Here is a 54308-nt window from a genome sequence, read left to right on the forward strand (position 1 = left end):
CCATAATAATAGGCCCTCAATGCCTGAATTTCTATTTAAGCCCGAAGCATAGCAAAGTCAAAGGACCGTATCCCTAAATAGGTCTTCACACCTAGGATTGCAGTTGGATCACCTCTGAATTGCGATATCTTTAAATATAAAACAAACCTAATGGATTGTAAGGGTTTAGTACCGGTTTTTCATCGGTACCGGAGCAAAGCGCAGCCCTGAAAAGCCCGCCCCTTGCGTAGCATGGGTAACGCCCAACTCAGTTTGATGGTTTACAGCTGGCAATTTCCAGTTCATTTTGTTTTTCGGTTTTGGTCTTCTATTTCTTTATTTTTTACCATCTTAGACATTTAAGATCATCAAGGCTTTAGTCTTTAAAGCTTTCACCTCTCTGCTCCTCCTAAATATGACACCCCGCTTAAATTAATACAAAGCGAAACTTTTATCTTCGATAATCCGTTTATAAAAGCACATGAGAGGTTTTCGTTTTTCTGATTATAAGCCCGGCGATACGCCCAAAGGTGGCTTTGATGAATTGCTAAAATTATTTAGCGAATTGCTGAACTATACCGCGGGAGATGCAGCCGAAGCCCTAAGCTGGCTAAATGAACTCGACAAACAATATAAGCTCACCAATAACGATTATGGAATTGGTAATTTTATAGATGATTTGAAAGATAAAGGTTACCTGACCGAAGATAACCAATCTGGAGAGTTTAAAATCACGGCCAAAACCGAGCAAACCATACGCAAATCGGCCCTGGACGAAATTTTCGGGAAGCTGAAAAAAAGTGGTCGTGGTAACCATAACAGTAACCAATCGGGTATTGGTGAAGAGAAAAATGCCGACAGGCGTGAATATAATTTTGGAGATAGCTTAGACCAGATCGATATTACTGCTTCAATCCAAAATGCGCAGATTAACCATGGGATTGGCGATTTTACCCTCACTGACCGGGATTTGGAAGTAGAAGAAAAAGATTTTAAAACCCTTACTTCTACGGTACTGATGATCGATATTTCGCATTCGATGATTTTGTATGGCGAAGACAGGATTACCCCGGCAAAAAAAGTAGCCATGGCGCTTGCCGAACTGATTAAAACGAAATACCCTAAAGATACGTTGGACATTGTGGTTTTTGGTAACGATGCCTGGCCCATTACGGTGAAAGATTTGCCTTATTTGCAGGTTGGTCCTTATCACACCAATACTTATGCTGGTTTAGAGCTTGCTGCAGATTTACTTCGCAGAAGGAAAACGCATAACAAACAGATTTTCATGATTACCGATGGTAAACCTACCTGTTTGAAAGAAAACGGCAAGTATTACAAAAACAGCATGGGACTTGACAGAAAGGTAATTAACAAAACCCTGAATATGGCAGCACAATGTAAGCGCTTAAAAATCCCGATTACCACTTTTATGATTGCCAAAGATCCTTACCTGCAGCAGTTTGTACGTCAGTTTACCGAAATAAACGGTGGCAGGGCGTTTTATAGCTCACTAAACGGGTTAGGCGAATACATTTTTGAAGATTACATTAAAAACAGAAGGAAAACAGTTAAATAGTCGGGAGTCAGTAGTCGGGAGTCGGATGATTATACTTAAAGAGATCAATCTTACCGCTCACGGCTTATACACAACTTTTCAACCGGATTAACTTTACAACATTTAAACCCAAAAATGCAAAATACTACATTAGGCCAGTTAAAGGCCACCAGCTATAAATCAAGAAGCGTTAAGGAAGAATTAAGGGAAAACCTGATTAAAGTTTTACGCGATAAGAAAACCGAATTTGAGGGTATTATTGGTTATGATGAAACCGTAATTCCCGAATTGCAAACGGCCATTCTATCGCGCCATAACATTTTACTTTTGGGTTTACGCGGGCAGGCCAAAACACGTATTGCCCGTTTAATGGTTAATTTATTGGATGAATACGTACCCTACGTAGCCGGAAGCGAAATTTTCGACGATCCGTTGAATCCCATTTCGTGGTATGCCAAAAACGAAATTGCCACCAAAGGCGATGCTACTGAAATTGCCTGGTTACACCGCAGCGAGCGTTATACCGAAAAACTAGCTACGCCTGATGTTACGGTTGCCGATTTGATTGGTGATATTGATCCCATTAAAGCTGCGACCTTAAAACTAACTTATAACGATGAAAGGGTAATCCACTTTGGTTTAATTCCGCGTGCGCACCGCAGCATTTTCGTTATTAACGAATTACCCGATTTACAGGCACGTATTCAGGTGGCTTTATTTAATATGCTGCAGGAAAAAGATATCCAGATTCGTGGTTTTAAATTGCGTTTGCCTTTAGATATTCAGTTTGTTTTTACTGCAAATCCTGAAGATTATACCAACCGTGGAAGCATTGTTACCCCGTTAAAAGACAGGATTGAAAGCCAGATTTTGACCCACTACCCAAAAAGCATCGAAATTTCGCGCAAAATTACTTTCCAGGAGGCTAAATTAACAGCCGAACAGAAAGCCAATATAGAGGCCGATGGACTGCTGAAAGATTTGATCGAACAAATTGCTTTCGAGGCACGTAAAAGTGAGTACATCGATCAGAAATCGGGCGTATCGGCCAGGTTAACCATTTCTGCTTACGAAAATTTAATCAGTACAGCTGAAAGAAGGATGCTGATATCAGGCGAGAAAAACACTTTTGTCCGTTTATCAGATTTAGCGGGCATCATACCTGCCATCACGGGTAAAATAGAATTGGTTTACGAGGGCGAACTGGAAGGTCCGGCGCATGTAGCCACCACCCTAATTGGCAAAGCAGTTAAAACTTTATTTGCCCGTTATTTCCCTGATCCGGAAAAAGCGAAAAAAAGTAAAACAGCCAATCCTTACACCGAAATAACCGAATGGTTTACCGATGGGAATAATGTAGATGTAACCGATAACTTAACCAACACACAGTACAAAAAAGCACTGATGCTTGTACCTGGTTTGTATGATACTGTTAAAAAATTCCACCCTAAATTGAGCGAAAATCAAACCTTATTGCTGATGGAGTTTGTATTACATGGCCTGGCCGAATACTCTCAGCTGAGCAAAAATTACTTGACCGGTGGCTTTGGTTTCAGCGATATGTTTGGCAGTTTATTTAATGCCGAATTTGATGAGGAAGAGGATGAGGACGATTTCAGATAATAAACTCTTATAATTTCTTTAATTTAGGCAGGCGAAATATCCTGCCTTATTTGTTTAAAAACTTACTACAAACCTACCAGAAATGGGAAGATTACCTTTTATCATTGCCGCCTGCATTTTTATTATCGCTTTTGATATTTATTGTTTTAAAGCCATTACCTCGGTTTTTAAAAAATGGAAACCCAATACCAAAAAAGTATTTGCCATTGCCTATTGGGGTTACAGTGCCTTGCTGATTTTTGGCGTTTTCTGCGGCATTTACCTGAATTTGTTCCTTACGCTACGCGCAATCATTTTAGTTTCTTTCTTTTTAACTGTGGCTTGCAAAATGGCCATGCTTCCATTCCTGGTTCTGGATGATTTACGCCGGTTATGGATTAAACTCACCAGAAAGCAAACACATACAACTGCAGCTGCCATAACTTCAACCAACCAGGAAGACGATAAAATTTCGCGTTCAGCGTTTTTGGTTAAAGCCGGATTGGTTACTGCCGCTGTTCCTTTAACTTCGTTAAGCTGGGGCATTATTTCAGGCGCTTACGATTACCAGGTGCGCCGAGTAAATTTAATATTGCCTAATCTGCCCAAAGCTTTCGATGGCATTACCATGGGTCAGATTTCAGATATCCACTCGGGTAGTTTTTATAACAAAACCGCTGTAAAGGGTGGGGTTGAAATGCTTTTGGCCGAGAAACCCGATTTTGTATTTTTCACCGGCGATCTGGTAAACAATCTTACCAACGAAGTCCGCGACTATCAGGATATTTTCTCGAGAGTAAAAGCACCGCTAGGTGTGTATTCATCGCTAGGCAACCATGATTATGGCGATTACTATTTCGGCAAGGAATCTTCGCCGGCTAAAGTAAAAAACCTGAAAGACATGGTTGATGTACACAAGATTATGGGCTACGACCTCCTGATGAACGACAACCGCAGGTTAAAGGTAGATGGCGAAGAAATCGGGATTTTAGGGGTTGAAAACTGGGGTATGGGTCGCTTTCCGAAATACGGTAAGATGGAACTGGCGGTTAAAAACACGGACGATTTACCGGTAAAACTTTTACTAAGCCACGACCCATCGCACTGGCGCGGAGAAGTGTTGCAAAAATACCCGCAAATTGATGCCATGTTTAGCGGTCACACACACGGCATGCAGTTTGGCCTAAGGTTTAAAGAAATTCAATGGAGCCCAATCCAGTACATTTACAAAGAATGGGCAGGTTTATACCAGGAACAACACCAGCAGCTGTATGTTAATGTTGGCTATGGCTTTTTAGGTTACCCGGGCAGGGTTGGTATTTTACCTGAGATTACCATTTTCACGCTGAAAAGGGCGTAAAAACCGTCATCTCGACTGAAGCGTAGCGAACGGAGAGATCTGTGCTAGTTAGATTTCTCGACTACGTTACACTTCGCTCGAAATGACGACTAATTCTATCCCGCGTTAAACCTGTAGCCTACTCCCCTTACGGTTTGTAATAACTGCGGATTATCAGGGTTCAGTTCTATTTTCTTACGCAGGCGCACAATGTGCATATCAAGCGTTCTGGTATTCACATCAGAATTATAACCCCAAACTACCAGCATCAGCTCATCGCGGTTAATTACTTTACCCGGATTACGTAAGAAGTATAATAAAATACGGTTTTCTAATATGGTTAACTCAATTTTTTTACCATCCCTGAACAGGGTGTGAATATTCGGGTGGTGCTCCATATTACCAAAACGGTGAATTTCGGCAGTATCTTTATTCACAATAAATTTCACCTTGCTATCCAACATGGCCACCAAAACATCCATATTAAATGGTTTGGTAATGTAATCTGATGCACCAAAGTTGTAGGCATCGATCTTATCCACATCCTGTGCTTTGGCAGTCATCATAATGATCAGGTTTTCGAAACCTTGCTTACGCACATGTTCACAAACCTCAGCCCCTTGTTTGCCGGGCATCATCCAGTCCAATAAAACAATATCAGGCTGATCAGCCAAAATCATCCTTTCACCGGCATCGCCATCATTTGCCTCGAGCACAGTATATCCCTCTGCCTTTAAGCGATGGGCCACAAGAAAGCGAAGATTTTCATCATCTTCTACGATTAATATTTTTACTTCTTTAGACATTTATGTATTAATTTATATTGCAACTTTTTTTATTGTTTTAATGTTGAAACGTTGTAATGTTTGAAGGTTAAGATCAACCTTTCAACAACTAACATTCCAACCTCTAGCTATTAAAAGGCAGCACAATTTTAAATTCTGTACCGCTGCCTACTTTACTTTTTACAGAGATCTCTCCCTCCATAAAGTTAACCAGTTCTTTGCAAAATGCCAAACCCAGGCCTACACTGCCCATTTGGTTATATTCGTTCTGAATCCGGAAAAATTTCTTAAAAATATTGTTCAATTCGGAAGCTGCAATCCCTATGCCTTTATCGGTAAACCTGAAAACCAGCACCCCCTTAATTAACTTGGCACTAATGTGCAATTTTTTCTGTTCAGGCTTAGAATACTTGTAAGCATTCTCGGCCAGGTTATCAAATAAACTTCCCAATAACACCGGATCGGTAATAAAGGTTTTAAAACCAACTACTTCATAGGTAATTTTAAAATCGGGGTGTTTAAGCGTATGCGATTCGATGGTACTTTCAATAAAATCGACAATATTAACCTCTTCCTGATTTAATTTTATCGCCTTATTTTCAATCTGGGTAAAGGCCAGCAGCTTATTCATTAAACCGTTAAGCTTATCGGCTTCTTCATCCAGTATTTTACCATAAAGCTGCTGCTCCCTTTGACTCAATGCCGGGGCGCTTTTAATGTTGTTACCCGCAATTTTGATTACACTAACCGGTGTTTTAAATTCGTGCGTCAGGTTATTCACGAAATCGTACTGCAGTTTAAACATCTTGCTGTTGATGTTCAGGTTACGGTAAATTAAGAATGCAACCAGCAACAGTACACCATACACCAGTAAAAGCACGAGTGCTATTGGCATAAAGTAAATAAAAATCTCTTTTTTGATGTAGGATTTAGACGAAACGAAGTAGAGTTTAAAATCAGAAAAGGCCCCTGGCAGGGCAATCTCTGTATTCATATTTTCATCAGAATTGTCAATCGGATCGTAAGTGAGCGGCTCAATACTAATGTGCTGGTATAGCAATGGCCTCGTATTTACAATTTTAAGCCGATGTGCATCGAGCTTAAAAACCAATACATCCTGCTGGTAAACCGGAGAGGGATTTAACTTACGCTTCATCATCTCTTTATAAACTTTCAGGTCTTCGCGGCGCGGAATATTTAAATAGGTAATTTTATTCTCGCTTGAATTGACTACCGAGAAATTGGTAAAAAGTTCTTCCTGCGTAGGTACAGCAGCAGTATCCAACCGATCGACAAAAGTAGCCAGTTTATAAGCCATGGCATTAAAATCGTCGCCCACGTTAAAAGAAGTCGGATCTTCTTCCGAATACACCTTTACCGAATCGGGGCTGATGCCTTTTCCGAACTGATAAATTGATTTTGGCCCAATACCCAGATAATTGGCATTAATACCATCTCGTACCGGTGCAACTTTTACTTCTGTATCATAAAAGGTAACCCGAGAAATAAACGGATACTTGAGCATTACCGTATCTACGAATTTCGAAGCGGTTGAAGAATCTAAATAGCCACTATAGTAAGAAATTTCGGGCATTTTGTTCTGAAAAAAGTCGTTATATGGCTTAATGCTCTGTTCGAGTACGTTTACTTTTTCAGAAACAAAATCATTTTCTATCGATTTCTTGCTGTAGTTAAAAGCCAGAAACAGCGATAAAATAAAGAGGATTGATATGAGTACAATAAAGGTTACACCAAGAGAAAAGTTTTTACGGTAACCGCTTTTTTTATCTAAGGCCATACCCTATTTCTTACCCAGGTTTTCTTGTAAAAATTCTTCTAAAGCCTTATACAAAGCGGTTCTTCCTTGCTGGCGTATTACCGGGTTAGGTCCCTCTTCTTTTTCGATGTAAGTAACCTGAACATTGCGTTTTTTAAGTTCTTTAATAAACTGTACCCCTTCGGCTACGTTTACACTCGGATCTTTAGGGTTTTGCGCAATAAAAATAGGCGATCTAAAGCGGTCGGCATGAAAAACAGGCGATGCGAAGCGCATGTAATCTGTTTCGGTTACCGGATTGCCTACAATTTCGTAATACATCTGCAATTTAGCTTTTAAAAAGGGCGGGAAAGTTTTCAGGTAACTAAACAGGTTAATTACACCAGAATTAGATCCGCCGCATTTATAAAGATCGGGATTTTTATACAAACAATTTAAGGCAATATAGCCGCCAAAACCATTGCCATAAATAGCGATGCGTTTAGGGTTGGCAATTTTTTGTGCAATGAGCCACCTGGCCCCATCGTTTACGTCATTTTGTATTTTATCGCCCCATTCTTTAAAACCTGCAGCATAAAATGATTTGCCATAACCTGTAGAACCGCGGTAGTTTACCTGTAAAACGGCATAACCACAATTGGCCAAAAACTGCACTTCTGCATTGTATCCCCAGCTGTTTCTGGCTTTTGGTCCATTATGCGGAAACACAACAACAGGCAAATTAACTGCTTTTTTATCTTTAGGCAGGGTCAAATAACCATTAATGGTTAAACCATCGCTGCTTTTAAAACTGATTGGCGTCATGGCGCTCATATCATCAGGTTTAATAGCAGGACTTACATCCGTTAGTTTCTTCAGTTTATTATCTGCAGCGGTGTACAAATAATAAGAACCCGGATTTTTATCGGTAAAAGTGCGTATAACAAATACTTTATCGGTTCTATCCTTATCGGCAATAATCCACTCGGTACCCGGCAAAAGCTGATCTATTTTTGAATAAGCCAGTTTTGTACTGTCGTCAAGGTAATATTTCTCTCTTTTCCAGGTTTCGTATGTTGCAAAAAGCATTTTCTTCCTGAAACGGGAGTAGGCAGCATCTACAACATTTAAGGTATCGTTGGCAAAAAGCACCCGTTTTTCCTTTCCGTTAAGCAAATCGAGTTCTACAAGTGCATTTTTATCGCGGTTAACGCTAGAAATGGCATATAGGGTATGTGATTTAGCTTCCGAAAAAGCAATAGGCTGCAAAGTGGTTTCGAAGTTATTGGAGATTACAGGTTTGAAAGCCTTGCCCGCATTTTCGCGGTACATTAAAGTTTCATTCACGCCATCACTGGCAATGGCCAGCATTAATTCCCCCCGGCAATCGGTCATCCAGCGGCTAAAGTTTCCGGGATTTTGAGCCAGAATATCCATTATTCCATTACGCACGTTTAAGCGGTAAACATCAAAAAGGGTCGAATCGCGTTTATTGGATGAAACGATAATGTATTTATCATCAATCAGCTGGTCTTCAATTACCCTTAACCTGCTTTTTTCGTTACTGTATAATTGTACCTGTTTGCTCCCATCTTTATTGATTACAAATAAATCAGATCTGCGCTCTTTTGATTCATCTTCTGTATAATAAATCAATTCGTTATTGCTGGTCCAGAAATGAAAACTGATACTCTTATCGTTCAGATGTGTAAGCTGCACGCTTTTTCCACTGGCCAGATCTTCGGCAAACAGTTCGAGTTTCTTGTTCTGCAGCTTTAAATACGACAGGCTTTTCCCATCAGGCGATATGCGGTAATAGGCTTTATCCTGCGTTTTAAAAAAATCATCCACAGCTATTGTACTGTCATTCTTCCCTTTACAGGCAAAAATAAACGCAACCATAAACAATAGCAAAATCCTTTTTAACATAAATAAATCCTCAACGGGATAACAAAAATAAGTATCACAACCACTTAACCACGATTTACACTAACAATGTTACCTGCGCCTGCAATAATAAGTCGTGGTTCAATTTAGTATTTATAACATATACACAAAATAAAATACAGGTAACATTTAAAATACGTTTTAGATAAGATAGTGGTTTAGCTAATCAGGTATTAAAATGTTACATTTAAAACTTATAATTTAGGGTTTATGAACCGTTTGCTTTTCATCATATTCTTATCGTTTACACTGGGGGCTAATGCTCAGATTTTTAGGCCCAGCCAGCCCATAGCACCCGATGAAAGTACTTTAGCGATACAATACTACCAGGATGGCGATTATGAAAAAGCATTGGTTTTGCTCGAAAAACTTTATGCGATACCGAATAATGATGGCTATTTTGACTTTTATTTTAACACCCTGCTTAAGCTAAAACGTTACGATGTGGCCGAAAAGGCGGTGAAAAAAGAGATTAAAAAAAATCCGCAGAACGATATGTACCCGATTGCCTTAGGTAAACTTTATCAGGAAAAAGGAGATGTACAATCAGCCAATAAAATTTTTACCGATGTAATTGCTAAACTGCCAAAAGACGAATTTAAAATCAGGAATTTAGCCAATAACTTTTATCGTTTCGAAAACTACGATTTTGCCATACAAACCTTTAAGCAAGGCAGAAAAGTATTGGGAAATGAGCAGTTGTTTACTTTCGAATTGCTGAACATTTACAGGTTTAAAAAAGATAAACCCATGTTGATGCAGGAATACCTGGATGCATTGGCTACCATGCCACAGCTTTTACCACAGGCGCAGGCGGTGCTTTCGTCGGTTTTTGAAGATAAAAACGATTATGAACTTTTTCAGGGGGCTATTTTAAAAAAGATCCAGAAAGAGCCCGATGCCGAAATCTACATCCAGCTGCTTACCTGGAACTATATACAGCAACAGGAGTTTGATATGGCTTTGCGTCAGCTCATTGCTTTTGATAAACGTACCAAGGCTGATGGCGGAACCTTATTTAATGCCATTTATACTTTTGTAGATAACGGAGCATACGAAACAGCTATAAAAGCGTACGAATATCTTTTAACCAAAGGGAAGGATAACCAGTATTATCTGCCTTCGAAAATTGAAATGCTGAACACCCGCTATAACCTGCGTACCAACGGAAAATACACTGTTGCTGAGCTAGATTTGCTGGCCAAAGATTATGAAGCTTTATTGGCCGAAAACGGTAAAAACCGGAATACGCTGTTTGCCATTAAAAAACTGGCTAACCTGCAGGCTTATTATCTTAACCAGCCAGCATTGGCTGAAAAAGAGTTGGAAGAAGCCATCAAAATGCCGGGCGTAAACGATCAGGAAGTAGGCCAGCTGAAGCTGGATTTGGGCGACATTTACATTTTAACCAACGAACCCTGGGAGGCCTTTTTGGTTTACGAACAGGTAAGCAAGCAATTTGAAGGGCAGCCGATTGGTAACGAAGCCCGTTTCCGCAGCGCCAAACTTTCTTTCTACCAGGGTAATTTTGAATACAGCAACGGCCAGTGCCTGGTTTTAAAAGCAGCAACCTCACAGTTAATTGCCAACGATGCATTGAATTTAAGTTTGCTCATTAACGACAACATTCAAACCCCTGCAGATAGCAATGCTTTAAAAATGTATGCCGATGCCGAGATGCTTTTATTCAGAAACCTGCCTGAGCGCGCCATTAAAAAAATGGACAGCATTGCCATTGCTTACCCGCAAAATAGCCTTACCGATGCCATTATGATGAGCAAAGCCAGGATTTGGATCAAGGCAGGCGAATTTCAAAAGGCTGCTGATATCCTTAAAAAAGTAACCGACGATTTTAAAGACGGGATTTGGACTGATGATGCCTTGTTTACCCTCGGCGATTTGTACGAGAAAAAGCTGAACGATATTGCCCAGGCTAAAATTTATTTCCAGAAACTGATAACCGATTATCCTGGCAGCATGTTTAGCGCCGAAGCCAGAAAGAGGTTCAGGAACTTACGCGGAGATGGCGTTTAGATAATCATCGTTTATTAGTTTAATAAGTATCTCGTCATTGCGAGAAAGCTTTTTCAGCCGGCGATTGCTATATCCCTTTTTGTAAGATTGCCATCCGATAGCTATCGGATCAAGCTGGTAATGACGAATAGTGCATGGGGAATTGCAAACTGTACAATGGTTAATTGTTCGAACAGGTTACTGAAGCCAAACTCCAAAGAAATCCCCTCGGCATTTCGAAACGACTCAAAAATCATAATCTTTTAGGAAATTACTATCTTTGCCCCATGTTTTTATACAATGTTACGCTCATTTTAGAAGATTCTGCTGCCAAAGAATGGTTACAGTGGATGCAGGAAACTCACATTCCGCAGGTAATGGCAACCGGTATGTTTGTATCGAACCGCTTGTTAAAAGTAGTCGATTCTCCTAATGAAGGGGTAACTTACTGCGCACAATACGTGGTAGATAGTTTAGAAAATTACAACCAGTACCAGGAAGTGTATGCCCCGGCTTTACAAGCTGAGCTAAACGAAAGATATAAAAACCGTTTTGTGGCTTACCGCAGTTTGATGGAGTTTGTGCCTCCGATCTCTTAAAACAAGCTTAAATGAGTAACAAAAATCCCCTAATGGAGATTTAGGGGTTTAATTTCTCGTTATTCTTATGCCGGTCGGCATCGCGGATGCTTTTCTTTTCGAGGTTTTTCTCTAAAGCCTCGGTTAGGTTAATACCGGTTTGGTTGGCCAGGCAAATTAAAACAAACATCACATCGGCCATTTCATCAGCCAGGTTCACAGATTCGTCGCTTTTTTTAAACGATTGTTCACCATACTTCCGGGCCATAATGCGGGCTACCTCGCCTACCTCTTCCATTAAAATGGCTGTATTGGTTAATTCATTAAAATACCTGATCCCTGTGGTGTTGATCCAACGGTCTACGGTTTCCTGTGCTTCGTTAATGGTCATTTTTCTCTTCTTCTATTTCTGACTGGATTATCTTGTTAATATCGGTATTGGCATCTTCGAGTAGGAAAATTCCTGCTCCTTTTTCTCTTGCATATGGTGTGGTTACCTCACCAATTTTAGTAATCTTACCAAAAAGTGGTCGTTCATTTTTCCGTTCCGGATCATCTTCATTGGGTTCTTTTATTAGAATTAAATGTTTCATCGGTTTATTCATCTTAAACCAATACAGGTAATCGGCATTGTAGGAAACGGCATTTATATTTTTAAATCTCGAATAATAATTAACAGCACCAGCTTCCCCATAATTATCCGCCCTGATTACTAAAGCCGATTTATCTTTCACCCGGGCATAAGCCAGGTCTGTTAAACGGGCCATTTCTTTCCAACCCTGCATATCAGCATAATCTTGCGGAATATCATGGTTTTTCCCATCTTCCCAACGTAAAGCCCCTACCCGCTCAAACCGTTTATGGTGGGCAACAATTTCTTTTGGGCTATAAACCGGCATAATGAGCGGCATTAAATAAATAAAAGAACCTATTGTAAAAACAAAAAGCAATCCACACAACAGGTATTTTTCCCATAAAATCCGGCCTAAATAAACAGCTCCGAACGCCAGCAAAACAGGGTATAAACCGAGTGCATAGTAATCCTTTGCTTTAAAATAACTGAAAACGAGTATGGTGAATAAGTAAGTGAGGATTATCCACCTGTGCTTACGAAAATCTTTGTAGAAAACCAGGCTCCCCATTCCGGTAAGGAGAATGAAAATCGCATTGATAAAAAACAAAAACTGACCAATAAAAAAATCAAGCCGGTTTACATGAACCAGTTGGGTTGCCTGCAAACGTTTCATGTGGGTAAACACCGGAAAATGGTTATTAATCTGCCAGATCACATTGGGCGAAATGATTAAAAGTGCCAGTAAAATAGCCAGGTAAAGTTGCCTATCGGTAAATATTTTTCGCTTTGAGGTAATGAGTATCGCGGGGAACAAACCAATAATCAGGAAAAGAATGTTGTATTTATTTAAGAAGCCCAATGCCACAAAAACGGCAAAGAAGTATAAATATCTGGCTTCATTTTTATCGAAATATTTTAACAGGTAATAAAATATGGCTGTCCATGCCAAAACATCGAAAGAGTTGGGTTGGTAAAGTGTATTAAGCCTTAACAAACTCGAACACAGACAGGCAACAGCTACAAGGCATTTGGCCAACAGGTTTCCATTTAAAAAATCAACGATCTTCCAACAGTACAACAGCGTGATGGCACCCAATAAGGCCGGAACCAGCTTTACCATAAGAACACTATTCCCGCATAGCTTTATCAGCCAGGAAAATAACGACGTTAAGGGTGGCACTGAAGTAAAGCCTGCAGCCAAATGGTTAGCCTGATCCAGGTGAAGAAACTCATCGCGGTGTAATTCGTACACGGAGTTGACCAATGCAAAAGATAAAAATATTTTTAAAACCAGAAAAAAAACAAGCCAACCATAAGTAGTTAGCCAGTGCAACTTTTTATCTTTCATATTCGCTTCAGATCAACATGTTTTTGAAATAAATTAATTATGATTTTGATGAATTAAGACTTGATTAGTTACGTTTCTCTTAAGTTATAACTCCTATTCCTTATCCTTCGTATCCATTAATATGGTAACCGGTCCATCGTTAAGCAAAGCAATTTTCATATCTGCCCCAAAAATTCCGGTTTTTATTTCCTTACCCAGCAAAGCCGATAGTTTCTTAATCATCTGTTCGTAAAGCGGCACGGCAATATCAGGCTTGGCTGCCCGTGTAAATCCTGGCCGGTTGCCTTTTTTTGTCGAGGCAAACAAGGTAAACTGGCTGATTAAAAGAATATTTCCATCTACATCGGCAAGGGCCTTGTTCATCAGGCCATTTTCATCGCCAAACACCCGCATGCCCACAATTTTCTGTGCCAACCAATCTAAATCAGCTGCAGTATCGGCATCTTCAATACCCAGCAGCACTAAAAAACCTGTTTCAATCTGCCCCGTTATTTCGCCCTCAACAGTGCAACTTGCCTGTGTAACTCTTTGTAAAACTGCCCGCATTTTATATTACTTTTGATCGATAAAATTGATATGCGCAAGATAAGTATTTTAGTGATTTTTGCCTTTTTCTTATTGGGCTGTAAACAAAAACAGGTTATTCATCCTACCTTTTATTACTGGAAAACTGATTACCGCAATAAACCGGCAGAAACCGCTTACCTGAATCAGTTTAAATCAAAATCACTGTATGTGCGCATTATGGACGTAGATTTTAACCCCGATGTGCAACAAGCTGCCCCGGTTTCGCCGATCAAATTTTCTGATCCTATACCGAGTGGAATAGCTATTATTCCAGTCGTATTCATTGTAAACAATGTATTTAACAAAATCGATTCGCAACAAACGGCCATTTTAGCCAGTCGCATAGCCAAATTTGTTGATGATAAGGTGAAACAATCCGGAAAGCAAAATTATGCCGAACTGCAAATCGATTGCGACTGGACCAAAACAACCCGTGCATCTTATTTTAAATTTCTAAAAGAGTTAAAGGCCAATCCACTTTTAAAGGAAAAAACCATTTCGGTAACCTTGCGGCTGCATCAGGTAAAAAATGTCGTATCAAGCGGAATTCCCCCGGTAGAAAAGGCGATGCTGATGTGTTATAATATGGGGAATCTGCGTAAATACGGCGAACAGAATTCTATTTTAGATCAGCATGAAATGGATCTTTACCTGAAAGATTTCCTCGCACAATATCCCTTACGGCTTGATGTAGCTTTACCCATTTTTCAGTGGGCTGTAGTGTTCAGAAATCAGGAATATGCAGGTATTTCCAAACACATCAGTAAAGCAGCTTTACAAGACCCGAAACTCTTTAGGCAGCGCAGAAATACTATTTTATTCGATTTGCTAGTCGATTATCCTCCTGCTGGCTTAAAAAAAGGCGATGTAGTCCGCTGGGAGGAAATTTCGGTATCAAATTTATCCGCTACTGCTAAATTTTTATCCCGATATTTAAAGCCTGAAGAGCGAAACCTTGTTTTTTACCATTTAGACACCGACCTGTTAAAACATTTTACCCATGATGACTTTCAAAAAATTATCGCTGATCTCTAGTGTATTTCTCCTTACCTTTTTCGGCGAAATTGCCGTAAACATTGCCTGTGGGGGTGAAATTGACCCCTACGATTATTACATTTCCTATTTCCACAACAACATTGAGGGAGATGAGTATGCACCTTTCGCTTTCAATGAAATGGTTTATTTAAACAGCGAGGAGGATGTAGAAAGTGAGCCCGATATCAATAGCCGCGAATGGGCAAAATACCTCAACATTAAAAAAGACGATGTACTGAAAGTAATGTACAAATCCGACAGTGCAACCAGCGCCAAACTGGCTAATTTCGACGGTAACCTATCGCAATTGCCCGATAGTTTGCAGCAAAACACTTTTATCCAGGCCTTGAGCAAACGTAAAGCACCACTAAAGTATTATCTGTTTGCCAAAAGCTGCGAACCACTAGCTAACGTAGAGTTCAGTCTGTGGGATGCGACGCCTCGTGATACCGCAGCCATGGCCGCAAAAGCAAATGAAGGCTTAAAGCTGACCGCCGATGAAAAGGATGATTTCCTGAAATTACGATTTGCCTACCAATCGGCCCGGATGTTCCATTTTGGTGGCTACCATGCCGAAAGTAAATCAACATACGAGAAATACATTAAAACAAGCAAGCTAAACAGCGCGGTTAAAGGCTGGGGGCTGGCATTATATGCGGGTTCTACACGGCGATTGGGCAATCCTGAAGAATCTGCGTTTTTATTCTCCAAAGTTTTTGCCAGCAACCCCGAGCGCAGGGTACAGGCTTATAAAAACTACTATTATAACAGCACTCCTGTAAATGGCGCCTTAAAATATGCCAAAACCGACAATGAAAAAGCCAATATCTGGGCTATAAATGGCTTCGGCAATGCCGATTCAGGTATTGAAAGCATACAAAAAGTTTATCAGTACGAGCCGAAAAGCCAGTTGAACGGAACCTTGCTGGTACGCGAGGTAAATAAACTGGAGCAAGACCTGATTGAAGCTAATGATATTGCCAAAATAGCTTATAATTATTATTTCTCGGATAATGGTGGCTCTAAATATAAAGACAGTTTAAAAGCTGTAAACCTTAAACACCTGAACGAAATCAGGAATTTTGCGGTTAAACTGGCTACAGAAAAGAAATACCCACAACCCGAACTGGGCACTTTAACAGCGGCCTATTTATCGTGGATGGAAAACAAAGATTTTATGGCTACTAATTACCTGGCCATTTTGAAGCCCGATAAATTACCGGAAAGGTTGCGCGATCAATACCGCATTACCGACCTGTTGATTAAAGCTAAAAACATCAAAAAAGGTAGCCCTTTTAACGAAAACGACTTATTGCCCACCTTAAAATGGCTGGATGAAAAACGTTTTGCAGAAAATAAAACCCAACCCAACGGACAATATTACGATTATGGTAGCGGAGCCGAAAAACGCTTTAGCAGAACCACGCGAAATTTTTACCAGCAAATACTGGCACCCGCTTATTTAAGTTTGGGCGATACCGCCAAAGCGGCTCTGGCCATGGTTAAAGGCGATATTGGATATAAAACTTTAAAAGAAAATTCGCTGTTCCAAAACATGAGTTACCAGACAATTGCTTTCTGGCAAAAAAACCTGAGTCCGAAAAGTATGCAAGGTTTAGCCGTTTATAAAACCAAGGCAGCAGGCAATGATGTTACGGCTTTATTGGCCTCGGCGCTTAACCAGCTTAAAAATGACGATTTTTATGAGCTTTATGGCACCACTTATCTACGTACCCATCAGTACGACAAGGCTGTTCAAATGTTTGCAAAGGTTTCAGCAGATTATAAATACTTTGCGCCCGAAAACTGGTATGGAGATGAATCGAATTCGAAACTTTATGCCAATCCATTTATCGAAACCATTAACGATTATCCTAAGCAATATGTAGCGGCTAAAACATCGGTTACCAAAAAGGCCTTTGCGGCCGAAATGCTCCGTTTACAGAAATTGCTGGTGAGCGATAAAAAGAATGCGGCAACTTATTATTATAAAATGGCCAATGCAGTTTACCAAACAGGCTATTATGGCAACAGCTGGTTTTTAATCAGCTACGATTGGTCTTCGTATGACAATAGCGCACCAGCTAAATTTGTGTACGATGGTGATTACAAAAAGGCACAAACTGCCAAAGCCTGGTATTTAAAAGCAAGGTCATTAAGTACCAATCCTGATTTTAAAGCGAAATGTACTTTCATGCTGGCCAAATGCCTGCAAAAACAAATTATTATGAATGCGCATCCCTTATCTTTTTCATACTATGATAAAACGGATGTGAAATGGAAGAATTTTATCAAAGCCAATTACAATAACCCTTATTTTATTGAGTTGAGGCTGAATTACAACAAAACACCTTATTACCAGGTGGCTGCAAGCGATTGCAGTTATTTACGCGATTTTATTGCGGCCAAAAGCAGAAAATAATCAACGGCTTAAGATGTCATCCTGAGCCTGTCGAAGGAATTTGGGAACAGATAATCGAAGGGACGTCATTGCGAGGAGGAACGACAAAGCAATCTTACAAAGGTCGCTGTTAGCATACGCTTTAAGATTGCTTCGTCGGCTGAAAAAGCCTTCTCGCAATGACGAATCTCTCAGATGGAAACATCTGACCTCACGTTTAGTTTACCACCTGATTAAAGCACTGGCCCAGGTAAAACCTGATCCGAATGCAGCGAGGCAAACCAGATCGCCATCCTTAATTTTACCAGCTTCCCAGGCTTCGCATAATGCGATGGGTACAGAAGCAGCTGTAGTGTTTCCATATTTTTGAATGTTGTTAAACACCTGATCATCGTTTAATCCCAGCAATTGCTGTACATACTGGCTGATACGCAAATTGGCCTGGTGGGGTACCAACATATCGATATCTTTTTCCGTTAAATGATTGGCAGCTAAAGCTTCTTTTATCACTTCAGGAAATTTAACAACAGCCTTTTTAAAAACCGCAGGGCCATCCATATAGGGTAAAGCGGCGCCACTTTCTAAAATTTCAGGAGTCATAAATAAACCACCCAGCTCCTGCTCCGGATAGGCTGGTTTATCTTTTAACCATTTGTTGGCATGAGACCCGGGATAATACATGGCCAGAATTTCGGCATCGGCACCATCGCTATGTAAGTGCGTACTTAAAATACCCTTTCCCGGCTCATCTGTTGGCTGTAAAACCACAGCACCTGCACCGTCGCCAAAAATTACGGAAACATTGCGGCTCCGGGTTTCGAAATCCATAGCAAAGGAATGTTTTTCACTTCCCACCACCAGCACATTCTTATACATGCCGGTTTTTACAAACTGATCGGCAACAGAAAGTGCGTAAACAAAACCCGAACATTGGTTGCGGATATCTAAGGCACCGATTTCGCCCATACCCATTTCGCGCTGCAGTAAAACTCCACAACCTGGAAAATAATAATCGGGACTAAGCGTGGCAAAAACAATAAAATCGACATCTTTTGCCGTAATACCCGCTCGCTCGATAGCAATTTTTGCCGCCTCGATACCCATTGTAGTAGTGGTTTCTTCGTTGCGGTCGGCAAAACGGCGTTCTTTAATACCGGTACGTTCCTGAATCCACTCATCGCTGGTTTCCATAAAACGGCTTAGATCGGTGTTGGTATATACATTTTTCGGAACATAGTAGCCAATTCCGGCAATTTTAGATTGATGCATGCGCGTATGTATTATAATTTGGTTAAACAAAGTTAATCATTTATTGCCTAAGCTATTATTATTACCGAAGGAACAAAATCTTGCTACTATATACCAAAATACTTGATACTAATGTTTATTTTTGCGCCATGTCTACAGAAACCAAAGAAGAGACCTTTACGCTCGAAGAAATTTTAACTTCACTTAAAACTGTACATCGCCTTATTTTGTGGAATGACGATGTGAATACTTTCGATCATGTGATTTTTTGCATGATGAAATATTTAGACTACAGCGAATCGCAGGCCGAAAAAATTGCCTGGAAAGTGCACAATGAAGGTAAATGCCCTGTACTGGAAGGTTCTTTTACCGAAATGGAAGTTTACCGTAAAATTTTGCAGCAGGAAGGTTTAACCGTTTCTGTTGATTAGCATCAAGTTTATGAATCAAACTTGGAGAACTATAGGTGTTATCTCAATTTTTGCACTGATTTGTATTAAGATATTCAACTATACAGATCGTCCAGAAACGATGGCCAATAAAATTAAAAGGGATTATGAGAAAGAATGGCATTATCCTGACCCTCCGAGAAATGTTTTAGAAAAATCGCTGGAAGAACAAACCGGATTAACGGGGTACTCAAGGCTTGTAGTAAAAAAACATAAATCCGATCCTTACGATATGATCATTGCCTGTTCCAACGATGCAACAAACTATCAATACTTTCACAAAACCCAGGGCAGTCTATATCCAATTAATGACCCCGGTATTTCTAGTCCAAAAGGATTCTAAAAACTTATAATTCCCCGATTAAAGATAAAAGTTCAGCCTGCGTAGTTTGCGTTTTATCTTTTGCGTACCAGCTGTGCAATTTTTCGGCAGTAGCCATCGGATCGGTATTTTCCTGTTTCCAGCCTTTTAATAGCGCTTGTAAAACCTGAGGTCGCGGTGCCCAGCTTTTTATTACTTTTTCTCCTTTTTCGTCTAACACCAATAAAACAGGGATCGCCCTACCACCATTCGTTAAATGTGCATCAATAAGCGGTAAGTTTTTATCGCGCAGTACAAATTTAAGCTCAAATTTATCGGGAGCAGCTTCGGCTATTTTGTTAAAAACCGGAATAATCTGTGCAGCATCGCCACACCAGCCTTCGGTAATTACCCATAATTTATAGCTTCCTTTTAAATTGGTAATAGCAGTTGTTAGTGCTTCATTTAAAGCTACCGTTTTATCTACCCGGTTCATCCGCTGCACATTCATTTTAGTGTAATGTAGCATTGCTTCAGAATTATCCGGGCCGGTAGTTTGTCCTTCAGCCAAAAGCTTGTCAACCAATTGACGGTAAGTGGTATAATCCATTCCTTGTTCGTCAAAAATTTCGCGATAATTAACCATCATGTTTATAATTATGAGGCAAAGGAAAGGAGAAAATAGTTGAGAATAATCATGATTTTGCAAGAAAGCGCAAGCGGGTGATTACACCGATTTTGGGATGACACAGATTTTAGCTTTTCTCTTTCACACTGTCATTCTGAACGCAGTGAAACATCTCTTAATTGCGATCAATAGAACAACGAGAACAATCACCCTGGTTTATTGTAGTACCTGAAGTTAAATAAACCCGGTTGAAGTGTTAAGCCCGGAGCGCAGCGAGGACTTTAAACGAAAAACGGGGCTACCGGAACCGAAATGCACCAGAGCCTGCTTTTCAAAAAATAAGCTCGACAAAATTGTTGCTGATTAAACCGCCATCAACTGACTTACGTGTTGCGTTAGAGCCACGAAATCGGCAACGGTTAACTGCTCGGCACGCTTTTCAAAGTAAATATGATCGTCCATTTTATCTTTAGGCATTACTGCAGAAACCGCATTGCGCAAAGTTTTACGCCGCTGATTGAAGCCCGCTTTAACCACCCGCCAGAATAATTTCTCATCACAATCTAAAGTTTCGACCGCGTTACGGCTTAAGCGGATTACCGCAGAATGCACCTTTGGCGGCGGATTAAATGTACCTGGCTTAACGGTAAACAGGTATTCTATTTTATAATACGCCTGCAGAAAAACACTCAAAATACCATACTCTTTGCTGCCCGCCGGAGCCGCACAGCGCTGAGCCACCTCTTTTTGGAACATGCCCACCATTTCGACAACTTTATGGCGGTTATCTAAAATTTTGAATAAAATCTGCGAAGAAATATTGTAGGGAAAGTTACCAATAATGGCAAACTGATTTGGAAAGATAGCATCAAAATCGAGTTTTAAAAAATCGCCATTAATTAAACGATCGCCCAATTGGGGATACTTTTCATTCAGAAAGTGAAATGATTCGGTATCTATATCGATCAGGTAAGTTTGTAAATCCTGGCGCTGCAACAAAAAATCAGACAGGATTCCCATCCCGGGGCCCACCTCTAAAACCTGGTTGTATTTATCGGTACTCACCAGCGCTTCTACAATGCGGTTGGCAATACCTTTATCGGTTAAAAAATGTTGACCTAAATGTTTTTTTGCTTTTACTAAACTCATCTTTACGCTTTATTTTGCCATGGAGGCACGAAACCCACAGAAACTTTGTAAAGAAAGGAAAAACCATAATCCCCTCTCCGTGCAAACCGTGTTTCAGTGGCTACTCTATTTTGTACAAAATAACTAATTTTTATCGGGTAAGCACCTCTTTAATCGAAAATCAGTAATTTGCGCTAAAATTTTCCAGTAATTATGAGCAATAAACTTAAAATTGGTATTAGTATAGGCGATGTAAACGGCATAGGTTTAGAGGTAATTATTAAAACATTATCCAATCCTGCAATTTTAAATTATTGTACTCCAATTGTTTATGGCCACACCAAGGTTTCGTCTTTTCACAGAAAGGCAAACAGCCTGGGCGATTTCAGCTTTAACGTGATTAACCAGGCCAACCAGGCACAAGCAAAAAGGGCAAACATGATCAATTGCTGGGAAGAAGACGTTAAAATAGAGCTGGGCCAGGTTACCGCCACAGGAGGTAAGTACGCACTTTTATCTTTAGAGCGGGCCACATCCGATCTGGTAAATGGCGAGATTGATGCCCTGGTTACTGCTCCAATTAATAAACACAATATCCAATCGGAAACTTTTGCTTTTCCGGGCCATACTGAATATCTGCAGGAAAAAAGCGGCAGTAAAGATGTACTGATGTTTTTGATTAGCGAAGGCTTGCGCGTAGGTGTAGTTACCGGTCACATTCCGGTAAAAGACGTGCCAGCGGCAATTACCAAAGAAAAAATTACCAGCAAATTAAAGCTGATTAATGATAGTTTAAAGAAAGATTTCTGGATCGAAAAACCTAAAATCGCCGTTTTGGGCCTTAACCCGCATGCCAGCGATAATGGCTTATTGGGTACCGAAGAAGCCGAAATTATAAGTCCGGCCATTCAGGAAGCTTATGACAAAGGCATGATGGTTTTTGGGCCATACCCAGCCGATGGTTTTTTTGGCAATGGCAGCTACAAACAATTTGATGCTGTACTGGCTATGTACCACGACCAGGGATTGATTCCTTTTAAAACACTTGCTTTCCATAACGGCGTAAACTATACTGCAGGCTTAAACTTTGTGCGTACCTCTCCGGATCATGGAACAGGTTACGACATTGCAGGTAAAGACCTGGCCGATCCAACTTCGTTTACCGAAGCTTTGTTTTCTGCTATCCATATTGTAAAAAAACGCAGGGAGCAGGAAGAAATGCTGGGCAACCAGCTACGTACCGGCGGTAAAGTGGTAGAAACACAGTTCGATATTAAGGATGATGCTTCTTAAGGGAAAGCTGAAAGACTAAAGCTGAAAGACCAAAGCGGAAAGACCAAAGCGGAAAGACTAGAGCTTGGATGCACTTAGGTGTCTGAGGTGGTAAAAAAGACCGAAGTCAGGAAGTCCAAAGATTAAAAGCTGAAAGACTAAAGCTGAAAGACCAAAGCTTAGTTACACTTATGTATGTGGAGCGCTAAAACGAAAAGTTTTAACAAATGAAAGCCACTAAAGCTACCGGCATCCTGCCCATTATTGTGATTTCGCAATTTTTGTGCACTTCTTTGTGGTTTGCGGGTAATGCAGTATTGTCTGATATTGTTAAAAATTTCCCGTTAGCACAAAACCTCCTGGCCAACTTAACCAGTATGGTACAGTTTGGTTTCATTACCGGCACACTGGTGTTTGCTTTCTTCGCCATTTCCGATCTTTTCTCTCCATCGAAAGTTTTCTTTGTTTGTGGTATTGCTGCAGCACTATTTAACCTGGCCATTTGCCTGCAGGTAGCCGATGTAAGGTTATTGCTTTTATTTCGGTTCTTAACGGGTTTTATGCTGGCTGGCATTTACCCTGTAGGGATGAAAATCGCATCCGATTATTTTAAAGATGGCTTGGGCAAATCGCTGGGCTTTCTGGTAGGTGCTCTGGTATTAGGCACAGCTTTTCCGCACCTGTTAAAAACATTTACTGCCAGTTTCCCCTGGAAATATGTAATTTATGGTACCTCTGCATTATCGCTTACAGGTGCCTGTTGCATCTTTTTATTTGTACCTGATGGTCCGTTTAGGCAAGCCGGACAAAAATTTAATTTTCGCGCCTGCATGAGTGGGTTTAAAAATGTAGGTTTCCGCTCAGCAGCATTTGGCTACTTTGGCCACATGTGGGAACTATACACCTTTTGGGCCTTTTTACCGGCCATGCTTTTACATTACAATAGCGTGCACCCTACTGCACAGTTAAATATTCCCTTGTTTTCGTTTTTGGTAATCGGGTCAGGTGGCTTATCCTGTATGCTAGGTGGGTTGTTATCTCAAAAATTCGGTGCTAAACGCATTGCCATGATCGCCCTGGCTACATCAGGCTTATGCTGTTTACTCTCCCCGCTTTTTCTTTTTGCTGATTCAGTATATGCCTTGCTCATATTTTTGTTTATCTGGGGATTATCGGGCACAGCTGACTCACCGCTATTCTCTTCATTAGTGGCTAGAAATGCACCAGAAGCATTAAGAGGAACTTCGCTTACCCTGGTAAATTGCATTGGCTTTGCCATTACTATTGTGAGTATCCAGGTAATTAATATGTTATCAAAAGAGATGAATTCGCATTATCTTTATATGGTTTTAGCCATCGGACCAATTTTGGGACTTTTGGCATTATTAAAAAAACAACACAGCTAAAAACATGAGTAATAAACTATCACCAATCATAAAACCCGAAGATCTAATCACATTAACCCAAACTACTGAAATCGTACTTATCGATGCCAGTGCGGGCTCAAAGGCGCGCTATGACGAACAACACCTTGCGGGTGCGCTTTTTGCCGATGTAAACGCTGATTTGGCTAATATCGGCGATTTCGCTCAGGGTGGCCGCCATCCTTTACCTACTTTCGAACAATTTGCCGGGGTTCTGGCCAAATTTGGCATTGATCAGGATAGCCATGTGGTGGTTTACGACGATAAAAACGGTGGTAATGCTGCTGCAAGGCTCTGGTGGATGCTCAAAGCCATTGGCCATGAAAAAGTACAGGTAATTGATGGTGGATTTCAGGCGGCTGTTAATGCGGGTTTCCCTACCAATAATGCAGTTGAAACACCAAAACCTGCTAAACCCTATCTCATTTCTGGCTGGAATTTGCCGCTATCAGATATCGGCGAGGTAGAACAGGTAGCCCAAAACAACGATTATATGGTAATTGATGTGCGCGATGCCAACCGTTATGCAGGTTTAACCGAACCGATTGATTTAATTGCTGGCCACATCCCTGGTGCAGCCAATATTCCCTTTACCGAAAACCTGGATGGAAAGGGCTTCTTTTTATCTCCGGAAGAGTTAAAAGACAAATACAATAAAGCGCTGGCTGGCATCGAAACCGCACATACCATTGTGCACTGCGGATCGGGCATTACTGCCTGCCACACGCTATTAGCAATGGATTATGCTGGTTTACCAATCCCGAAGCTTTATGTCGGTTCATGGAGCGAATGGAGCAGAAACAATAAGGAAATGGTGCTGGCTAGCTAGTTTTTTGTTGGTCGGGATTTATAATCCCGATCTCCTGAATGGTGGATTTATAATCCACCCAGAGATAAAAATGGATAACTTAAAGCAGGGATTATAAATTATTACAGATAAGAAAACAGTGAAGCCGGGGAGTATTTCCATTAACATTCTGAAAACCTGTCCGATTAATCGCAACAATTTTCAAAAAACATTTTTAATCTAATTATTTTATCCCTACATTTGCAGGCTAAAATTTTACAGTACTTTGAAGCCACTAAAACAATTTTCATTACCGTTTACCGGGTTAAAATTGGGAACTCATCAATTTGATTATGAGCTTGGTGACAGCTTTTTTAACGCTTTTGAGTATTCGTTAATTAAAAGCGGAGATTTAAAGGTTGACCTGGAACTTGAGAAACAAGAGACCATGTTGATCCTGAAATTTAAAGTTATTGGTACAGTAAAATTAGATTGCGATAAATGTTTATCAGAATTTGCTTATCCGGTAAACCTCTATGAAAGGCAGATTGTAAAATTTGCTGAGGATGAACTGGAGAGCGATGATGAAGAAATTATTACGCTAAGCCGTAAAGACTCTGAAGTTGATCTATCGGGGCCTTTGTACGAAATGATAAACGTAGCGGTACCTTATATCAAAAACTGCGGGCAGGCAAACCAGGATTGCGACCAGAATATGGTTGAGCGCCTGGAGCAACTATCGGTTGCGAAGCAAGCAGAAGAAAGTGAACAAACAAGCGACCCACGTTGGGAAGCCCTTAATAAGTTAAAAAAATAATTAGATTATACACCAATGGCACATCCAAAACGGAAAATCTCGAAACAGAGAAAAAATAAAAGAAGAACACACTATAAAGCTGTTGCGCCTTCTTTAGCAACTTGCTCGGCAACAGGTGCTATCCACGTACCTCACCGTGCTTACAACGTTGATGGTAACTTATACTACAACGGTAAACTGGTTATCGAAAATACTCAGATTGGGTAATTTTCTTAAAAAATTGTTTGTGTTTTCAGCGGCTTTAGTCATACCTTAGTCAACTGAAAAATTCAGGATTACACCTGACTTAACACAAACAGATTTTTTCTATGAAAATAGGCCTCGACATAATGGGCGGAGACTATGCTCCCAAAGCAATTGTTTTGGGAGCAATAGCTGCTCATCAATCGCTTAACGCCGGAGAGCATCTTGTTCTTATTGGCGATACCGAACAGATTAAACCCATTCTAGCAGAAGAAGGCTTTAATCCAGATCATTTTGAATACGTTCATACTGATGAAGTAATTGGTATGGGCGAACATCCTACCAAAGCAATTGTTCAGAAACCAAACTCGAGCATCGCAGTTGGTTTTAACCTTCTAAAAGAAGGTAAAATCGATTCGTTTGCCAGTGCAGGTAATTCCGGAGCAATGTTGGTTGGCGCTGTATTTAGCGTTAAAACCATTCCGGGCATTATTCGCCCTTGTTTATGTACAATCCTTCCTAAAATTAAAGGCGGCACTGGCCTGCTTTTAGATGTTGGCGCCAATGCCGACTGCAAACCCGATATTTTATTACAATTTGGCGTACTGGGTAGTTTATATGCAGAAAATCTTTTGCAGATAACCGATCCTAAAGTAGCGTTGATGAACATTGGTGAAGAAGATGAAAAAGGAAACATGCTAAGCATGGCTACTTTTCCGTTGATGAAAGAAACCAACCTGTTTAACTTTGTAGGCAATGTTGAAGGCAGGGATTTATTTAATGACAAAGCTGATGTAATTGTTTGTGATGGATTTACCGGAAATGTAATGCTTAAACTGGCTGAATCATTTTACGTATTAACCATCAAAAAAGGATTAAAAGATGAGTTTTTCGATCGTTTCAATTACGAGCAATATGGTGGAAGCCCGGTATTAGGTGTTAACGCTCCCGTAGTTATCGGACATGGTATTTCCAGTCCTTTAGCGGTTAAAAATATGGTACTCCAATCCAGGGAAATGATTACTACCGGATTGGTAGAAAAAATTAGAATGGCATTTAAATAATTTATTAAAATTCTTAAAATGAGTAAAATTCACGCTGCTATTACAGCAGTAAATGGTTACGTTCCCGACTATGTGCTTACAAACGCAGAGTTAGAAACCATTGTTGACACTTCGGATGAATGGATTACCAGCAGAACGGGAATTAAAGAACGTAGAATTTTAAAAGGAGAAGGTTTAGGTACTTCAGATATGGCTGTTCATGCTGTAAATGGTTTACTTAAAAAGAGAGGAATTGATGCAAAGGAAATTGAACTGATTATCTTTTGCACCACTACTCCAGATTTTACTTTCCCTGCAACTGCAAACGTTTTAGCTGATAAAGTTGGTGCAACCAATGCATGGGGTTACGATTTACAGGCCGCTTGTTCTGGCTTTATTTTCGGCCTTTCTACAGGTGCATCTTTTATCGAATCGGGCAGACATAAAAAAGTATTGGTAGTTGGTGGCGATAAAATGTCGTCAATTATTAACTACGAAGACCGTACTACCTGTATTATTTTTGGCGATGGTTGCGGCTGTGCCCTATTAGAGCCAAATGAAGAAGGTTTAGGTATTCAGGATTCTATTTTAAGAACCGATGGTGCCGGAAGAGATTTCTTAGGCATGAAAGCTGGTGGTTCTGTTAAACCGGCAACGCACGAAACCATTGATGCCAGAGAGCACTTTGCGCACCAGGAAGGCCCAACAGTATTTAAATTTGCCGTAACCAATATGGCTGATGTTGCAGCCGAAATTATGGAACGCAATAACTTAACTGCTGATGATGTAGCCTGGCTGGTACCTCACCAGGCCAATAAACGTATTATTGATGCAACGGCAAACCGCATGGGTGTTACTACCGATAAGGTAATGATTAACATTGAGCGTTATGGTAATACAACCAATGGTACTATTCCATTGTGTTTATGGGAATGGGAAAGCAAGCTTAAAAAAGGTGATAACATTGTGTTAGCAGCATTTGGTGGTGGCTTTACCTGGGGCTCTGTATACCTGAAATGGGCATACGATACCGTATAGTTTAGAGTTGGCAGTTTGAAGTGGAATTGGCCATTAGCCATCAACCAAAAGACTATCAACCACAATTAAAATTTAAAACAAAAAAAGTATAACTTAGTTAATTCATTTATACACTTTTTTTCACATAACAAGGATTAAAAAATGGATATCAAACAAATACAGGAACTGATTAAATTTGTTTCTCGTTCTGGAGTAAACGAAGTTGCTATTGAGCAAGAGGACTTCAAAATCACGATCAAAACAAACCAAGCACCTACAGTTGTGCATGCTACCATCCCACAGGCCCCGCTTGTACAGGCTGCTGCACCAGTTGCTACAGCTCCTACTGCTCCGGTTGCAGCAACTCCTGCTGTTCCTGCCGCAGAAGACACTTCGAAATACATCACCATTAAATCTCCAATGATTGGTACTTTCTACCGTTCAGCTAGTCCGGAAAAACCAATGTTTGTAAATGTTGGCGATGAAATCGGTGCAGGTAAAGTAGTTTGTATTATTGAGGCAATGAAACTTTTCAACGAGATTGAGAGCGAAGTTTCAGGCCGTATCGTTAAAATCCTGGTTGATAATGCATCACCTGTTGAGTACGACCAACCATTATTTTTGGTAGAACCTATTTAGTTATTGATTACACAGATTAATTAGTAATCAGAAAAGGTAAAATTATGTTTAAAAAAATACTTATTGCCAACAGGGGAGAAATCGCTTTGCGTATTATCCGCACCTGTAAGGAAATGGGCATCAAAACCGTTGCTGTTTATTCTACCGCAGATCGCGAAAGTTTACACGTACGTTTTGCTGATGAGGCCGTTTGTATTGGTCCCCCGCCTAGTAAAGATTCTTATTTAAATATCCCCAATATTATTTCGGCGGCAGAGTTAACCAATGCCGACGCCATTCACCCAGGTTATGGGTTCTTGTCAGAAAATGCTAAGTTTTCTAACATCTGCCGCGAGTATAACATCAAGTTTATTGGTGCTACGCCAGAGCAGATTAACGATATGGGTGATAAAGCTTCGGCAAAGGCAACCATGAAAAATGCCGGTGTTCCAACCATTCCAGGATCGGAAGGTTTACTTACCAGCGTTAAAGAAGGTATTACTATTGCCAACGAAATGGGCTATCCGGTTATCCTTAAAGCTACTGCCGGTGGTGGTGGCCGTGGTATGCGTGTGGTTTGGAAAGATGAAGATTTTGAAAATGCCTGGGATAGTGCACGTCAGGAATCTGGTGCAGCATTCGGTAATGATGGTTTATACCTGGAAAAATATATCGAAGATCCACGTCACATTGAAATCCAGGTTATTGGCGATCAGTTTGGCAAAGCCTGTCACTTATCAGAGCGCGATTGCTCAATTCAACGCCGTCACCAAAAACTGGTAGAAGAATCACCTTCACCATTTATGACCGAAGAACTGCGTTTAAGAATGGGTGAAGCTGCTATTAAAGGAGCAATGGCTGTAAATTACGAAGGTGCAGGTACTATTGAGTTCCTGGTTGATAAACACCGTAATTTCTATTTCATGGAAATGAATACCCGTATCCAGGTAGAGCACCCGGTTACAGAAGAGGTAATCAACTTCGATTTAATTAAAGAACAAATTAAAGTTGCAGCCGGTATTCCGATTTCAGGTAAAAACTATACCCCTGAAATGCACGCTATCGAGTGCCGTATTAACGCCGAAGATCCTGCGAACAACTTCCGCCCGTCACCAGGAAAAATTACGAATTTCCATTCGCCAGGTGGTCACGGTGTTCGTGTAGATACTCACGTTTATGCTGGCTATTCAATTCCTGCTAACTACGATTCGATGATTGCCAAACTAATTTGCGTGGCTCAAACCCGCGAAGAAGCAATTTGTACCATGGAACGTGCTTTAAGTGAATTTGTAATTGAGGGTATTAAAACTACCATTCCTTTTCACTTACAATTGATGAAAGATCCTAACTTCAGAGCAGGTAATTTCACCACAAAATTCATGGAAACGTTTGAATTTTCAGAAGGATAAAACGATTATAACCTTAAAACATATCAAGGCTGTTCAAAATATTTGAACAGCCTTTTTTATTGCCCTCAAATTTTTATTCAGCCTGGATAAATAGCTGATCATTAATATTTAACTTCAACTGTAGCATTTAGTTAGCTCGTTACGTTTATATACAAAAACACTCCGGTAATGAAAAAAAATCTAATTAACGTCATCCTTTTCGTACTTGCTGTTGCAGTATTTACTTCCTGCAAAAAAGACGAGTATGAAACCATCCAAATTGCAAAAATGATTTCTGTTAAGGAAATGAGGGCCTTGCCTACGGGAATAACCAAAGCCACTCCCGCCAAAAGGACTGGCAAAATCTACATTTACAACGATTACCTTTTCATCAACGAACCTAATGAGGGTATTCACATCTACAACAATGCTAATCCGAGTGCGCCGGTAAATGTGGCTTTTCTGAAAATTCCGGGAAACGTAGATTTAGCGATCCACAACAATATCCTCTACGCCGATAATTTTATTGATTTACTTGCTTTTGATCTGTCGGACATGAACAATATCAAGCAGGTTAAAAGGTTAACAGATGTTTTCAATCAACTGTATAGTCCAGGTTCTGAAAAGTATCTTTACACTTATAAAGACACAGTAGTAAAAAAACGGACCAGTAAGGATAAAATATATTACGATGCTTACAGTAGTTCTTCATCGCAGGGTGGTTCGGGGCAAGGCGGCTCAATGGCCAGATTTACCTTAATGAACGACTATTTGTACGCGGTGGGATTAAATAACCTGAGTTTATTTGATGTTAAAACAGCTTCGAACCCAACCTTTTTAAAGGCTATTACTTTGGGTTGGGGTGTTGAAACCATCTTTCCTTATGAAAATAAATTATTTATCGGTACCAACAGGGGCATGCACATTTTTAGCGCTACCGATCCTGCTAATCCGGTACAACTCTCTACTTACAGCCATATTTTCGCTTGTGATCCGGTAGTTGTGCAAGGAAAATACGCTTATGTTACCTTACGTACAGGCAATAATTGCAGGCAAGCTAGCAATCAATTAGAAGTTGTAGATATAGAAGATCCAGCCAAACCGAAACAGCTTGCAGTTTATCCGATGCAAAATCCGCATGGCTTAAGCACCAGTGGTGATAATTTGTTTTTATGCGAAGGCAACTTCGGAATAAAGAGTTTTAACATTGCCAATAAAACTAAAATAGGCGACAACCTGTTGCAGCATTTAAACAATATCAAAAGTTTTGATGTTATCGCCGGCCCTAAATCTTTGATCGTAACAGGTGAAGATGGGGTATATCAATTCAATTACACCAATGCTGCCAATTTAAAGCAATTGAGCATAATTAAGGCGCAGCTTTAAATTATTGCAACGGCTGAGTTCGATTTTTTCCGTCATTTCTCAGAATAATATAAACTATTTCTATATTTAACACGTAAATACCATTCTATTCAAATAGAATGGTATTTTTGTTTTCAACATGAGCGACAATAAAAAAACATCACTTACAAAAGCAATCGGGCAAAAGAGTACAACCTTAGAGGCAGAAATGTCATTCTTCGACCATCTCGATGTACTCCGTAAACATCTAATCAGAGCAGTAATTGCAGTTGCCGTATTTACAGGTATCGCGTTTTATTTCAATGAAGAAATTTTAGATAAAATTATTTTCGGGCCTAAAAAGCCCGATTTCTGGACCTACCGCATGATGTGCAAACTGGTAGAGCACTTTCCTTCGCTCGGCAAGGATATGTGTATCACCAAAATTAACGGCGAAATTATCAATACCGAAATGGCTGGTCAGTTTAACCTCCAGCTGAATGTTTGTGTAATGTGTGGTATCGTGGTGGGATTCCCTTATTTATTATGGGAAATCTGGCGTTTCGTTAAACCTGCCCTGCATGAGAACGAGCGCAAATCTGCAAGCGGATTTGTATTCTTCGCATCTGTATTGTTCGTAATTGGTATCCTTTTCGGTTACTTCGTAGTTTGTCCGCTATCGGTTAACTTTTTAACCGGCTATACCGTTAGCACAGAGATTAAAAATACTTTCACCGTTGATTCTTACCTGTCGTCTGTAGCAACCCTTACTTTAGGTACAGGGATTATTTTCGAGCTTCCGGTTATCATTTTCATTTTATCCAAACTGGGTTTAATGACACCGAAACTGATGCGGGCAAGCAGACGCTATGCGACTGTAATTATCCTGATTATTGCAGCAATTGTAACCCCTACTCCAGACATCATGACGATGCTGATTGTGGCTACACCTTTATTTTTATTGTACGAAGCAAGTATTTTTGTTTCGGCCTACATTGAAAGAAAGAAGAAAAAGGCCGAAGCAGCATTCTATGCTAACTAACAAAAACATTACGAACAGAATTCATAATTCTCTATACATTTGACAATGTCTGATACAAAAATTAAAATTGCTATTGGCGCGGATCATGCCGGATTCGAATACAAAGAAATATTAAAAGATTTTCTACAGGATTACGAGGTAAAGGATTTTGGTCCTTACAGTGCAGATTCAGTTGATTATCCGGATTTTGCCCATCCTGTAGCCAGTGCTGTTGAAAGTGGAGAGTTTACCTATGGTATTTTACTTTGTGGCTCTGCTAATGGTGTGGCCATAACGGCAAACAAACACCAGGGTATCAGAGCAGGCTTATGCTGGGAAAATGAAGTTGCCTCTTTGGTACGTCAGCACAATAACGCAAATGTATTGTGTATTCCGGCACGCTTTGTTTCAGCAGATGAAGCAAAAAAAATTACCGAAACTTTTTTAACTACAGCATTTGAAGGCGGTCGCCATCAAAACCGGGTCGAAAAAATTTCGTGCTAAAAAAGAAACTCAACTAACTATTATCATAATGAACAAAAAGTTTTTAACCCTTGGTTTGGCTACGCTTGTTACCGCAAGTTGTTTTGGCCAGATTAAACCACTGCCGGCCAATAAAGACGCTATCAGGTTTAGCAAGGCCATTAATCCGGATAATGCCTACAAGCACCTTTCTGTATTGGCATCTGATGAATATGAAGGTCGCGAAACAGGAACCAAAGGTGCCTGGATGGCCGCCGATTATATCCGCGATTATTTTAAATCTATTGGTTTAAAAGGTCCTGTTGATGGCAGTTATTTCCAGAAAATTAACCTGGTAAATGTTACTTTAAAAGAAAGCCATGTAACGGTTAACGGTCAGCCGAAAGAATACCAGAAAGATTACGTCGTTTCTCCAAGCTTAATCAGCGATAACGGTTTTACTTTTTCTACCGATCAGATTGTATTTGTTGGTTACGGCGTTAAAAAAGACAACTACAACGACTTTAACGGAACCGACATTAAAGGAAAAGTGGTAATGATGTTCAGTGCCGGTGATCCGACTATAAAGCCAGGCACCAGAATTGACAGAGCAGCTTACCGTGCCATCCTTGAAACACGTGCGAAATATTTTGCTGAGAACAACGTAAAGGCCATCATCCTGATTGATCCTATGGTAGACAGGATTACAGAGAGTACCAAACAAGCCCAAAACAAAGGCAGGGTAATGGTAAAAACCAATGCAGCGATCGAAGCCCAAAAACAAAATGATATTCCGCGCATTTCGATTTCAACAGCTGTTGCAAACGATTTGTTAAAAGGAGCAAATACAACTGCCGCTGATTTACAGAAAAAAATAGTAGAAAGCCAGGCACCTGCTTCACAGGTATTAAACGTTCCTTTTTCTGCAAGTGCAGCTAAAAACGAAGCATCGGTTAGGTGTGAAAATGTTTTGGGTTACCTGGAAGGTTCTGATCCGGTACTTAAAAAAGAAGTATTGATCTTAACCGGTCACTATGATCACATAGGTTTGGAAACTGATCCTAACGCGAAAGATAAAGTAAACAACGGTGCTGATGACGATGGATCGGGTACTACCGGTGTTTTATTGATGGCAAAAGCGTTTACCGATGCTAAAAAAGCTGGAAAAGGACCTAAACGCAGTATCTTATTTATGACTGTTGTTGGTGAAGAAAAAGGGCTTTGGGGTTCTGAATGGTACTCTGAGCACCCTGTTTTCCCTGTTGCCAATACCATTGCCGATTTAAATACCGATATGATTGGCCGTACAGGTGAAGAATACCTGGGTAAACCAGATTCGGCAAACTACATCTACTCTGTAGGCTCGAAAATGTTAAGCAGCGACCTGGCCAATATTAGCGAGCAGGTAAATGCCACCTATACCAAAATGAAACTGGATTATAAATACGATGATCCAAAAGATCCTGAGCAGATTTACTACCGCTCAGACCACTACAACTTTGCTAAATTAGGTATTCCGATCATTTTCTATTACGATGGAATGTTACAGCAGGATTACCACAAACCTGGCGATGAAGTAAGCAAAATCAACTTCCCACTCCTGGCAAAAAGGGCAAAATTAACCTATTTCACTGCATGGGAGCTTGCCAACAGAGCTAAACGCCCGGTAGTAGACATGGATGGAAAAGGAAATCCGAAGAAATAATATTCAAAATACTCAGCCTCAACGAAATGTTGGGGCTTTTTTATGCACATTACTTTTGGTGCCTGCATAAATTCATATCTTTGGTTTTTAACAGCGTAGCCTGAACTAAAAGCAGCTATTCTTCGTTACCCCTATAATAAAATTGCCATTAATGAAAACTGCCGAGGAATTTTTAGAGAAGTCTGATGAGAAAGCTTTCGATTTACCGCACCGTAAAACCATAAATTACAATATCGGTAAATACAATGCGGCAGTTGAACGCGGCTTATCGAAATTCGAAAATCTCGAAGCTTCTAAAAAGAAGGCACACGTAATTAAATGGCGGGTAATGGAAAATCTCGACAAGTTCTTACCCGAATTTGAATCGAACTTTCAACGTCGTGGTGGTAAAGTAATTTGGGCCAACGATGCGGCAGAAGCTCAGCAGGAAATCCTCAATATCATTAAAAGAAACAATGGGAAAACGGTCATCAAATCGAAATCGATGACGACCGAAGAAATCCACCTGAACGACTTTCTGGAGCAAAACAATATCGAATCGCTGGAAAGTGATCTGGGCGAATACATCGTTCAGTTATTGGGCCAGGCACCCTACCACATTGTTACCCCAGCCATGCACTTAAGTGCGACTGATATTGCGCAGTTATTTCACGATAAGTTTGGAACCCCGCTTGATGCTACACCACCACAACTGGTACAAAAAGCAAGGGAACTACTCAGAGATAAATATTTAAATGCCGATATCGGCATCAGTGGCGGCAACTTCCTGATTGCCGATACGGGAAGTATTGCTATCACCGAAAATGAAGGCAATGCCAGGTTAAGCACTACTTTCCCCAAAATACACATTGCCATTGTTGGTATCGAAAAGATAATCCCTTCTATGGCCGACCTGGATTTGTTCTGGCCTTTATTGGCCTCGCATGGTACGGGGCAAAATTTAACAGTTTACAACAGTATCCTGAGCGGTCCGCGTCAGCCAAACGAAACAGATGGACCAGAAGAAATGTATGTTATCCTGCTGGATAATGGCCGTACTAACTTACTGGCTCAAAAAGACCAGCGACAGGGCTTGTACTGCATTCGTTGTGGTGCTTGCCTAAATGCCTGCCCGGTATATAAAAATATTGGCGGGCACACCTATAACACCACATACAGTGGCCCGATTGGCTCAGTGATTACCCCGCATTTAAAGGGTATGGAGGAGTTTAAGCATTTAAGCTATGCCTCCAGTCTCTGCGGAAAATGCTCGGAGGTTTGTCCTGTAAAAATCGATATCCATAAAATGTTATTGCTCAACCGAAGAGATGCTGCAGCAGGCCATGAAAATGGGAAAAAGGAAGAAATGGGCTGGAGCATGTTTAACAGGATGATGCAAAAACGCAAATGGATGGATTTCTTTGGTGGAAAATTTAAAAACTTTATGCTCAAAACCTTCTTCAAAAAGAGTTGGGGTAAATACCGCGAGATGCCAAAAGTTGCCGACAAATCTTTTGCGAAGCAGTTTGAGGAGATGAAGAAAAATCGGGAGTCTTAAGCCCAAAGTCATTTTAGTCCGAAGCCTAACTCAAAAGAAAAGCTATTTTAATCAGCCTCTAAATTTTGTATATTTGAGTATGATACGAACAATAATAACACCTGATAAAGAAAATATCTCTATAGATCTTCCTAAGGCTTATATTGGGAAACAAATCGAGGTTTTGGTTTATGCTGTCGACGAACTTAATGAGGTAAAAAATCCTAAAAAAAAACATTCTGACTTTCGTGGTTCATTAAATCTTACCGACCAGCAATACAAAGAATTCCAGCAATATATTATAGATAGCAGGAACGAATGGGAACGGGATATTTAGCAGATACCAACTCTGTAATTGAGTATCTGGAGAATAAATTGCCTGAAAAAGTGCTTCTATTTATGGATAATATCGAAATGCATTTATCTATTATCTCAAGGATAGAACTTTTGGGTTGGTCAAAGATAACCGAGCCGCAATTTCAAGAATTAAATGGCTTTATTTCGGTTTCCTATGTTTATAATTTATCAGAAGAAATTGTTCAAAATACGATCAAAATTAGGAAGTTACATAAAATTAAACTACCTGATGCTATTATAGCAGCCACAGCAATAACCAATAAGCTTACCTTAATCACAAGAAACACTGCAGATTTTAAAAAAATTGCAGAACTTGAAATGCTCAATCCCTGGGATATTTCTTAAAGTTTTTAATCAAATTCTGCTATGCATTTTAACCGAAGAGATAAAGACGACGAATTCTTACTGAATTTATATAAAAAACTGCTTTATCCCCGGATGGTGGAGGATAAAATGCTCATATTGTTACGCCAGGGGCGCATAGGCAAATGGTTTTCGGGTATTGGGCAGGAAGCCATTGCTGTTGGCAGTACAATGGCCATGCAGCCTGAGGAATATATTCTACCCATGCACCGCAATTTAGGTGTTTTTACCTCACGTAATATTCCGCTAAAGAAATTAATGGCCCAATGGCAGGGCAAGTTAACCGGCTTTACCAAAGGCCGCGACCGCTCCTTTCATTTTGGCGCACAAGTATATAAAATTGTGGGAATGATCTCCCATCTCGGCCCGCAAATGGCTCTTGCAGATGGCATTGCATTGGCTGATTTACTTGCCAATAAACAGCATGCTACCCTGGTTTATACAGGTGAAGGTGCAACCAGTGAAGGCGATTTTCACGAAGCGATAAATGTTGCAGCCGTTTGGGGACTTCCGGTTATCTTTTTAATCGAAAATAATGGTTACGGGCTGTCAACACCAAAAGCAGAACAGTACAGGTGCAAAAACCTGGTTGATAAAGCCATTGGGTACGGTATTGAAGGCTGGCAAATAGACGGCAATAATATTCTTGAAGTCTACGATACCATTAACCAGCTGGCCATGGAAATCAGAAAAGACCCAAGACCTGTTTTGGTTGAGTGCATGACTTTCAGGATGCGTGGCCACGAAGAGGCATCAGGCACCAAATATGTCCCACAAGAACTGTTCGATCAATGGGAAAAGAAAGATCCGTTAAACAATTACGAAGCTTATTTAATTGAACAAGGCATTTTAACTATCGATACTATCACCGATATTAAAATCCAGTTTAAAAAAGATATTGAAATCGCTGTAGAAGAAGCCTTTGAAGAACCAGAGCCTATCGCAAATACTGTTCAGGAAGAAACGGACATGTATTTCCCTTACGAATCCGAAATCATTCAACCGGGCCAGGCTACTACTGAAAAAAGATATTTAGATGCCATTAGCGATGCGCTCGATCTCGCTATGGAAAAATATCCAAATCTGGTTTTAATGGGGCAGGATATTGCCGATTATGGTGGCGCCTTTAAAATTACGGATGGCTTTATGGCTAAATACGGCAAAAGCAGGGTGCGTAACACCCCCATTTGCGAATCGGCCATTGTAGGCGCAGGTTTAGGCCTGTCTATAAATGGGTATAAAGCTGTTGTAGAAATGCAGTTTGCCGATTTTGTAAGCGTTGGCTTTAACCAGATTGTAAACAATTTGGCCAAAACGCATTATCGTTGGGGCGAGAAAGCTGATGTTGTGGTACGTATGCCTACAGGTGCCGGAACGGGCGCCGGGCCTTTCCATTCGCAAAGCAATGAGGCCTGGTTTACCAAAACACCAGGCTTAAAAATTGTCTATCCTGCATTTCCAGAAGATGCTAAGGGCTTGCTTTTGGCAGCCATTGCCGATCCTAATCCAGTAATCTATTTTGAACACAAATACTTGTACAGAAGTTTAACTGCGACGGTACCTGATGGTTATTATACTACCGAAATAGGAAAAGCGGTTACCTTAAAAACAGGTAGCCAGTTTACGATTATCACCTATGGTTTAGGTGTACATTGGGCTTTGGAACATTTAAACAATCACCCTCAACAAGAAGCGACCCTTGTTGATCTGCGTACGCTCCAGCCATGGGATCAGGAAACGGTAAAAGAGGCTGTAAAAGCTACCGGACGGGTGCTGGTTTTACACGAAGATACCCTGACCAATGGTTTCGGTGCCGAAATTTCTGCATGGATTGGAGAGCATCTTTTCCATTACCTGGATGCACCTGTAATGCGTTGCGCCAGTTTAGATACCGCCATTCCGATGAGCAAAGTGCTCGAAGATGACTTTTTAGCTAAAGCCAGATTAGCAGCAACAATTAATAAATTATTGAAATACTAAAATAGGTTAATCGTATAAACTGTTTAAATTGGTCAATTGCAAGTTGATCTAACAGTTAACCGATTGATACAATTAACCAGTTAAACATAAAGAAATGGGCACATTCAAAGTCGAAGGAAACATAGTCAATATCACAAAGCGAAATATTTTCTTTGGCGAAATAGCCGTTGAAGCCGGAAAAATCAAATCGATTACCAAAATTTCAGAAGAACGCCCAGGCAGCCCTTTCATTACTCCGGGTTTTATCGATAGTCATGTACACATCGAAAGCAGTATGCTAATTCCGAGCGAATTTGCCCGGCTGGCTGTGGTACATGGTACGGTGGCCACCATCAGCGATCCGCATGAAATTGCTAATGTGTGTGGCATGGAAGGTGTCGAGTTTATGATCGAAAACGGGAATACTGTACCCTTTAAATTCAATTTCGGGGCACCAAGCTGCGTTCCGGCCACTATTTTCGAAACCGCTGGTGCAGCCTTAAACCACGATGATGTTAAAGCACTTTTAGAACGCCCTGAAATTAAATACCTCAGCGAAATGATGAACTTCCCAGGGGTGCTATACAAAGATGAAGAAGTTTATAAAAAGATCGCAGCTGCACACCATTTGGGCAAACCTGTTGACGGGCATGCACCAGGCTTACGTGGCGATGCGGCTCAAAAATATATCGATGCGGGTATTTCTACCGATCATGAATGTTTTACTGCTGAGGAAGCATTGGATAAACTACAGCGTGGCATGAAAATATTGATCCGTGAGGGCAGTGCAGCCAAAAATTTTGAGGCTTTAATCCATTTACTTCACGACTGGCCCGAAATGATGATGTTTTGCAGTGATGATAAACACCCTGACAGTTTAGTAGAAAACCACATCAACGAAATTTGTGCAAGAGCAGTAGCAAAAGGAATCGACGTTTTTAAAGTACTAAGAGCAGCATGCATTAATCCAATATTACACTATAAACTGGAAGTTGGTGCTTTACAGGTAAACGATGATGCCGATTTTATTGTGTTGGAAGATCTTGTTAATTTTAAGGTAAAACAAACCTATATCAATGGCCTTTTATTGGCAGAAAACGGCAAAATGGCGGGTAATTGGATCAACCATGTGGCCGGTAAAGAATCGATTAACCATTTTGATTGCAGCCCCAAAAAAGAAGCAGATTTCATCTTGAAATACACCAATCAGCAGGAAATCCCCGTTATTGAGGCCTTAGATGGTCAGCTCATTACCAATAAAATACAGGCAAAGCCCAAGATTGAAAATGGCAATATCATAAGCGATGTAGCGAACGACATACTCAAAATGGTGGTAGTTAACCGTTATCACGATGCCCCAATAGCGATTTCTTTTGTTAAGAACTTTGGCTTAAAACAGGGTGCGATTGCATCAAGTGTTGCGCACGATAGTCATAATATTATTGCAGTGGGTGTTGATGATAAAAGTATTTGCGAAGCGGTAAACCTGGTGATAAAGGAAACCGGTGGTGTTGTCGCTTTAGGAAATGGAAAAGAAGAAGTGCTTCCGCTGCCAGTGGCTGGCTTAATGAGTAATCACAATGGTTACGAGGTTGCCACATGTTATACTGCGATAGATCAGTTTGCAAAAGATTTGGGTTCAACCCTTCTCGCCCCTTTTATGACGCTTTCTTTTATGGCGCTTTTGGTTATTCCGCACCTGAAACTGAGCGACAAAGGTTTGTTTGATGGTGATGAGTTTAGGTTGATTTAATATCATCAAATATGCTGATCTGTAGTGAAAAGTTAAATAAAAAACTTAAAGAGATGCTGAAACAAGTTCAGCAGGACGCTAGTGATAAATTAGTCTAACAAAAACACCTCGGCCAGCGGATTAAACAGGTAAACCCGTTTATCATCTAAACAAACGCAGCGATAACGTTTTCTGATGCGCTCGCCTTTAGTAAAACGGCGGCCATCTTTGATTTTGAAGTTGGCATTTACAGGTAACTGCTCTACGTGTAAGGTACCGGTTGTATCGGCATCGTATTTTTTTAAGGCACGTGATAAATGTAAATCAGAACAGCTCGAGGCTGCAGGATTCGACATGTAGCTGTCTATCGCTTTATGAATATCATCTGGAAAAATATTCATATCAAAAAAGGGCACCATCATCCGTTGAAAGTTTTTTTTCCATTCGGTTCCGTGCGGCTTTACCTTATTCTTAAAATCATTCCAGGTTAACAAATGAGCAAATTCGTGTACCGTGGTTACCAGAAAAGCGTAATGGTTGAGGTTAAAATTAACTGAAATGCGATGGCCTTTATCCCGAAAAGGATGGCGGTAATCACCAAGCTTAGTGGAACGGGTTTTAGCGATCTTAAATTCACACTGAAAATAATCAATCCACTTGGCAATTAGCGGGGCGGCCTCGGCAGGCATGTATTGCGCTAAAACTTTAACTTTCTCCACAGATGCTAAGATAATTATTTTTAAAGTTTAACCACAAAAGGCTCAAAGTTTAATGAAAAAACAGAATTATTTAAGTTTTTTAACCACAGAGTGCATAGAGTTTGCACAGAGGAAACAGAGTATTTTTGTGATAATTCAGTGTAAAAAGAATTTGATACAAAAAGCATTCATACGATTATGCATCAATTTGCCTAAAATTTTAACCACAGAGCACATTGAACTTTCACAGAGAGAAAGAGTACTAGTATCCATTTACTATTCGTCTAATTCCATCTTTTAATCTTAGCACATTAAAATTCATTAGTAGTCCAAATCTATAACCTCCAAGTTTCATATATGTTAGTGTTTGTGCAAGGTGAATATCACTGAGGGCTTCAATACTTTTCAACTCCAAAACAAGCTTATTCTCCACCAAAATATCTATGCGGTAACCACAATCCAGTTTTACATCTTCGAAAACCAAAGGCATAATCTTTTCTTTCTCAACCTGAAAACCTGCTTTATCTATTTTGTAGAACAGGCACTCTTTGTAAGCATTTTCAAGCAAACCTGGCCCCAGCGAGGTATGAACATCTATCGCCAACCCAATAATGGTTCTTGTTAATAAATCTTCTTTCATAAAGCTCTGCGTGCTCTGTGCCTAATCTCTTTTTCTCTGTGGTAAATATTATGTCCTTTGCGGTAAAAAACTACTCCTCACTAGGAAACAGCGATGCCAGTACCATTTTTATCTCGCCGAAAGAGTAATCCTTGCCCAGAAACTCCCTGATTGTAGCCATCGATTTCGTTTTCTGGCTTTCCACGGCATCTGTAATATTCCTGATTTTATTGGGTTTAACCAGTTTGGTTACGTCCAGTTGTTGCGTAGAAACATAGTAAGCCAAATGGCCTTCAATGGTACCTAACGATAAACCGCGTTCCTTTGCAATTTCGGCTAAGCTTTTGCCTTGCTCATACAATTCAAAACTCAGCAGTTTGGTATCAGGCTTTGGCTCTTTCTTTTGCTTCTCCGTGGCAGTTCTTACTTTTAGCGCCATTCCTTTAAGCGTAATTGCCTTTTTCAACTGTGCTTCCCTTTCAACTGTATTCAAAAGTGCATCGGTATCGGCTTTGCTAAACTCTTTACCATCTATAATTGCTTCGAGTAATGCCTTGCTTTTGTGAATTTTCTTCAATTGTTCATAAATCACAATTTCCAGTTCGAGCAATTCGGTAAGGTAGGTTTTTACCTGTTTTTCTTCTTTTATGGCCTCTATCTGTATTAAAAATTTATCCGATACCTCCTTAATTAACGGACTGAAATATTTTACCGCTGCCTGCACCCGCTTGGATACATTGAACAAAGTATGTTCTGTTTGTTGGGCAAACAGGTTTTTAAGCTGGTTGATAAACGTATCGGCTGTCGCCGTAATTTTCTGGAAATCTTTATACAAATCCATCGTCCATTCATCGTAGCGCTGCTTGGTCGATTTAGCTTCGCTCTTATCAAAAGTTTGCATGTGCTCCTTAAAATAATAGCGCGCCATGTTCAGGTCGAAGGCCGATAGTAAATACGTCCTGATAAAATTATAACTCTCGGCACTGATCTGCTGATCGAGCACTTCGGCTGGTTGTTTCGTTTTAGAAAAATAATGAATGTTCTGGTCTTGCTGCAAACCACTTTCACGCAGATGTGAAGTTAATACCAAGCCTTTAAGTGACCGCAGACGCGAAAGCGCAACATAAGCCTGGCCCGGGGCAAATGCATCACCAATATCGATAATCGCTTTATCAAAAGTTAAACCCTGACTTTTATGCACCGTAATGGCCCAGGCCAGCTTAATCGGATATTGTACAAAAGAACCCGCCACATTTTCTTCAATTTCATTTGTGGCTTCGTTGAGTTTATATTTTACGTTCTCCCAGGTGTAAGGCGAAATCTGTATCACCGTTCTATCTTCAGGCAACTCAATTTCTATCACCCCCTTTTCGATATGGTGCACCACTCCTATTTTACCATTGTAATAGCGTTTTTCGGCAGTCATATCGTTTTTAATAAACATAATTTGTGCACCAACCTTAAGTTCTAAACTTTTATCGTTGGGATAAGCATGTTCATTAAATTCGCCGGTAACCTTTGCCTCAAAAAAGTACGATTTGCTGGTTAGCTGTGTTAAGCGGTCGCGGTTTATCGCATCAGCTTTATTGTTGTGCGTGGTTAGGGTAATGTAATTCTCTGTTGCTGCAGGTTTAAAATCCTGAATAAAATGTTGTTGTAATAATGCCGTATCCTGTGCGGTGATCTGGTTGTTCCGCAGGTTATTCAGCAAATCGATAAAAACCGAATCATCCTGCCGGTAAATTTTATCCAGTTCTATATATACCGGCGGATTATTTTGCAGCGCCAGGGCATCGAAGAAATAAATACTCTTGTAAAATCCGGCCATTACCCGCCATTCATCGTTTTTAACTACCGGAGGCAACTGATGTAAATCGCCAATAAATAATAGCTGAACACCTCCAAAAGGCACATTTTTATTCCTGCGGATATAGCGCAGGGCAAAATCAATGGCATCCAACATATCTGCCCGCAGCATACTCACCTCATCAATCACTAGCAGTTCCAGCTCCTGAATCAGGCGTCTTTTATTGCCTTGCATATTTAAATGCTTAGCCAGTGTACGTGGCGTATTAAAGTTAAAGGTAATATGCTGATTAATGATGTTCCCCGCTGCATCAGGAAAGAAAGCGCCAAATGGCAACTGAAAAAGAGAATGAATAGTAACCCCTGCTGCATTAATGGCAGCTATACCTGTCGGTGCACAAATCATTGCCTTCTTATGCGTAAGCTGAATCAGTTTCCGCAAAAAAGTAGTTTTACCAGTTCCCGCTTTTCCTGTTAAGAAAACGTTTTTAGAGGTGTAATTCACAAATTTAGCCGCAATTTCTGCGGGCATAGAAGTTTCTTCTAATGTAGGCATCTGCAATAAAATTTTAGTTTGCTAAACAGGCGGGATAAATAAAGCTAAACATTTTAGCACAAAAATAGGGATGATTTATAAAAATTTTGGATTATTTCGTTTTTATCTTCGATCAATCGCGAAATCGTCCAGGGTTTAAACCCTGGACGATAGTACAATTAGCCAGTTTTTCGTATCTTTGCAGCCTCATGGAGCAAAAATCTAAAATTCTTCTGTTAGCAAGATTTCTTTAACGCTTCCACCTATCTTATAATTTCCTTTTTATTATGCTTAACCCTGAAATAGAAAAACGTAAAACCTTTGCCATTATAAGTCACCCCGATGCGGGTAAAACCACCCTGACAGAAAAGTTTCTGCTGTTTGGTGGTGCCATCAACACGGCTGGTGCGGTAAAAAGAAATAAGGCAAACCAGAGCAATACCTCCGATTTTATGGAGATTGAAAAGCAGCGTGGTATCTCGGTAGCAACTTCGGTAATGGGTTTCGAATACAGCGGTAAACGCATCAATATTCTGGATACACCGGGTCACAAAGATTTCGCCGAAGATACATACCGTACTTTATCGGCTGTGGATAGCGTAATTTTGGTGGTCGACTGCGTAAAAGGTGTAGAGGAACAGACCGAAAAACTCATGTCGGTTTGCCGAATGCGAAACACGCCTGTAATTATCTTCATTAACAAAATGGACCGCGAAGGTAAAGAAGCTTATGATCTACTAGATGAAATTGAGGAAAAACTAAACATTAGCTTATGCCCGCTTTCGTGGCCAATTGGTCAGGGGCATACCTTTAAAGGAGTTTACAGCATCTATAACAAACACTTAAATTTATTCAATTCTGATAAAACCAAAGTTACCGATTCGGTAGTTGCTGCAAATGATCTGAACGATCCTTCACTTTTAGATTACCTTAAAGCATCGGAAATTAAGACTTTAAATGACGATGTGGAGCTGGTTGACGGAATTTACGGCAAAGTAGATAAAGATCTGTATACCGAAGGTCTGCTGGCTCCTGTATTTTTTGGAAGTGCCATTAACAATTTCGGGATCAAGGAATTGCTGGATACCTTTATTGAAATTGCACCAAGCCCAAAACACCGTGAGGCCGAAGAACGCGATGTTTTGGTGGAAGAAAAAAACTTTAGCGGTTTTGTATTTAAAATTCACGCCAACTTAGATCCTAAACACCGCGATCGGATTGCCTTTTTGAGAATTTGCTCTGGTAAATTTGAACGCAATAAATTTTATTACCATACTCGTCAGGATAAGAAACTGAAATTCTCTAACCCGATGGATTTTATGGCCAACGAGAAAAGTATTGTTGAAGAAGCCTGGCCAGGTGATGTAGTTGGTTTGTACGATAGTGGTAACTTTAAAATCGGCGATACTTTAACCGAAGGTGAAAAACTGCAGTTTAAAGGTATCCCTAGTTTCTCTCCTTCTATTTTTAAAGAGGTAGAAAACATGGACCCTATGCGCACCAAACAGTTGGAAAAAGGAATTGAGCAATTAACCGACGAAGGGGTGGCGCAATTATTTGTAATGCAGCCCGGAAACCGGAAAGTAATTGGAGCTGTAGGTGAACTTCAGTTCGAAGTAATTAATTTCCGTTTAGAACACGAGTATGGGGCAAAATGCCGTTTCCGTACGCTAAGCTATACCCGTTCGAGTTGGGTAACTTCAGAGGATAAAAAAAAACTGGATGAGTTTGTAAAACGCAAGCAACAACACATCGGCTTTGATAAAGAGGCTAACCCGGTTTACCTGGCCGATAGTGAGTACATGATTAATTTAACCAAACAGGATTATCCTGATATCGATTTCCATAAAACAAGCGAGTTTAAGAGCTAGTCTTTAGTCTGGAGTATAGGTCCGTAACACATCATTTTTAATATATATAGAATTGTCACCCTGAGCCTGTCGAAGGGCCTACCTTAAATTGTGTGAGGCGTTTCGATCCTTCGGCAAGCTCAGGACAAGCTGAGCTCAACGTGACAAACTATTATTGTTGCTATTTCTTACTCAAATCCCAGATCTTTAAACTGCTTAGCGTACTTTTACCATCTTTCGAGAATACGGTAATCCCGGTTGCTTTTTCGTCCGGAAAAATCATGGTAGAAATCACCTTTTCACCACCATTGCCAAAAACTTCAAGCGATGATTTATCAATCAGGATCTGAATTTTCACTTTACCACCAACAGGGTTTATTCTAGCGGTTTGCACGATGTTCTTATCGTTTTTAATGCCTTTTTCTGAGCGCGAGCAATCAACGTAAAGCTCATTTTTATCAGCCTGGTAGCCTACTTCAATTTCTTTAATCACTTTACCTTGTCCATCTTTTAATTGTGCCAGCTTAAAGCCTGCATTTTTAGCGCCATTCAAATCAAATTCTGCTTCAATCCAGTTCGCATTGGTAATTTCATCCAGTTTCAACTCTCCGTTAACAGCCAGGTTTTGTTTGGAAATTACCCGGTTTTGTGCCAGTTTTTTAAGATTACCCGCAACAACCGAACTCGGCTGCTGAAACAACCTCACGCCATCAGGAGTAGTTTTCAAGGCTAAATCCCTTGGGATAGACATCTGTCCTTTCCATGGAAAAGTTTCTTTCCCTCCTGGCTGCAACCAACCCAAAAGAATGCGTTTATCATTTGGCGCACTGTTCCAGGGAATGGCGGCATAAAATGAGTCACCATCATCTACCAGTAAGGTTAACTGACCATCATTATCATTTTTAAAAGTTTTGCCATCAAAATCGCCTACAAAATATTGCATGGTTGGACCTTTTGGCCCAAACAGCGAAATCATGAGCACCCATTTGGTGTTGTTCTTATTTCCATCAACAGCAAGTGGAATCATAAAAGGGCATTCCCAGCCACTGCCCTGGTTGCCTTGCTTGCCAAAATCGCTCAGCATAGTCCAGTCTTTCAGGTTTTTCGAACCGTAAAACCGTGCCTGATGCTCATCCACCATCGCAACCGTCATAATCCATTGTTTCGAAGCCTCATGCCACCACACATTCGGATCGCGGAAATCCTTTTTGTTTAAATCTATAATGGGGTTCTTCGCATAATTAGTAAAAGTTAAGCCACCATTGTTGCTATAGGCCATATACTGCGATTCGTTATGCTGTTTAGGTAAATCGGCAGTATAAAAGGCCAGAATTGGCGCTTTGCCCTTGCCTAAACCACTTACATTTTGTTTATCTAAAACCGCAGAGCCAGAGAAAATCATGGTTGTGGTATCTTTGATGATCTTCTCGGGGATGGCCACAGGCAGGTGTTCCCAATTTACCAGGTCTTTACTTTTGGCATGCCCCCAGCTCATGTGCCCCCATTTATTTTCGAAAGGGTTATACTGGTAATACAAATGGTATTCACCATTCAGGTAAATCAATCCATTAGGATCGTTCAGCCAGTTGGCTGGCGCTGTAAAATGGTAACTGGGCCGCCATTGCGGGGTAGCTTGCTGCGCAAAAGTGTTTAACGAACAAGCAATAAGGATGGATAAGATATATTTGGTTCTGCTCATAATTGGTTATTGAGGCTTTAAATTACAAATAAGAATCCAATTACTAAAACGTTTAACTAAGGCGTGGTATTTTCAATAGTATCTTTTTCCTTTTTTTGGATGGCTTCATACTGCTCATAAGTTTGCTGCAAACGTTTTTTTATTTTCCAGATCAACAATTTCGGCGAACGCACCCTAACACACTCCCCGAAACCCAAAATCTCGCGTTCCAGCTCATAATTCAGTACAACATCTATTCTAAAAATGGTAGTTTTATCATTTTTGTTCAATATTACCTGGGAGGTATGCAAAGGTTTGGTAATTACATAAGGTGCATGATCGTTGGTAAACTCCAATATAACTTTTTGCGCCCTGTCTCTTTCGCTTTTGGTCACCCCAATCAAATCATCATAATAACGATCGAAATCGACCCCTTCATAGGCTAAAAATTCTTCATTGGGCAATTCCTGAAATTCAACTATACGATCCAAAGCCAGATTTAAGATCCCGGGACGTTTCTTAGCCTTGCAGATCAAAAACCAGCGGTTACGGTACTCTTTCAGCAGGTATGGGAAATAAATACCCTGCTGAGCCTGCTTTGCCTTGAAGGATTTATATTCAATCAACAAGGATCGTTTATTTAAAACCGCCTGGTAAAGTGGCGGAATACATTCGATCCCCTTCACCAGCTTATTGCTTTCTAACTGAATGTTATTGCCACTCTGTTTGGTCGATTTATAAATGTTATTTTCTAAACGGGCAATCATATCGCTCATCTCGTCGAAATAATTGAAAGCATTAAACTGCTTTAGCACGCCAACAATTTCTTTCATTTTATCTACATCGGCATGATTAATCGGTGCCTTTGTAATGCTAAAACCGGGATCTTCATAGGCATAAAAGCGCTTGTCTTTTACCACAATGGGTGCATTATAACCCAATTTATCGCTTCGCATCAACTGAATATCGGCCTGGATAGTGCGCTTGCTTACCCCACTGGTTATACCTTCCAGCTCGTAAAGGGTTTCGGCAACCTTTTCTATAATATCATCGAGTGTCCATTTACGGAAACGATTTCTCAAACAATCGTCGATGGTTTTGTAGCGAATGAGGGCTAATTTATTGATGGCCATTTTGTGGGTTTTATGGTTGAAGTTAAAAATCTGGCATTTAAAGTCTCTGTTAAAGATAACTAAGTTTCATACAACTACGCAATACAATTGCGCAATTGAGCACCAAAAACACAAATTCAATCATAAATTAAATTTTATAAAACTAAAAATCAATCAGTTAAATAGAATTCATTTAAAAATTTTCAACTGCGCAATTCCTCCGCGCAGGGGTGGTGGCATCTTTGTAATGTCGCCAGTCGATAATAAAGTTCTTTGAAAAATATTAATAATAAATAGCTGATTTACAACAGAAAGTAAATTGTTTCAATAATACGCGCTCTCCATCATGCAGCTCATTTCAGAGCTGCAATTAACATGAAGCCCCTGTTCCGGATATGCGGAACAGGGTTAAGGGCAACAATTAAATAGTTTAAGTAAATCAGTATATATAAAGAAATTCCGGCGAATAACCGGGATGGCAAGACTACATAAAAACTGATCCCGGTTGCGGGTTTCTGTATAGCCCCAAAGTATTCGCGCAATTGCATGGAATATACTGATCAGGATTATGACAGTTTTGTCTGAACAGGTTGTGTGTCGTGGGTTCGATTCCCGCTTCCGGAGCAATCTGGAATAGCTCAGTTGGTAGAGCAACAACCATCAAAGTGCAGGTTCGAATCCTGCTTCCAACTCAACCTTGGAATCGCATAAGGGTAGTGCAATGGACTTAGGGATCCATCTTAAAAAGAAGAGATACTTCAAATTTCTCAATGATTAGCCTGTAAAACCGTATTCTGCTTAAAGATTTTTTATAAATCCCAAAAGCAAATTTGCTTTTGCTTTGAAAATAAAAACGATGAAAGAGCTGATTTAAAAATCAAATTATTTAAAACGTGCAGTTGTAATCTTCGGATTTCGGCTAAACTGAAAAAGTGATTTCATTCTTAAAAACATCATGATTCAATTTATTTCCGCAAATATCAGATGAATGTGCTTTTACAAGGCTTTGTAAATAAAAACAATTAAATAATTATAAATCTTAACATCAAAAAACATGAAAAGAGTAACCATTAACACCAATTATGTTGGATTGGTGTTTAAAAGAGGAAAATTAAAAAACGTATTAACTGAAGGAACTTACTGGTTAGGTTTCGGTGAAGATATGACACTATACGACATGGGAAAAGAATACTTTTTTACCCTTGCCGAATTAGAAGTATTGGTAACCAACAGTGATTTTACCAATCTGGTATACCTGGTAGATGTAGCCGATAACGAATTGGCACTGGTTTACCGCAACGGGAACTTCAAAAGCGTTTTAACAGCAGGTAAGCACGCCATTTGGAAAGGTTTATCGAGCTACGCTTTCGAAAAGGTAAATACAAGCAACATGGAAATTGAAGCCAATATTGACCGTAACCTATTGGAAAAAGCACCAATGAATAATTACATCCGGGCATACAAGGTAGAATCGTTTGAGCAGGCTTTATTGTTTATCGACGGAAAATTTGATAAAGTACTGGAAGCCGGAAATTACATGTACTGGAAAAATGCAACAACCATTACTGTTGTTAAAACCGACATGAGACAATTGAACCTGGAAGTTGTGGGGCAAGAAATCTTAACCAAAGATAAAGCCCAATTGCGTATTAACTTTAGCGTTCAATACAAAGTAATTGATATTATTAAATCTTTGTTGGAAAACAAAGATTTTGACAAGCAATTATACATCATTATGCAATTGGCCTTAAGAGAATCGATCGGCTTAATGACTTTTGACGAATTGATGGAAAGTAAGGAAAAAATTGCTGCGCAAGTAATGGAATTAACCCTGGCTAAGGCTGCTGATTTAGGTGTAAAATTGATTAATTGCGGTGTTAAGGATATTATTTTGCCAGGAGATGTAAAAGAGATTATGAATCAGGTATTAATTGCCGAGAAAAGGGCGCAAGCCAATATCATTACAAGGAGAGAGGAAACGGCTTCGACCAGAAGTTTGCTAAACACAGCCAAATTGATGGAAGAAAATGCAATGTTGTATAAGTTGAAAGAGATGGAATATGTAGAGAAAATCGCAGAAAAAATCAATAACATCAGCTTATCGGGCAGTGGGCAAATTGTCGATCAATTGAAGCAAATCTTTGTAAAATAAATTAATTTTAGAAACCCCTGGCATGGTGAATGTTACCTGCCGGGGATTAATTAGAAAAAAATGAAAACCGAGATAATAAGGAAACTTGGCGAAATAGAATGCGCGCACAACATCAAAATATTATTTGCCTGTGAGTCTGGAAGTAGAGGTTGGGAATTCCCGTCACCAGACAGCGATTATGATGTAAGATTTATTTATACACGCCCTTTGGATGACTATTTATCGGTTTCCGATAGCCCGGATCATCTTGATTTCCCAATAAATAATGAACTTGATATCAATGGCTGGGATATAAAGAAAGTGCTCAAACTGATCAGGAAATCAAATACAACTCCGTTTGAATGGCTACAGTCACCCATAATTTATATGGAGCACGATCATTTCAAAGAGGACTTGTGGAAATTGTGCCAGCAGTACTTTTATAGAAAAACAAATGTTAACCATTACCTGGGTATTGCGCTTGGTGCATTAGAAACTGGTACAAATGCAGGAGAAATCAAAATAAAAAAGCTTTTTTATGTGCTCAGATCACTACTTTCAGCAAAATGGTGCTTAGAAAAAAACACTATCGCGCCAATGACGATTGAACCGTTAATTACCTTAATGCCTGAAAATTTAATGGAGATTGTTCGTGAACTTATTTTACTCAAATCAACTTCTAATGAAGGATTTCTGATAAAAATAGTTCCTCAATTAAGCGCATACATCGATCATGAATTTGAAAAATGTAGTGTAGGGGCTAAAGACTTGCCAAAAGAAAGTTTTAGCGGGGAAGCTCTGGATATTTTCTTTAGAAAAACGATAAAGAGTTATGACAATTAAAGATTTAAAAGATAGAAATCTCTTGTTATTTGAATGTTTAAGTGGCAGTAGGGCTTATGGCTTAAATACTCCGGAATCTGATACAGATATAAAGGGTATTTATTACATGCCTAAAAGCATGTTCTTTGGCTTAAAGTATATCCCACAAATCAGTAATGAGAGTAATGATGAGGTTTATTATGAAATTGGCCGCTTTGTAGAATTGTTAATCAAGAATAATCCGAACATTGTTGAGATTTTAGCAACACCTGAAGACTGCATTTTATATAAGCATCCCGTAATGGAGAAATTAAACATTGCGATGTTCTTGTCCAAATTGTGTAAAGATACTTTTGGTGGTTATGCTTTAACCCAGATCAGAAAGGCAAAAGGTTTAAATAAAAAGATTTTGAATCCAATGCCAAAAGCTCGAAAAACAGTGCTTGATTTTTGTTATATAACAGAAAATTATTCAGCAGTTAAAGTTAAAGCATGGCTAAAAAAAAGGAATATCCTACAGGAAAACTGTGGGCTATCAAAAATTCCGCACACCAAAGATCTTTATGCACTATTTTACAACAATGAAATAAACATTCCCTATAAAGGCATAGCAAATAAAGCAAATGCCAATGAAGTTTCAGTATCTGCCATCCCCGCTGGGGAAAAGGGAATTGCGTATTTATTCTTCAATAAGGATAGTTATTCCTCGTACTGCAAAGAGCATAGTGAATATTGGGAATGGGTAGAAAAACGGAACGAGGATCGCTACAGTTTAAATAAGAATCATGGTAAAGATTATGATTCGAAAAACATGATGCATACCATCAGGCTATTACAAGTAGCACTTGAGATTGTACGGGATGGAAAATTAAATGTAAAACGACAAAATCGGGATGAGTTACTCATGATTAAAAGAGGAGAACTTGATTACGAAGAGGTATTAAAAATGGCTGAGGCTTTGATGGAACAAATTGAACAAGAAACAACCAAAAGCAAGATCATGGATAAGCCAAATACTGCTTTAGTTGAATCTTTACTTGTTGAGATGCGAACAGCGCTTTATGCCGATTAAAAAAAATAAAAATGAAAAACAACATAACAGGTAACAACCTTATTGAAACAGGTTATTCCGAAGGAAAAATATTAGGCTTAGCATTGGATATTTTGAAAGCAAACTTTACGGATATCGAAGAAAAAGAATTGCTGGTCTTATTTAAAAAAGTAAAAGATTACCCCGAAAGTTTTTTGGATGATCCGGTTTTAAATGCACTGGCAACAGCGATGATTGAAGAAGCCAATGCTCCAAAAGATGAAACCATTGAACTGGTAAGCCATGCCAGACCCTACGCGGTATTTGGCCCTGATTATATTGAAGAGGGTGCCAGAAACCAAATGAATATTGCCATGAAATTGCCGGTAGCGGTAGCAGGGGCTTTAATGCCCGACGCACACCAGGGTTATGGTCTGCCTATTGGCGGTGTACTGGCTACGAAAAATGCCATTATACCTTACGGTGTAGGCGTTGACATTGGTTGCCGAATGGCGCTGAGTATTTTCGATATCCCTGAAAAGCATTACTTCGGTAAAGATGCCATGTACAAACGCGAGTTGATTGCCTTTACCAAATTTGGAGCAGGCAGAGAGTTTAGGGGCTTGGAACGAGCCGAACACGAGGTGTTGGATAACGAAGATTTTAACTCAACTACTTTCCTTAAAAACCTACACGGAAAAGCTTGGGCTCAATTGGGTACATCGGGCGGTGGTAACCACTTTGTAGAGTGGGGAATTATTGATTTTGCAGAACGTGATGAAGTTCTAAATATCGATAAAGGTCGTTATGTAGCTTTGCTAACACATTCCGGTTCGCGTGGCTTAGGTGCTACCATTGCCGGCCATTATACCAAACTGGCTAAAGATATCTGTAAACTACCTAAAGAGGCCGCAAACCTAGCCTATTTAGACCTTAATACGGCCGAAGGACAAGAGTATTGGATTGCCATGAACTTAGCTGGCGATTATGCTTCTGCCTGTCACGAGGTAATTCATAAAAGGTTAACCAAAGCCATAGGTGCAAAAGTTTTAGCTAAGGTAGAAAATCACCATAATTTTGCCTGGAAGGAGCTTATTAACGATGAAGAAGTGATTGTTCACCGTAAAGGCGCTACTCCGGCCGGTAAGGGCGTAATGGGAATTATTCCGGGAAGTATGACCGCTCCAGGATTTCTGGTTAGAGGGAAAGGCGAAACCAGCGCAATCAATTCGGCATCGCATGGTGCGGGTAGACAAATGAGCAGAACGAAAGCAATTCAATCGATCACCAAATCGGACATGAAAGCAATTTTGAAAGACCACAACGTAACCTTAATTGGTGCGGGTATAGACGAAGCGCCGATGGCTTATAAAGACATCCATAAAGTAATGGCTGCACAAACAGAACTGGTTGATGTGGTGGCTAAATTCGAGCCTAAAATGGTAAGAATGGCTGATGATGGAAGTAGAGAGGATTAGTTTGGAGCCTTGAAAGCATCCAATTAGAGGAGTCGTCATCTCGACTGAAGCGCAGCGAAATGGAGAGATCTACAATAGATTTCTCGACTGTGTTGCACTGCGCTCGAAATGACGATCAAAACAAAACCCCTCTCCAAATGGACTGCCCCCAAAAGTTTAGACAAACTTAACAATTAATTATTTGGATGTGAGCTCGGTATTCAACCGGGCTCATTCCTTTTAGATTCAACCTAATCCTATTGTAGTTATAGTAATCGATGTACTCATCAATATCATTCTGTAACACCTCTACTGACAAGTACTTT

Annotated in this window: 47 protein-coding genes and 1 tRNA gene; 33 read left to right on the plus strand and 15 right to left on the minus strand. The window is 40.0% G+C overall.

Going from position 1 to position 54308, the window contains the following annotated elements; all coding sequences use genetic code 11:
* The first annotated feature begins 460 nt into the window (after positions 1-460).
* The 3 genes from OC25_RS21620 (at position 461) to OC25_RS21630 (ending at position 4499) form a co-directional block, all read left to right on the plus strand.
* Positions 461-1558 carry a vWA domain-containing protein gene (locus OC25_RS21620; RefSeq protein WP_039480449.1) on the plus strand — a complete coding sequence of 366 codons (1098 nt, stop codon included), beginning with the start codon at positions 461-463 and terminating at the stop codon, positions 1556-1558.
* Positions 1559-1672: 114 nt separating this feature from the next.
* Positions 1673-3160 carry a magnesium chelatase ATPase subunit I gene (locus OC25_RS21625; RefSeq protein WP_039480454.1) on the plus strand — a complete coding sequence of 496 codons (1488 nt, stop codon included), beginning with the start codon at positions 1673-1675 and terminating at the stop codon, positions 3158-3160.
* 82 nt (positions 3161-3242) lie between these two features.
* Positions 3243-4499, plus strand: coding sequence for a metallophosphoesterase (locus OC25_RS21630; protein WP_052266386.1), 1257 nt, complete (start codon positions 3243-3245; stop codon positions 4497-4499).
* Positions 4500-4594: 95 nt separating this feature from the next.
* Here the strand turns inward: OC25_RS21630 and OC25_RS21635 are convergent, their stop codons facing one another.
* The 3 genes from OC25_RS21635 to OC25_RS21645 all read right to left on the minus strand — a co-directional run bounded on the left by OC25_RS21635 (position 4595) and on the right by OC25_RS21645 (position 8948).
* Positions 4595-5284, minus strand: a complete 690-nt coding sequence (locus tag OC25_RS21635) for a response regulator transcription factor (RefSeq protein ID WP_039480457.1) — start codon at positions 5282-5284, stop codon at positions 4595-4597.
* Between the two features lie 103 nt (positions 5285-5387).
* The gene (locus OC25_RS21640) at positions 5388-7061 is read right to left on the minus strand and encodes a sensor histidine kinase (protein ID WP_039480460.1); all 1674 of its coding nucleotides are present in this window, start codon (positions 7059-7061) and stop codon (positions 5388-5390) included.
* A gap of 3 nt (positions 7062-7064) precedes the next feature.
* Complete coding sequence (locus tag OC25_RS21645; protein WP_039480463.1) at positions 7065-8948, minus strand: S9 family peptidase; 1884 nt, start codon at positions 8946-8948, stop codon at positions 7065-7067.
* Positions 8949-9176: 228 nt separating this feature from the next.
* On the opposite strand from OC25_RS21645, the gene OC25_RS21650 reads away from it, so the two are divergent.
* Together OC25_RS21650 and OC25_RS21655 are read left to right on the plus strand one after the other, a co-directional pair.
* Entirely contained in the window at positions 9177-11000 is a 1824-nt protein-coding gene (locus OC25_RS21650; protein ID WP_039480466.1) for a tetratricopeptide repeat protein, read from the plus strand.
* 266 nt (positions 11001-11266) lie between these two features.
* Positions 11267-11578, plus strand: a complete 312-nt coding sequence (locus tag OC25_RS21655) for a DUF4286 family protein (RefSeq protein ID WP_039480469.1) — start codon at positions 11267-11269, stop codon at positions 11576-11578.
* A 40-nt stretch (positions 11579-11618) separates the two neighbouring features.
* Here the strand turns inward: OC25_RS21655 and OC25_RS21660 are convergent, their stop codons facing one another.
* The 3 genes from OC25_RS21660 to dtd form a co-directional block, all read right to left on the minus strand.
* The gene (locus OC25_RS21660) at positions 11619-11948 is read right to left on the minus strand and encodes a nucleotide pyrophosphohydrolase (protein WP_039480472.1); all 330 of its coding nucleotides are present in this window, start codon (positions 11946-11948) and stop codon (positions 11619-11621) included.
* Entirely contained in the window at positions 11938-13479 is a 1542-nt protein-coding gene (locus tag OC25_RS21665; protein WP_039480477.1) for a glycosyltransferase family 39 protein, read from the minus strand. Before OC25_RS21665 ends, OC25_RS21660 begins: the two co-directional genes overlap by 11 nt.
* A 93-nt stretch (positions 13480-13572) precedes the next feature.
* Positions 13573-14025: a D-aminoacyl-tRNA deacylase gene (gene dtd, locus OC25_RS21670; RefSeq protein ID WP_039480480.1), complete on the minus strand. Its 453-nt coding sequence runs from the start codon at positions 14023-14025 to the stop codon at positions 13573-13575.
* Positions 14026-14055: 30 nt separating this feature from the next.
* Here dtd and OC25_RS21675 point away from each other — a divergent pair, with 30 nt between their 5' ends.
* Together OC25_RS21675 and OC25_RS21680 are read left to right on the plus strand one after the other, a co-directional pair.
* Positions 14056-15081 (plus strand): hypothetical protein, encoded by a 1026-nt coding sequence (locus OC25_RS21675; RefSeq protein ID WP_052266388.1) that lies wholly within the window; start codon positions 14056-14058, stop codon positions 15079-15081.
* Positions 15047-17503 carry a hypothetical protein gene (locus OC25_RS21680; RefSeq protein ID WP_156131554.1) on the plus strand — a complete coding sequence of 819 codons (2457 nt, stop codon included), beginning with the start codon at positions 15047-15049 and terminating at the stop codon, positions 17501-17503. The genes OC25_RS21675 and OC25_RS21680 overlap by 35 nt, the downstream gene beginning before the upstream one ends.
* 201 nt (positions 17504-17704) lie before the next feature.
* Here the strand turns inward: OC25_RS21680 and OC25_RS21685 are convergent, their stop codons facing one another.
* Entirely contained in the window at positions 17705-18751 is a 1047-nt protein-coding gene (locus tag OC25_RS21685) for a 3-oxoacyl-ACP synthase III family protein (protein WP_039480486.1), read from the minus strand.
* 128 nt (positions 18752-18879) lie between these two features.
* Between OC25_RS21685 and OC25_RS21690 the strand changes: the two genes are divergently transcribed.
* Both OC25_RS21690 and OC25_RS21695 read left to right on the plus strand, forming a co-directional pair.
* Complete coding sequence (locus OC25_RS21690) at positions 18880-19161, plus strand: ATP-dependent Clp protease adaptor ClpS (protein ID WP_039480490.1); 282 nt, start codon at positions 18880-18882, stop codon at positions 19159-19161.
* Positions 19162-19171: 10 nt separating this feature from the next.
* On the plus strand, positions 19172-19522 hold the full coding sequence (locus OC25_RS21695) for a hypothetical protein (protein WP_039480493.1): 351 nt from the start codon (positions 19172-19174) through the stop codon (positions 19520-19522).
* 4 nt (positions 19523-19526) lie between these two features.
* Here OC25_RS21695 and OC25_RS21700 read toward each other — a convergent pair whose 3' ends face one another.
* Positions 19527-20129: a thioredoxin family protein gene (locus tag OC25_RS21700; RefSeq protein ID WP_245222120.1), complete on the minus strand. Its 603-nt coding sequence runs from the start codon at positions 20127-20129 to the stop codon at positions 19527-19529.
* 342 nt (positions 20130-20471) lie between these two features.
* Positions 20472-21257 carry a 16S rRNA (adenine(1518)-N(6)/adenine(1519)-N(6))-dimethyltransferase RsmA gene (rsmA, locus tag OC25_RS21705; protein WP_039480496.1) on the minus strand — a complete coding sequence of 262 codons (786 nt, stop codon included), beginning with the start codon at positions 21255-21257 and terminating at the stop codon, positions 20472-20474.
* 192 nt (positions 21258-21449) lie between these two features.
* Between rsmA and pdxA the strand changes: the two genes are divergently transcribed.
* From pdxA to ade, 18 genes are all read left to right on the plus strand, one after another.
* The gene (pdxA, locus tag OC25_RS21710; protein WP_039480499.1) at positions 21450-22529 is read left to right on the plus strand and encodes a 4-hydroxythreonine-4-phosphate dehydrogenase PdxA; all 1080 of its coding nucleotides are present in this window, start codon (positions 21450-21452) and stop codon (positions 22527-22529) included.
* 206 nt (positions 22530-22735) lie between these two features.
* Complete coding sequence (locus OC25_RS21715) at positions 22736-23914, plus strand: MFS transporter (protein ID WP_039480502.1); 1179 nt, start codon at positions 22736-22738, stop codon at positions 23912-23914.
* Between the two features lie 4 nt (positions 23915-23918).
* Positions 23919-24761 carry a sulfurtransferase gene (locus tag OC25_RS21720; protein WP_039480505.1) on the plus strand — a complete coding sequence of 281 codons (843 nt, stop codon included), beginning with the start codon at positions 23919-23921 and terminating at the stop codon, positions 24759-24761.
* Between the two features lie 289 nt (positions 24762-25050).
* Positions 25051-25536: a YceD family protein gene (locus OC25_RS21725; RefSeq protein WP_244154595.1), complete on the plus strand. Its 486-nt coding sequence runs from the start codon at positions 25051-25053 to the stop codon at positions 25534-25536.
* 15 nt (positions 25537-25551) lie between these two features.
* Entirely contained in the window at positions 25552-25743 is a 192-nt protein-coding gene (rpmF, locus tag OC25_RS21730) for a 50S ribosomal protein L32 (RefSeq protein WP_039480510.1), read from the plus strand.
* 101 nt (positions 25744-25844) lie between these two features.
* The gene (gene plsX / locus OC25_RS21735; RefSeq protein ID WP_039480513.1) at positions 25845-26783 is read left to right on the plus strand and encodes a phosphate acyltransferase PlsX; all 939 of its coding nucleotides are present in this window, start codon (positions 25845-25847) and stop codon (positions 26781-26783) included.
* Positions 26784-26801: 18 nt separating this feature from the next.
* Entirely contained in the window at positions 26802-27800 is a 999-nt protein-coding gene (locus OC25_RS21740) for a beta-ketoacyl-ACP synthase III (RefSeq protein ID WP_039480517.1), read from the plus strand.
* A 141-nt stretch (positions 27801-27941) separates the two neighbouring features.
* Positions 27942-28418 (plus strand): acetyl-CoA carboxylase biotin carboxyl carrier protein, encoded by a 477-nt coding sequence (gene accB / locus OC25_RS21745; RefSeq protein ID WP_039480520.1) that lies wholly within the window; start codon positions 27942-27944, stop codon positions 28416-28418.
* Positions 28419-28462: 44 nt separating this feature from the next.
* Positions 28463-29806 (plus strand): acetyl-CoA carboxylase biotin carboxylase subunit, encoded by a 1344-nt coding sequence (gene accC, locus OC25_RS21750; protein WP_039480523.1) that lies wholly within the window; start codon positions 28463-28465, stop codon positions 29804-29806.
* 168 nt (positions 29807-29974) lie between these two features.
* Entirely contained in the window at positions 29975-31171 is a 1197-nt protein-coding gene (locus OC25_RS21755; protein WP_039480526.1) for an LVIVD repeat-containing protein, read from the plus strand.
* Between the two features lie 118 nt (positions 31172-31289).
* Positions 31290-32171, plus strand: a complete 882-nt coding sequence (gene tatC / locus OC25_RS21760) for a twin-arginine translocase subunit TatC (protein WP_039480529.1) — start codon at positions 31290-31292, stop codon at positions 32169-32171.
* A gap of 45 nt (positions 32172-32216) precedes the next feature.
* Positions 32217-32654, plus strand: coding sequence for a ribose 5-phosphate isomerase B (gene rpiB, locus OC25_RS21765; RefSeq protein ID WP_039480531.1), 438 nt, complete (start codon positions 32217-32219; stop codon positions 32652-32654).
* A gap of 28 nt (positions 32655-32682) precedes the next feature.
* The gene (locus tag OC25_RS21770) at positions 32683-34317 is read left to right on the plus strand and encodes a M28 family peptidase (RefSeq protein WP_039480534.1); all 1635 of its coding nucleotides are present in this window, start codon (positions 32683-32685) and stop codon (positions 34315-34317) included.
* Positions 34318-34468: 151 nt separating this feature from the next.
* The gene (locus OC25_RS21775; protein WP_039480536.1) at positions 34469-35854 is read left to right on the plus strand and encodes a LutB/LldF family L-lactate oxidation iron-sulfur protein; all 1386 of its coding nucleotides are present in this window, start codon (positions 34469-34471) and stop codon (positions 35852-35854) included.
* Positions 35855-35933: 79 nt separating this feature from the next.
* Positions 35934-36170: a hypothetical protein gene (locus tag OC25_RS21780; protein ID WP_039480539.1), complete on the plus strand. Its 237-nt coding sequence runs from the start codon at positions 35934-35936 to the stop codon at positions 36168-36170.
* Positions 36152-36535, plus strand: a complete 384-nt coding sequence (locus OC25_RS21785) for a type II toxin-antitoxin system VapC family toxin (RefSeq protein ID WP_039480542.1) — start codon at positions 36152-36154, stop codon at positions 36533-36535. The genes OC25_RS21780 and OC25_RS21785 overlap by 19 nt, the downstream gene beginning before the upstream one ends.
* A gap of 21 nt (positions 36536-36556) precedes the next feature.
* Positions 36557-38533: an alpha-ketoacid dehydrogenase subunit alpha/beta gene (locus tag OC25_RS21790; protein ID WP_039480545.1), complete on the plus strand. Its 1977-nt coding sequence runs from the start codon at positions 36557-36559 to the stop codon at positions 38531-38533.
* Positions 38534-38627: 94 nt separating this feature from the next.
* A complete protein-coding gene (ade, locus tag OC25_RS21795) occupies positions 38628-40265 on the plus strand; it encodes an adenine deaminase (RefSeq protein ID WP_039480548.1) in 1638 nt (545 codons plus the stop codon).
* A gap of 89 nt (positions 40266-40354) precedes the next feature.
* Here ade and OC25_RS21800 read toward each other — a convergent pair whose 3' ends face one another.
* From OC25_RS21800 to OC25_RS21810, 3 genes are all read right to left on the minus strand, one after another.
* Entirely contained in the window at positions 40355-40963 is a 609-nt protein-coding gene (locus tag OC25_RS21800; protein ID WP_209435620.1) for a SprT-like domain-containing protein, read from the minus strand.
* Positions 40964-41204: 241 nt separating this feature from the next.
* Positions 41205-41582, minus strand: a complete 378-nt coding sequence (locus tag OC25_RS21805; protein ID WP_039480551.1) for a GxxExxY protein — start codon at positions 41580-41582, stop codon at positions 41205-41207.
* Between the two features lie 70 nt (positions 41583-41652).
* Positions 41653-43923 carry a helix-turn-helix domain-containing protein gene (locus OC25_RS21810; protein WP_052266387.1) on the minus strand — a complete coding sequence of 757 codons (2271 nt, stop codon included), beginning with the start codon at positions 43921-43923 and terminating at the stop codon, positions 41653-41655.
* Positions 43924-44189: 266 nt separating this feature from the next.
* Between OC25_RS21810 and OC25_RS21815 the strand changes: the two genes are divergently transcribed.
* Positions 44190-45773, plus strand: a complete 1584-nt coding sequence (locus OC25_RS21815; RefSeq protein ID WP_039480555.1) for a peptide chain release factor 3 — start codon at positions 44190-44192, stop codon at positions 45771-45773.
* Between the two features lie 160 nt (positions 45774-45933).
* On the opposite strand, the gene OC25_RS21820 is transcribed toward OC25_RS21815, so the two are convergent.
* On the minus strand, positions 45934-47451 hold the full coding sequence (locus OC25_RS21820) for a glycoside hydrolase family 32 protein (protein ID WP_039480557.1): 1518 nt from the start codon (positions 47449-47451) through the stop codon (positions 45934-45936).
* Between the two features lie 56 nt (positions 47452-47507).
* Positions 47508-48563, minus strand: coding sequence for a helix-turn-helix transcriptional regulator (locus tag OC25_RS21825; protein ID WP_039480562.1), 1056 nt, complete (start codon positions 48561-48563; stop codon positions 47508-47510).
* Between the two features lie 608 nt (positions 48564-49171).
* On the opposite strand from OC25_RS21825, the gene OC25_RS21835 reads away from it, so the two are divergent.
* The 5 genes from OC25_RS21835 (at position 49172) to OC25_RS21855 (ending at position 54003) form a co-directional block, all read left to right on the plus strand.
* Positions 49172-49234 (plus strand) — tRNA-OTHER (locus OC25_RS21835).
* 362 nt (positions 49235-49596) lie between these two features.
* Positions 49597-50694 carry a slipin family protein gene (locus OC25_RS21840; RefSeq protein ID WP_039480568.1) on the plus strand — a complete coding sequence of 366 codons (1098 nt, stop codon included), beginning with the start codon at positions 49597-49599 and terminating at the stop codon, positions 50692-50694.
* A gap of 60 nt (positions 50695-50754) precedes the next feature.
* Positions 50755-51516 (plus strand): nucleotidyltransferase domain-containing protein, encoded by a 762-nt coding sequence (locus OC25_RS21845; RefSeq protein ID WP_039480572.1) that lies wholly within the window; start codon positions 50755-50757, stop codon positions 51514-51516.
* Positions 51506-52567: a nucleotidyltransferase domain-containing protein gene (locus OC25_RS21850; RefSeq protein ID WP_039480576.1), complete on the plus strand. Its 1062-nt coding sequence runs from the start codon at positions 51506-51508 to the stop codon at positions 52565-52567. The genes OC25_RS21845 and OC25_RS21850 overlap by 11 nt, the downstream gene beginning before the upstream one ends.
* Before the next feature lie 11 nt (positions 52568-52578).
* On the plus strand, positions 52579-54003 hold the full coding sequence (locus tag OC25_RS21855) for an RtcB family protein (RefSeq protein WP_039480579.1): 1425 nt from the start codon (positions 52579-52581) through the stop codon (positions 54001-54003).
* Between the two features lie 166 nt (positions 54004-54169).
* Here the strand turns inward: OC25_RS21855 and OC25_RS27710 are convergent.
* Positions 54170-54308: IS3 family transposase (locus OC25_RS27710; protein ID WP_156131525.1), on the minus strand; the 139-nt coding region annotated here is incomplete at its 5' end.

The sequence above is a fragment of the Pedobacter kyungheensis genome, from assembly GCF_000812965.1.
Classification (GTDB): domain Bacteria; phylum Bacteroidota; class Bacteroidia; order Sphingobacteriales; family Sphingobacteriaceae; genus Pedobacter; species Pedobacter kyungheensis.

Excerpts from the sequence above, each read along its gene's own strand:
- OC25_RS21780 (WP_039480539.1), top strand. The coding sequence starts at position 35,934 with ATGATACGAACAATAATAACACCTGATAAAGAAAATATCTCTATAGAT.
- ade (WP_039480548.1), top strand. The coding sequence starts at position 38,628 with ATGGGCACATTCAAAGTCGAAGGAAACATAGTCAATATCACAAAGCGA.
- OC25_RS21635 (WP_039480457.1), bottom strand. The coding sequence starts at position 5,284 with ATGTCTAAAGAAGTAAAAATATTAATCGTAGAAGATGATGAAAATCTT.
- rsmA (WP_039480496.1), bottom strand. The coding sequence starts at position 21,257 with ATGAGTTTAGTAAAAGCAAAAAAACATTTAGGTCAACATTTTTTAACC.
- OC25_RS21785 (WP_039480542.1), top strand. The coding sequence starts at position 36,152 with ATGGGAACGGGATATTTAGCAGATACCAACTCTGTAATTGAGTATCTG.
- OC25_RS21645 (WP_039480463.1), bottom strand. The coding sequence starts at position 8,948 with ATGTTAAAAAGGATTTTGCTATTGTTTATGGTTGCGTTTATTTTTGCC.
- OC25_RS21850 (WP_039480576.1), top strand. The coding sequence starts at position 51,506 with ATGACAATTAAAGATTTAAAAGATAGAAATCTCTTGTTATTTGAATGT.
- OC25_RS21620 (WP_039480449.1), top strand. The coding sequence starts at position 461 with ATGAGAGGTTTTCGTTTTTCTGATTATAAGCCCGGCGATACGCCCAAA.
- OC25_RS21740 (WP_039480517.1), top strand. The coding sequence starts at position 26,802 with ATGAGTAAAATTCACGCTGCTATTACAGCAGTAAATGGTTACGTTCCC.
- OC25_RS21650 (WP_039480466.1), top strand. The coding sequence starts at position 9,177 with ATGAACCGTTTGCTTTTCATCATATTCTTATCGTTTACACTGGGGGCT.
- OC25_RS21660 (WP_039480472.1), bottom strand. The coding sequence starts at position 11,948 with ATGACCATTAACGAAGCACAGGAAACCGTAGACCGTTGGATCAACACC.
- OC25_RS21680 (WP_156131554.1), top strand. The coding sequence starts at position 15,047 with ATGATGACTTTCAAAAAATTATCGCTGATCTCTAGTGTATTTCTCCTT.
- OC25_RS21855 (WP_039480579.1), top strand. The coding sequence starts at position 52,579 with ATGAAAAACAACATAACAGGTAACAACCTTATTGAAACAGGTTATTCC.
- OC25_RS21845 (WP_039480572.1), top strand. The coding sequence starts at position 50,755 with ATGAAAACCGAGATAATAAGGAAACTTGGCGAAATAGAATGCGCGCAC.
- OC25_RS21690 (WP_039480490.1), top strand. The coding sequence starts at position 18,880 with ATGTCTACAGAAACCAAAGAAGAGACCTTTACGCTCGAAGAAATTTTA.
- accC (WP_039480523.1), top strand. The coding sequence starts at position 28,463 with ATGTTTAAAAAAATACTTATTGCCAACAGGGGAGAAATCGCTTTGCGT.
- OC25_RS21810 (WP_052266387.1), bottom strand. The coding sequence starts at position 43,923 with ATGCCTACATTAGAAGAAACTTCTATGCCCGCAGAAATTGCGGCTAAA.
- plsX (WP_039480513.1), top strand. The coding sequence starts at position 25,845 with ATGAAAATAGGCCTCGACATAATGGGCGGAGACTATGCTCCCAAAGCA.
- OC25_RS21685 (WP_039480486.1), bottom strand. The coding sequence starts at position 18,751 with ATGCATCAATCTAAAATTGCCGGAATTGGCTACTATGTTCCGAAAAAT.
- OC25_RS21720 (WP_039480505.1), top strand. The coding sequence starts at position 23,919 with ATGAGTAATAAACTATCACCAATCATAAAACCCGAAGATCTAATCACA.
- OC25_RS21820 (WP_039480557.1), bottom strand. The coding sequence starts at position 47,451 with ATGAGCAGAACCAAATATATCTTATCCATCCTTATTGCTTGTTCGTTA.
- OC25_RS21655 (WP_039480469.1), top strand. The coding sequence starts at position 11,267 with ATGTTTTTATACAATGTTACGCTCATTTTAGAAGATTCTGCTGCCAAA.
- OC25_RS21790 (WP_039480545.1), top strand. The coding sequence starts at position 36,557 with ATGCATTTTAACCGAAGAGATAAAGACGACGAATTCTTACTGAATTTA.
- OC25_RS21840 (WP_039480568.1), top strand. The coding sequence starts at position 49,597 with ATGAAAAGAGTAACCATTAACACCAATTATGTTGGATTGGTGTTTAAA.
- dtd (WP_039480480.1), bottom strand. The coding sequence starts at position 14,025 with ATGCGGGCAGTTTTACAAAGAGTTACACAGGCAAGTTGCACTGTTGAG.
- OC25_RS21775 (WP_039480536.1), top strand. The coding sequence starts at position 34,469 with ATGAAAACTGCCGAGGAATTTTTAGAGAAGTCTGATGAGAAAGCTTTC.
- accB (WP_039480520.1), top strand. The coding sequence starts at position 27,942 with ATGGATATCAAACAAATACAGGAACTGATTAAATTTGTTTCTCGTTCT.
- tatC (WP_039480529.1), top strand. The coding sequence starts at position 31,290 with ATGAGCGACAATAAAAAAACATCACTTACAAAAGCAATCGGGCAAAAG.
- pdxA (WP_039480499.1), top strand. The coding sequence starts at position 21,450 with ATGAGCAATAAACTTAAAATTGGTATTAGTATAGGCGATGTAAACGGC.
- OC25_RS21805 (WP_039480551.1), bottom strand. The coding sequence starts at position 41,582 with ATGAAAGAAGATTTATTAACAAGAACCATTATTGGGTTGGCGATAGAT.
- OC25_RS21630 (WP_052266386.1), top strand. The coding sequence starts at position 3,243 with ATGGGAAGATTACCTTTTATCATTGCCGCCTGCATTTTTATTATCGCT.
- rpiB (WP_039480531.1), top strand. The coding sequence starts at position 32,217 with ATGTCTGATACAAAAATTAAAATTGCTATTGGCGCGGATCATGCCGGA.
- OC25_RS21770 (WP_039480534.1), top strand. The coding sequence starts at position 32,683 with ATGAACAAAAAGTTTTTAACCCTTGGTTTGGCTACGCTTGTTACCGCA.
- rpmF (WP_039480510.1), top strand. The coding sequence starts at position 25,552 with ATGGCACATCCAAAACGGAAAATCTCGAAACAGAGAAAAAATAAAAGA.
- OC25_RS21675 (WP_052266388.1), top strand. The coding sequence starts at position 14,056 with ATGCGCAAGATAAGTATTTTAGTGATTTTTGCCTTTTTCTTATTGGGC.
- OC25_RS21715 (WP_039480502.1), top strand. The coding sequence starts at position 22,736 with ATGAAAGCCACTAAAGCTACCGGCATCCTGCCCATTATTGTGATTTCG.
- OC25_RS21625 (WP_039480454.1), top strand. The coding sequence starts at position 1,673 with ATGCAAAATACTACATTAGGCCAGTTAAAGGCCACCAGCTATAAATCA.
- OC25_RS21815 (WP_039480555.1), top strand. The coding sequence starts at position 44,190 with ATGCTTAACCCTGAAATAGAAAAACGTAAAACCTTTGCCATTATAAGT.
- OC25_RS21695 (WP_039480493.1), top strand. The coding sequence starts at position 19,172 with ATGAATCAAACTTGGAGAACTATAGGTGTTATCTCAATTTTTGCACTG.
- OC25_RS21665 (WP_039480477.1), bottom strand. The coding sequence starts at position 13,479 with ATGAAAGATAAAAAGTTGCACTGGCTAACTACTTATGGTTGGCTTGTT.
- OC25_RS21700 (WP_245222120.1), bottom strand. The coding sequence starts at position 20,129 with ATGATGGTTAATTATCGCGAAATTTTTGACGAACAAGGAATGGATTAT.
- OC25_RS21825 (WP_039480562.1), bottom strand. The coding sequence starts at position 48,563 with ATGGCCATCAATAAATTAGCCCTCATTCGCTACAAAACCATCGACGAT.
- OC25_RS21755 (WP_039480526.1), top strand. The coding sequence starts at position 29,975 with ATGAAAAAAAATCTAATTAACGTCATCCTTTTCGTACTTGCTGTTGCA.
- OC25_RS21640 (WP_039480460.1), bottom strand. The coding sequence starts at position 7,061 with ATGGCCTTAGATAAAAAAAGCGGTTACCGTAAAAACTTTTCTCTTGGT.